This window comes from Frankia sp. AiPa1, from assembly GCF_023243075.1.
Lineage (GTDB): Bacteria > Actinomycetota > Actinomycetes > Frankiales > Frankiaceae > Frankia.
Window position 1 is genome coordinate 115,344 of the sequence record NZ_JALKFZ020000141.1, and the last position, 54,228, is coordinate 169,571.

Here is a 54,228-nt window from a genome sequence, read left to right on the forward strand (position 1 = left end):
TCGGCGATCACCGTCCCGGGCGGGAAGATCGCCGCCGCGCCGGCCGCCCGCAGCTCGTCGAAGTCGCCGGGCGGGATGACGCCGCCAACCACGATGAGGATGTCGGACCGGTCGAGCGCCGCGAGCTCCTCGCGCAGCGCCGGCACCAGGGTGAGGTGCCCGGCGGCGAGCGACGAGACGCCGACGATCTGCACATCCGCCTCGACCGCTTGGCGGGCGACCTCGGCGGGCGTCTGGAACAACGGGCCGACGTCCACGTCGAAACCGATGTCGGCGAAGGCGCTGGCGATCACCTTCTGGCCGCGGTCGTGGCCGTCCTGGCCCATCTTGGCCACGAGGATGCGCGGGCGGCGCCCCTCCTGCCGCTCGAACTCGGCTGCCGCCTCGCGGGCGGCGGCGATGTTGCCGGCAGGTCCCGCCTCGTCCCGGTACACGCCGGAAATGGTACGGATCTGGCCCGAATGGCGCCCGTAGACCTTCTCCAGCGCGTCGGAGATCTCCCCCACCGTCGCCTTGGCCCGGGCGGCGTCGACGGCAAGCGCCAGCAGGTTCTGCTCGAGGCCCTGTCCCCGGCGCCCGTCGCGGGCGGCGTCTGCGGCGGCGGTCAGCGCGTGCAGCGCCGCCTCGACGGTGGGGCCGTCCCGCTCGTCCCGCAGCCGGCGCAGCTTGTCGACCTGCTCGGTGCGCACCGCCGAGTTGTCGACCTTGAGCACCTCGATGGCCTCGTCGGCGTCGACCCGGTACTTGTTCACCCCGATCAGCGGCTGACGGCCCGAGTCGATCCGCGCCTGGGTACGCGCGGCGGCCTCCTCGATGCGCATCTTCGGGATGCCGGCATCGATGGCCTGCGCCATGCCGCCGGACGCCTCCACCTCGGCGATGTGCCCCCAGGCTTTCCGGGCAAGATCGTAAGTGAGGCGTTCGACGTAGTAGCTGCCGCCCCAAGGGTCGATGACCCTCGTGGTGCGCGACTCCTGCTGCAGGAGCAACTGGGTGTTGCGGGCGATGCGGGCGGAGAAGTCGGTGGGCAGCGCCAGCGCCTCGTCGAGCGCGTTGGTGTGCAGCGACTGGGTGTGGCCCTGGGTGGCGGCCATCGCCTCCACGCAGGTGCGCACCACGTTGTTGAACACGTCCTGGGCGGTCAGCGACCAGCCCGACGTCTGCGAGTGGGTGCGCAGCGACAGCGACTTGGCGCTCCTCGGGTCGAACTGCTTGACCAGCTTCGCCCACAGCAGCCGGGCGGCGCGCAGCTTCGCGACCTCCATGAAGAAGTTCATGCCGATCGCCCAGAAAAATGACAGCCGGGGCGCGAACGCATCGATTTCCAGCCCGGCGGCAAGACCCGCCCGGATGTACTCCACGCCGTCCGCCAGCGTATAGGCAAGTTCGAGGTCGGCCGTCGCTCCGGCCTCCTGCATGTGGTAACCGGAAATGGAGATCGAGTTGAATTTCGGCATCCGCTGCGAGGTGAACGAGAAGATGTCCGAGATGATCTGCATCGACGGCTGCGGCGGGTAGATATAGGTGTTGCGGACCATGAATTCCTTGAGGATGTCGTTCTGGATGGTCCCGGCGAGCTGCTCGGGCGCCACCCCCTGCTCCTCGGCCGCGACGATGTAGAGCGCGAGCACCGGCAGGACGGCGCCGTTCATGGTCATCGACACGCTCATCCGGTCCAACGGGATGCCGTCGAACAGCTGGCGCATGTCGAGGATGGAGTCGATCGCGACGCCCGCCATGCCCACGTCACCGGTGACCCGTGGATGGTCGGAGTCGTAGCCGCGGTGGGTGGGCAGGTCGAAGGCGACTGACAGGCCCTTCTGGCCGGCCGCGAGATTCCGCCGGTAGAACGCGTTGGACGCCGCGGCGGTGGAGAAACCGGCGTACTGGCGAATCGTCCACGGTTGCGTGACATACATCGCGGGATAGGGCCCGCGCAGGAACGGGGCAACCCCCGGGTAGGTACCCAGAAAGTCGAGGCCGTCGGTGTCGGCCGCCGTGTAGAGCGGCTTGACGGCGATGCCTTCGGGGGTGTCCCAGGTCAGGGCTTCGACATCCTTGCCGGTCGCCGCCTCGACGGCGGCACGCCATTCCCGCTCGGGCACATCGGCGCCGGCCGGCGGGCCGCCCAGCGCGACAGCGGAGAAGTCCGGGATCACGCCGGACGCCGACCTGACGGGCGGAGTCCCGGTCGAAGAGGTTCCACCGGGCGGCGTCCCGGCCGCGGCGGCCCCAGCGGACGACGCCGGCACGGCGGACTGCTCTGCCGGGCTGGGCTGGTTGGTGCTGTCGACGGACATCAGGCGACTCCCGCCTCGGCCAGCGCCGCCTCGAGTACCGCGACGGCGTTACATCCTGTGAACACGTATCCGCCGATGCCGGCCTCGGCGTCGGCGTCGGCCCGAGAGCCGGGTTTGCCGGCCAGCCACACCTGGCCCGCACCCGCGGCGCGCAACGCCCTGGTCACCGCGGCGGCATGCTCGGCGTAGACCTTGTCCGCCGAGCACAGGCAGGCCACGGCCGCACCGGACGCGGTGAAGGCCGCGGCGATCGCCGCCGGGTCGGTGCCGACACCCGAGGTCGGAGTCTCGAACCCGCCGGCCTGGAACAGGTTCGCGGCGAAGGAGGCGCGCGCCGTCGACGCGGCGGCGCTGCCCAGCGTCACCAGAAAGACCGCCGGCCGGTCGGCCACTGCGAGGTGCGCGTCGGCACGCGCGCGCAGAGCCTCGAAGTCCGCGTCGTAGTAGATCTCCGGCAGACCCGCGACCACGGAGTCCGCGGAGGCGGGCAGCACGACGGGCGGGGCCGGGACGCGCTCGGGAAGCTTCTCCGCGACGTTGGGAAACTCGCTGACGCCGGTGATCGGATCCCGCCGGTGGGCGATCGCCTCCGCGCGGGCGGACCGGCTGGCCGTGATCTGCTCGGCGACCAACCCGTCGCGCAGTGCGGCGACGATTCCGCCGGCCCGCTCGATCTCGGTGAAGGCGGACCACGCCGCCTCGGCGAGCCGGTCGGTGAGCGACTCGACGAACCAGGAGCCGCCGGCCGGGTCGATCACCCGGATGAGACTTGATTCCTCCTGCAGCAGGATCTGGGTGTTGCGGGCGATCCGACGGGAGAAGTCGTCGGCCAGACCGAGGCGGGTGTCGAAGGGCAGCACGGTGACCGCGTCGGCGCCGCCCACCCCGGCGGCGAAGCAGGCCAGCGTCGTGCGCAGCATGTTCACCCAAGGGTCACGCCGGGTCATCATCGCCGCGGAGGTGACCGCGTGCTGGCGCTGGGCCCGTTCGGCCGGCGCAGCGCCACTCACCTCGGCGACCCGCGCCCACAGCCGACGCGCCGCCCGCAGCTTCGCGATCGAGCTGAACTGGTCGGCGGTGACCGTGTAGCGGAACTCCAGCTGGCCGAGGGCCTCGGCAAGACCCAGCCCCGCGTCGGTAAGCGCACGCAGGTAGGCCACCCCGGTGGCGAGCGAGGCGGCGAGTTCCTGCGCATCGCTGCCACCGGCGCTGTGGTACGGCTGGGCGTCCACCACCAGCGCGCGCAGGCCAGGAAACTCGCCCGCGCAGCGCCGCGCCAGGGCTGTCACCTCGGCGAGCCCGGCCGGCTCGGATGCGCCGAGCCCAGCCCGGGCCGCAAGACCGATCGGGTCGGCGCCGAGGGTGCCGGCCAGCTGGGAGCCGAGCACGCCGCGGGCGTCGGCCACCCGCCACAACTCCTGGGCCGCCTGCGTCGCGTGTGCGCCCGCGTCGAGGGCGACGGGGGCGAGTTCGAGGTAGACCTGCGCGAGCACCGTCCCGAGCGCGTCGATCGGCAGGCCACCCTCGCCCAGCCGCAGCCACAGGGAGGTGACGCCGTTCTCCAGGTCGGCAAGCACGTCGACGGCCGCGGCCTTCGGGTCCGGCCCGGCATGCAGAGCTCGTACATCCCAGCCGCTGCCGACCGCCCCCTGCGGACGCGCACCGCGCACAAACGGGGCAAGACCCGGCAGGCCGACGCCCCGGGGGGGGGGGGCGGCCGCGGTGTAGAGCGGCTGTATGCGTGGCCCCTCGTACGTCGGTGTGGCGAGCAGATCCTCGACATCGGCCGGAGTGTTCGCCTCACTCGCCACACCGGATTTGCGCAGGACCCCGAGGACCAGCTTCTGCCACTCGTCCCGCGTGGTCTCCGGAAAGTCGGCGGCCAGCGACAGCCCGGCAGGGGGAACGCTCATGCACCGGATCGTAGGCCGGCGGGTGGTGGGAGGCTCGTAATGTACTTCCTGTCACAAGCCCTCGCACACGTTTGGCCCGATGGTGGCCCCCCTCACGAGGCTTGCCGGCCCAGGGAGGGCGCGCCGGACAGGCATCGCGCCACCGTCTCCGCGACGCGCTCCGGGAACCAGGCGACGTCGAGGTCGCTGAAGCGCAGGACCGTCCAGTGCATCGCGGCCAGCAGGTTGGCCCGCTGGCGCTCCCGGTGCATCATGGCCGCGGGGCGGCTGGCCGGGGCCAGGTCCGCCTCGACCGCGACACGCAGCGCCGGCCAGGCCAGGTCCAGCTGGGCGATGACCTGCCCGGCGGCGTCGGACACCGCCCACTGGGGGCGCGGCGGGGCAAGCCCCGCGTCGGCGAACAGCAGCCGCAGCCGCGTCTCCAACGGCGACTGGGCGCGCCGGTCGGCGAGTGACCACCAGGCCTGCACGCGACGGTACCCACGCCGACCGGTCACCGAATGCCGGACGGCCCGCAGGTCCGGCACCATCGCGGCGTGCAGGGCCGCGTCCATGACAGCGACGGCAGCCTCACGACCGGGTGCGGCCAGCACCAGATCGGCAAGGGTCCGCTCCGGCGAGGTCAACGGAATACCGTCGTGCTCGATCCGCTCCGTGGCGGCCAGATCAGTGAAATGCAGCCGGATCCCGCGGGGCTGGGCCCGGGTGAGCCGGGCCGGCAGGATGAGATGGACGGGCTCCGACCCGTCATCGGCGCCGCCGACTGATCCGGGTACGGACAGGGCGGACTCGACCGCGCCGGTTCCCGCCGTCTCCAGCACCGACAGCCCCGGGAGGAACGTCCCGGGCAGAAACGCCTGTGGCCCGAGCGAACCGGGCGACATCGAACCGAAAGTGGGCGACATCGAACCGAAGGTGGGATAGCCCGCCGCGGGGAGACCGGGCGCCGCGAAGCCGAGCAGCCGGGCCGCGGTGACACCACAGGCCACCGCCTGCGGGCGGCCGACCAGCGCGGCGCGAACCCGGGCCGCCAGCGTTCCGGTGGCGGGCGGCAGGCCTACCGCCCCGGCTTCGACACCATGGTCTCCCGGGGCCCCGCGACCGCCCAAGGCCGCTGGGCCGCCAGAGCCGACGGGGTTACCAGAGTCGACGGGAACACCGGGCCGGTCGGACACCACCACAAGATCCGGCCGCTTCGGTGTGGGGACGCCCACCCCGCCGCTGGGACTCGCAGGGCGCCGCGCCGCCGACGGGACGACGAAGGCACCGCGCACCGGGTGGTTCCACTGCCCGGACAGGACGAGCCGGCGGAGCTGGCCGCGGGTGAGTCCGGAATCGATCGCCTGGCGAAACGTGATCATTCCGCCTTGCGCGCGGGCCAGCGCCAGCGCCGGGTCGAGACCGGGATAGGCGGCGTGCGCGGGTCGGGTCGGCTGGGTCGAGGCCGAGGTCGAGAAGGTCATGGGCTCGAGAATCCAGGACTGCGGGCCGCCGATCCAGAGCCCGGAAAAATCTGTGGATAACGCCTGGCGGCAAGCCGGTGAACAGGCACCTTGCCCGACCACCACATCGCCGGAATGTCTGCGTGCACTCCGCGGGATACCGCGCGTCAGGCCGCCCGGCTGGCCAGGCCCTGGGCATACTCGAGCCACCACTGTCCAGCCGCTGGGCCGCCGTTGCAGGCGCCGTCCGACTCGCCGGGCACCTTCACCCACAGAAAGGCGTCGACCCGCGGGTTTCCGGTGGCAGCGGTCGGCGCCACGCCGAGACCGCGCCCGGGCGGATTGCACCAGGTGTTGTCGGCGGCCGGCCCACGCCCGTTGCGCGAGGTGTCCACGACGTAGTGCGCCCCGCCACCGACGGCCGCGACCACGGCGTCGCCGTAGACGATCTCGCTGGCCGTGTCGTCGAAGTTCGAGACGTTCAGCGCGAACCCGCGGGCCCGCTCCACCCCCGCCAGACGCAGCCGGGAGGCCATGACCGCGGCGGGCTGCCAGTCCGCGTGGCCGGCGTCAAGATAGACGTCGGCCCCGGTGCCGGCAAGCTTGTCGACGGCGTAGTTCAGCATGGCGTAGCGAGCCGTCGTGGCGGCTGGGGACAGACAGTCCATCTGAGCCAGCGCGTCCGGTTCGACGATGACCGCGGCCGCTCCCTGGCCGAGCCCGGCGGCGAAGGCGTCGATCCAGGCCGGGTAGGCCGCCTGGTCGGCCACGCCGCCGACGGACTGCCCGCCGCCGCAGTCCCGCTGCGCAATGGCGTAGGCGACGAGCAGCGGCAGGGCGCCCGCGGCCCGCGCGACCCGCACCCGCTGGGCGACCTGGGTACGTACCGTGGTCGGATTCGGATCGCCGAACCAGTCGGCATGCCCGTGATCGGCAATGCGGGACAGCGTCTGCGCCCCCGCCGGATCGGTCGCGCGCAGCGTGTTCACCGCCCGGGCCGCGTCACTGTCGGGGTCGACGTACAGGTTGGCCGAGGCAAACGGATCTCCGACGGCAGCAGCCACGCCGGAGCCGGCAGCCAGCGACGAGGCCGCGCTCATGGATGCCGTCGCACCGGTCCCGGACGGGCCACGGGCGCCCGCCAGCCGGGTTGCGGTGGGACTGCCCGCGGCGGAGGCCGAGGGACGGTCCGGCGACGCTGTCCGGCCGGCACCGTCCCCGTCGCCGCCCGACCGAGCGGACGAGGTCGGGGCGGGATCGATCACGCCGGGCCGGGCGGCGACCATGCTCGAGCCGCCGGCAGCGCCCTGTCCCGGACCGAGTGTCTGCTGCAGACCGAAACCCGCACACATCAGCAGCAGGGCACCGGCACCCAGGCCCACTCGGAATCGCCGCTGCCCGTGGGAACCAGTCCCGGCGGGAAGCCGACGGTGGCGGCGGATCGGGGCGTTCGACACACGACCTCCGGCTACCGGCAGAACAGGGAGACTCCGGGCGACGGCCCAGGTAACGACCCAGGACAACGACCTGGGACGGCGGTGGCCCAGGTCGTTGGCAGCAGGTTATCGAGCACCGAACCGGCGAAGGCCGACGACGGTGTACGGACGGATCAGGCAATCCGAACGTTGAGACTTTCGAGAGGTTACGGCGGCCGAAGGAGACCTACCGATGGCCACAAGCACAGGAAACTGCCAGAATTCCCACCACACGCCTGGTTCGTTGTCGTGGAGATGTGAAACGGCCATCACGATCGCCGGTCGCCCGCAGACGGGTTCCGTCCGATCCGGGTCGGCCCTGTTCCACCTCGACGCAGCCCGGCCCGCACCCGCAGCAGCCCAGGTCGAGGCGCATCCTTCGCCACCACTGGAACAGGCGGACATCGCGGCCGACAGGAGTCACCGCCCACAGCGGCAGCGCGGGCAGAAGGGCAGAGCGGGCAGAAAGGCAGAGCGGGCAGGGAAGCAGCGGCAGAAACCGGAATGCGTGGACATTGACCGGTGACGAGAAAAGGCTCCGCGTCAGTTGGCGGCGGCGTTGTGGACGAGGTCGGCGGCGGCCTGCGGCCACCACGCACCGGCCTCGGGGTCGCCACGGCCGCATTCACCGTCGCTGGCGCCGGGGGTCTTGACCCACAGGAACGCGTCCGCGTGGGGATAGCCGGTGTCGGTCGTCGGTCGGTCGCCGAGTCCGCGCCCGGGCGGGTTGCACCAGGGGTGCGAGATGCCGGTCGCGGGGCCCCGGCCGTTGCGGGAGGTGTCGATGACATAGTGGGCGCCGCCGAGCAGCCGGGAGAGCACCTCGCCGCGGGCCGCCTCATCCGCGGTGGCGTAGTAGTTCGCCACGTTGACCGCGAATCCGCGGGCATGTGTCACCCCGGCCTGGACCAGGCGGCGGGCCATCTCCGCGGCGTCGGTCCAACCACAGTTGGCGCCGTCGAGATAGACACTGGTCGCGGGCAGGCCGCCATAGACGTCGATCGCGTCGCGCAACAGGGCATAGCGCTCCTGGGCCTGGCCGGCGTCAAGCTCGTCGATCTGGCCGAGCGCATCCGGTTCGAGGACGACGACGGCCCGGGCGCCGCCGATGCCGGCCGCGACCTGGCTGGTGAACTGACGGTAGGAGCCGGCGTCGGGCAGGCCCCCGGATGAGTAGCCGGCACCCACGTCCCGGTGCGGGATCGCGTACACCATGTACACCGCGGTGGAACCGGCCGCCTGCGCGGCGGCGGCCCGAGCGTGCACCTCGCCAGCCACGTCCTTGATCCAGTCGCCCACCGGGAACGCGGTGGGGGTCCGCACCAGCGTCGCGATCGTGGCCGCCTCGTCGCGATGAGCGGCGGCGCGCTGCGCCGCCTGGCTGTCCGGATCGGCGAGGAACGGCGCCCGGGGCGCGCGGGTGGCGGCGCCGTCGCTGTCGGGAGCGGCGATCGCCGTCTGGTTCACGGCGTCGGCCCCGCCGACCGGGCAGCGGGTGCGGTCCGGCGCGGGTACCGGCGCCGCGGCGGTGGCCCCTCCGGTCCGGCCTGATCCTCCGTCCGAACGCCCGTCATCCCCGCCGCCCAGGCCGCATCCGGCCAGCGAGGCCGCCAGCGCCAGCAGTGCCGTGAAGGCCAGGACCGCGGCGCCCCGGCGCGCAGGCTCCCGGGTCACGGGCATCGACCTGGTTGACGGCACGGCGGCGTCCTCTCTGCGGAGACTCGCGTGACAGGTGGTGACGCGAGGGTCTGGCGGCGGCTCGCGGATCAGGCCTCGCCGAAGGCCGGCGCGCGCAGGGTGGGCAAGGTCGAACGAAGTGGGCAGGGCGAGCAGGGACAGGAGGCGGGGCGGTCAGGGGCAGGGCGGACAGAGCTCGGGGCAGCCTGCACCGCCGGGCGTCACTGGGCCACATGCACCCAGCTGGCGACCGACGGCACGCCTGCCCCGTTGTCGACAAAGAGCATGTAGTAGTCACCCGGCAGAACGTTCGGGTTCGTCGGCACGCTCACCGTGACCGTACCGTCTGCCTGGGACGCGATCGGCAGAGCCACGGATCGTTGCTCGGTATCCGTCACGTGAGTGTAGGCTCCCGGCCGGATCAATCGGACCTTTGCGACTTTCTGGGACACTTTCAGGGTGAGGGAAGTACCGCGCGTCACGGCGTTCGGCGCAGTGCGAATCACCGGACGCGTCCCGGCGTACAGGTACGGCGGCGAGTAGACCTCGACCCTCGTCTCGAAGGTGTTGTCGTCGCTGAGCGGGTTGGACCCGAACACCGCCACCCGTCCATCCGGGAGCAGGATGTACTCGGAGTGATAGTCCCGGCCGACGTGCGGGTCGGCCACCTTGCGGAAGGTGTTCGTCGTCGGGTTGTAGATCTCGGCGGTCAGGGTGTCCTTGGCCCGGTAGCGCCGGGAGCCACCCGAGACCAGCACCGTGTCGTCGGGCAGCACGACCGCGCCCGGATAGCGCTTGGGCGAGCTGAGGTCTGCACCACGCTCCCAGACGGGCTGGGGCTTCGTCAGGTCGACGATCGCGGTCCGGTCGGTGGCCACCTGGGTGTCGCCGACGCCACCGCCGCCGATGAACATGATCTTCTGGTCCTGCGCCGGGGCGAGCAGCACCGTGCCGGCCGTCTCGTTGACCTCGGGCAGCGGCAGGCCCGTCACAGGCTGGAAGTTGTTGTTCGTGAGGTTCCACAACCCGGACTGCCGCGCCTCCAGTGACGCCGGGCCGTAACCCGCGTTCGCCCCGGAGAAGAACAGCCGGCCGTCCGCGGTCAGCAGCAGCGACGGGTAGGTCGGGAACTCCTTGACCAGCTCGGGGTGCTCGATCCAGCTCGCGGAGGCGCTGTCGTACGACTCGGTGTTGCCCGGGTCGATGTCGCCTTTCTCGTTCAGCCCGGATACGGCGACCACCGCCCCGTTGGCGAGTGTGACCAGCGTCGGATACCAGCGGGCGTGCCGCAGAAAGCCGGTCTTGGTATAATGCTCGGTTATCGGGTCGAACAGGTAGGCGTCCTTCAGCCCCTCGTATTCCTTCTTTTTGCCGTCGGGGGCGTCCTGGGCGAGGACCTCGTACGCCTTGGTGCCACCGGCGATGAGCAGGTCACCGTTGGGCAGGAAGGCATGCCCGGCGCAGAAGAGGTCCCAGGGGGTGTAGATCTTCTGGAACGTGTTCGCGACCGGGTCCCACAGGACGGTCTCGTACCGCTTGGCGTCGAAGTTCTTCTTGTCGTTGCCCGAGCCGGCCATCAGCAGCACCTTGCCGGTGCGCAGCATCGCCGCGTGGATCGAGCGCGACCCACTGTCCGCCACGATGTCCCAGCGCCCGTTCGTGCGCATGTAGTCCGGCTGGTGCGACCGCCACTCGTTGAGCCGGTCGGACGCCCAGGAGTTGACATAAGGGAAGTTGCCGGCCAGCACCACGAGGACGATGATCGAGGCCTGCAGGATCCGCCGGCGACGGCGGGACTTCGTCGGCGTCGCCACCACCGGCGCCATCCGCGGATCGTCCAGGGGATTACGGTTTCCTGATTCCGAACGGCGGTCAGCCTCGGACCGGTGGCCCGGCCCGGTCCGACGATCAGCCGCGGGCCGACGGCCCGGCTCCGCGGGGCGGGCCGACCTCGCGCGGTGGCCAGGCTCCGGGCGGTGGTCCGTCGCTGGGTGCCGGTCGGGCCCGGGGGCACGGCCCGGGGCGGGACGTTCAGGGGGCTCAGCCCACCGGTCCGATCCACCTCGCCGCTCCGATTCCCCCCGCCGGTCGGGCTCGATGCGCCGGTCGAGCTCCGGACGCCGGTCGGAAGCGGGACGGCGCGCACCGTCTCCCGCGGACGCGGCACCACCGAGAGCCGGCAGGTCGGTAACCGTCGGCTCGTCGGGTTCCGGTCGGTGATCGCGGCGCCGCGCACGGTCGGCCATCAGCCAAGCTCCTCAAGCAGGCCATCAAGGGAAACCCGACGCCGACGCGGGGTAAGGCGCATCGTCACGTCCTCGACATAGGCCGGTTGGTCACCGACCGCGGCGCCGACTCCGGCGAGTTCCTCGCGGCGAGCGGTGATGACCGTCTCCTGCTCGGCGTAGGACGAAGCGGCAGCGGGTGTGCGTCCCGCGGACACCCGCTCCCCCACCGGTATCGGCGGAGTGGACGGGCGCGCGCCGCGCCGGTCCGGACCATCTCCCGCACGGTGATCACCAGCATCATCGTGCCCGGAACCGCCCTTGCCCCCGCGTGCCGCGTCGGTCCGCACGGGCCGGCTGGCGGCCAGGTGCTCCCGGGCACGTTCCTCGTCGGAGCGGCCGGGATCCTTGGGCAGGCGGGCCGGCGAGTCGGGCAGGGCACGGGTGATGACCGTGTCGTTGTCCCGGTCTCGGTCCTGGCTGTGCTCTTGGTCCTGGCTGTGCTCTCGGTCCTGGCCGGACTCGCCGTCCCGGTCGCTCTCGCCGCCTCGGCCGGGCCTACCGCCCGACGCGCCGGTCGTGGCGGCCCGTGCGGTGACAGCGGCCACCTCCGCGGCGGACAGCAGCAGGGTCGGACCGTCGACGTCGGTGGCGGCGCCATTGCTGGCGGCGGAGTCGGCCCCCGCACCCGCCCCGGCGGGAGTACGGTCCCGCCCGGAGATGCCGGCTGGCACCGGCCCACCGGGCTGTGCCGCCGGCCCGCGTGGAGGAGCTCCCTGGGGACGCGCACCGACGATGGTGACCGTGTCCATGGTGAGGCCGTCGTCCGCGGTGAGGCCGTCGGACAGTTCCACCTCCTCGGTGACCGGATCCCTGAATCCGGCGGCCACCACGGCCGGCACCTCCTCGGTGACCGGGTCGTCCGCCGCCGCACGCCGTTGTGCGGCCGGTGATGCCGGCCTCATCACGCTGGTCGCCCCGCGACCGGCGGGCGCGCCGGGGCGGGTGGAGGGCTCCGAGCCTGGCCCGGGGATGGGCCAGGCGGCCTCGGCCGCCTGTCTCGGGGCCGGCACGTGCGCGGCCGGCAGTGGGTTCGGGGCCTTGGCTCGCCGCGGGGCGAGGATCGGTTCGAGACCCCACAGGCCGATCGGGATCAGACAGGTGACCAGCGACAGCGAGACCCAGACCATGTTCGCCGGGTAAAGGTGCCCGAGGACGGCGGCGGCGGTGATCGACCCGCCCGACCAGGCCGCCCAGAACAAATGCTTGCGGAAGGTCATCAGCCGGTCTGGGCTTGCCTGGTCGCCCTTGGGTGTCACGACGAAACCGAGCTTGCGGCGGAACACCGCGCCGACCAGCGCCGTCGAGTAGAAGGGTGTGCACAGCACGGACACGAAGATTCCGGACATTCCAGCGCTGCCGGCTTCCTCGTGCGGGCTCGTGTTGAATCGGCGCAGCCAGAAGTACAGCAGCAGCCGCGCGGCGAACACGTCGAAGTAGAGCGCGAGCCACGCCGAGACGTGCACGACGACACCGGTGGAGCCCAAGGCCATGTACGTCGTCGTGAGCATCATGCCGAGGATCCAGGTCAGTGCGACGGTCGGGTAGTGCAGCATCAGCGTCGCGTAGTGCAGCCGAGGGCCCCAGGAAAGCCGGCGCATCCGGCTGGCGGCCTCGGTGACGAGCACCTCGTTGGCGCCGCGGGCCCAGCGCAACTGCTGGCTGAAGAAATCCGTCCAGGTCGCCGGGCCCTCGCCGACCGCGATCACGTCGGGCGTGTAGACCGAGGTCCACCGGTGCCTCGTCGTCGGGTTGCGCGCGCCGTGGACGGCGAAGGACGTCGCGAGATCCTCGGTGATGGAGTCCTGGAAGCCCCCGATCTGCCGCCACGTCTCCACCCGGTAGGCGTGGTTCGTACCGACGAACATCCCGCAGGCGAACCGGTTGGCCGCCCGCTGGACGACCGAGTGGAACATGTAGTTCTGGGCCTCCGCCCCGCGGGTGAGGTAATGACGGAAGTTGCCATAGACCTGCGGACCGACGACGAACGCGACGTTCGGGTCCCGGAAGTAGCCGAGCATGCGCTCGGCGAAGTTCGGCAGGGGAATGTGATCGGGGTCGACGGAAAGCACCACGTCGTAACCATCGCCATGGGCGTCCAGCCACGCGTTGTGATTACCGTGCTTCGTCTTCGCCCGGAATCGGCCGCGGCCGGTGTTCCAGCGTTCGATGCCCTTACGCGAGAAATGGTGAATGCCGATCTCGGCACACATCGCTCGCACCGCCGGATCGTTGCCCTCGTCGAGAAGCCACACGTCGATCGTCGAGTCGTGCTTGATGTTACGCGCCGCGATCAGGGTGTCCCGGACGACGTCGAGAGGTTCCTTGGACGGCACGATGGTCGTCGTGAACGCCACCCGCAGACCCGTCGGTGGACGCACGGGAATGGGATTGCGCATGATGAACGCCGACCAGCACAGTGTGATCGAGTTCAGCAGCCGGATACCTTCGGTCACGACGATCAGCCAGAACATCACCGTATTGCCGACCTGGACCGCGGTCGGCAGGTACCGGGCGTGCGGATAGTGCGCGGGCTGGATCAGCCAGACGAAGAACAGCGACGACAGGCCCACCGTGGCGATCAGCTGGGGCAGCACCTGGTAGAGATGCCGTCCCACCATGATCTTGCGATAGGCGACGTGGTACTCCCCCCGGGCCGGCGGCTCCTGCAACGGTCCGGCGAGCGTCGAGAACGACGCGTAGTCATACGCCACGGTGACGGCTCCTGTGGGCTCGGCCCGCGCTGCCCGGGGACCTCGCGGTGACGGCGGACGCCGCTGTGCCAGACGACCTCAGGGCACGGGGGGACGCGGGCCCGCGCTGCCCGCGCTCGAGTACCAGCCAGCCCACCGCCGCGCCGACCATGACGACTCCGCAGGCCAGGGCGACCCAGAGCCAGACCCCGGGCCCACTTGACGTGACCGGTTCGTCGGTCTGAAAGGTGCCGATCCGCAGCCGGCCGATGGTGCTCCGCAGCGGGTCGGCGGCATGACGCCGGCCGAGCGCCAGGGCGACGATGGCCACCCCACATACCAGCGGCAACGCGGCCAGCATCCGAAGGCCGGTCCAGCGCACCAGCAGGCAGGCCACGATCGCGAGCACCGCGGCGACGATCACCAGTGCGCCGGTCGGCGCCAGGGCCCAGCCGGAGCGCGTGGCGACCAGCAGGTGTGCACCCCGGTCGGACAGCGTCGCGCTCGCCCAGGTCCGCGGCACGGTGAGCAGGGCCACCAGTCCAGCCAGGGCACACAGCGTCAGCGCACGGTCGGCCCAGACGTTCCGCGCGGGCGCGGGATCGCGGACGTCACCCCCGCTCCCGGCAGTGTCCTCGGTATCCGGGCTGTCCCAGGCGTCCGAGCTGCCCCCGGTGTCCGAGCTGTCCGCGAGGGCCGCGTCATCGGCGAGGTCCTGAGCCAACGGGGCCGACGGGGCCGGCGCGTCCGGGTCGGCCAGGTCGGCCCCGGCATCCCAGTTCTCGCCAGCATCCCAGTTCTCCCTGGCGTCCAGGGCCTGCCGGTCGCCGGCGCCCGGCTCGTCGTGGAACACGAAACCCCTCCCAGCGAAACGGCCACGCGGTGCGGCCATCAGGCCGATCCGCATTGCCGCACCGCGATACCGCGCCACCCCCTGGCGCGACGGAACACTCATCCGTCCGTACATCCGCGCCGGACAGAACCCTGCTGACAGACGCGCAGCGACACGCTAATGTTGCGGCGCCCGCACAGGATTACCGTTACGTCAGCGTTCCTCAGGAACACTGTGTGTACAGATTATGCGGTGGCCACCGAATAGGCCTCGACGGGGTCGGTCCCGCGACACCAACCCGGCAGGAACGTGAGGGTTGCGCCTGGCAGGGTTCCTGGTCGCCCGGCTGGACGCCGAACGTGATCCGGCCCGCACGCTTCCTGACCGTTTCACCTGCCTGACATGATGCTCACCTGCGGATGATGAGAACGGTCGCGACGACGACGCCGAGCGTGATGACCGCGGCACGCAACAGTGCGGGATGCATTCGGCGGGCGATCCGCGCGCCGATCAGGCCACCGGCCAGCGAGGCCACGACAAGAATGCCGGCATAGCCCCAGGCCACCTTCGCTGTGACCAGGAACACCACGACGCCCACGCCGTTCACGCCGAAGGCAAGAAGGGTCTTGAGTCCGTTGGTGCGCTGCAGGTCGTCACTGAGCAGGATGCCCAGCACGCCGAGCAGCAGAACACCGAGCCCGGCACCGAAGTAGGAGCCGTACACCCCAGCCACGAGCACCCCGGCCCGCGTCGGCCAGGTGACCTCCGCGACCGTCCGGTCGGCCGAGGACGCTCCGATGACTGGAGGTGCCCCGACTGCTGCGGACGTCCCGACACCTGGGTACGTCCCGGCAGCTCCGGGCGTCTCGGCGGCCGGGTGCGTCCTGGCGGCGACGGCCGCGGATGCGGCGGCCCGGCGGCGGGCTACCAGCGCGGCGAGCCGGGTCTGGGCGGCCAGCAGCAGGCAGGAGGCCAGGACGAGGTAGGGCACCACGGCACGGAAGCTCGACGACGGCGTGGCCAGGAGAACGACGGCGCCGATGACACCGCCGAGCAACGCGGGCGGACCGAGCGCGCGCAGCCGGTCGACCTGGTCGGCGAGCTCACGGCGATATCCGAGCGCCCCGCCGGCATACCCGGTGAGCAGTCCCACCGACGAGGTGATGTTGGCCGTCAGTGCTGGCAGACCGGTCGCGAGCAACGCCGGGAAGGCGATGAGCGTGCCGCCACCGGCGATCGCGTTGACCGCGCCCGCGAGCAGACCCGCTCCGATGGTGAGCAGCGCGTCGCCGGGTCCCACCTGATCTTCCTCCTCGCCCACCCACCCGCCGCCGGGTTACACCAGAACGTTCCTGGCCGAGCATCCATCCCAGGCGCGCGAGCGGGGAAGCGGATGTGACGAAGCGGATGTGACCCGTTCGGCGCGAGGCCGAGGCGAGACCAGGTGCGTGGTCACGGTCCCCTACAGGTCGAACTCCTCCGGGTTGATCCCGACGGCGAAGCAGGCCTCCCGCACGACGGCCTGCTCGGACTTGTCGAACGTGCCGTCAGCGCCGCCGATCACGATGCCGATCTGGATGACGGCCCGGGCCTCGGCTGGCTTCTTCTTCGTCTTGCCGATGTCCTGCAGGACCGAGACCTTGCCGAACTCGAAGTCGGCCTGCAGTTTGCCGACGTAGTCGTTGAACCGGCGCTGCAGGTCGTCGGCCGGGAAGTTGTTCAGCACGTCGTTGGAGACGATCAAAGACGCGACGCGCTGGCGCTCGGCCGGGTCGATCGTGCCGTCGGCGGCGGCGACCAACGCACAGATCGCCATGCTCGCGTCGCGGAAGGCGCCGCTCTTCAGGTCGTTCTTCTTCGCGGTCAGCTGGCCCTGCATGGACTGGGCCGACTGGCGAAGCTGATTCCAGATGGGCACCTCGGCTCCTTCGCACGAGAGTGTCCGGACGGCGAGCGCCCGGAGGGTCGGGTCGGCGGCGGGGGCCGACGACAGACGGCTTCAGCAGGGTGAACGCACGATCCACCGCCCACGATCCCATGACAGCGGGCCGGACCCCACAGATCCCGCCCGGACTGGCGCGCCCGCGGTCAGCCCGAGCCGGACCCGGAGCGGCCCGAGACGCCGTTGAGGCGGTCGACCGCCGCCTGGGCCGACCCGATCGTCGAGAAGTCGACCGCGATGAAGGTCGGCGTCCGGCCCTGCTCACCGCGGCAACGCTGCGCTCGGTTCCCGAGGGCACCGGCGTTGTTGGACGTCAGCGCCGCCTGGCGGCTGGGTGCCGTCGCGGTGATCCAGTTGTTCATCAGCAGCAGCGAAGACCCGGCGGAACCCCGGTTGCGCGGGCAGCCAACGAGGTCGGCGGGCTGCTTCGCGTCGAACGGAGTGTCGCTCGCGTACCGGTAGAAGCCGCGCAGGAACGTTCCCGGCAGGTCCTGCTGTTCGGTGAAGATGACCAGCCGTCGACCCGAGCCGATCATCGAGCCGAGAGTGGGCCAGCGGCCGTGCGGGTCATCCGGTGGGGTGGCGACCATCCCGGCGAGCCCGGCCGCCGCCACACCTCCGGCGATCTCGCTGGCCGGCACGTCGTTGTCCTGGACGATCAGCGTGACGACCTCGGTGGGATTACGGTTCATCCAGTCCCGGATCTGGCCCAGTGCGGCGACGTAGTCCAGTGCGCCGAGCTGACAGACGTCATGGCACAGCCACACTCCGGGGCGCTGCGAGACCGCGCCGCGGGTCAGTGGCTCGAGGGCCGCCCTGGTCGTCGGCGGCAGAGTCGCCAGGTAGGACGCGACCTGCTCGGCCGGTGTCCAATGGTGGACGTCGACCAGCAGAGTGCGCACACCGAGGTCGAGCTGGTGGACGATCGTCGGGTCCTGGGACGGGCCGAGGAAGCGGTCCTCGCTGTTCGCCATCGCGTTGTGGGTGGCCAGGTAGGTGACCTGGTCGTAGCGCCGGTCGCACAGCGACGGGCTGGACTCGCACATCCGGCGGGCCTCGGCGGCGGAGCCCGGGAACGCCGTCCAGGTCACACTGATCATCACCGGCACCGCCAGTGCGAACGCGGTGGCGAGCCGGCGGCGCCGGCCGCTCCCGCCCCAGCGGGCCGAGAGCGACACCAGAAACGACAGGCCGCCCATGACCACCCCCAGCGCCAACGTCCAGCCGACGATCCGCAAGTAGTCAGCCTCGACGGTGCGATAGGCCTGCCGGGAGAAGTCGACCAGGACGGCGCTGGCGCCCGGCGGCAACGGCGAGTGCGGGCCGGCAAGCGGACGCAGCGGGTTGGGCAGCACGAGGCGCAGCAGGACGCCGACCACGCCCAGGGCGAGCCCGGCGGCGACGACCGCGCCAGCAGCCGCCCGCACCCGGGAAAGCCCGCGGCGTCCCGCGAGCGCCACGATGCCGACCAGCGCCGCCGCCAGCAGCACCGCGAGAAGCACGCAGAACCAGGTCAGCAACGGGGTGAGGTCGTGCAGGTGGTCGACGGCCGTGATGGCCGGCTGATCGCGCAGATCCGACAGACGCACCCCGAGATCGAGGGTGGAGCCGTGCAGCGACTGGCGCATCCGCGCGGTGGCCCGCTCGTCACCCTGAAACAGCTGCGGGCCGATCAGCGCGAGTGCGCCCGCGACATCGCCCTCGCGCAGCAACGCCCGCAGCCGCGGTTCGACCTGGGTGCGGGTGGCCCGGTCGACCCGGTCGAGCAGGAGCGGCAGGACCCGGTCGGCGTCCTGGGCGGTCAGTTCGATCGTGGGCAGCGACGTCGGCGGCCGGCCGGCGGCGATGTCATTGATCGCGGTCAGCACATCCTGGGTGAAGTCGGCTACCGAGGTGACCGGATAGGTGCTGCCCGATCCGAGCTCGCCAGCGATGTAACGGTTGGCCAGGCCCGAGACGTTGCCGAAAATCGGCGCCAGGTCGACGGCGAGTTCGACGTCGTTCGTGCTGCCCCGCAGGTAGTCGACGATGCGGGTGAACTGCTCGTCGGTCAGCGCCTCGACGGTGGCCGGTGGCAGCACCGTACGCAGGTTGGCGGTGATCAGCGAGCTGTCGATCGGCAGGCCGGCGAGCAGGGCGTTCACCGCCGGGTCGGGCAGTACCTCGGTGTAGAGGCGGTCGTAGGCATCGGCCCGGTTCAGCGACTGGGAGTAGAACGACGGGTTGAGCACCGTGCGCGACGCGGTGAGAGTGACCACCAGCGGCACGGCGCACAGCACGACCAGAACAACCAGTGCCAGGTGCACGACCCGCCCCCGGGCACCCAGGGGACGGCGCGCCGTCGGCTCATGTTCGTCAGTCTCGCCACCCACCACAACGAAGATATCGCGCCGACGTTGCGGGCCGGTCCCGCCGGGGGCCACCCGGACGGCAGGTCCAGATGGGTGGCACCCGTCGGCGAGGGCAGCAGCCGTCAGCGGTCGTGATCAACTGCCAGGCGCAGCTCGGGATGGACGACCTCGGCCAGAATCCCGTGGATGCGCGCGGCCACCTCGTCGGGGTCGCCCGCACCGTCGATGGTGTGCAGCAGACCGGCCTGCCGGTAATAGCGGCGCAGCGGCGCGGTCTCCTCGGCGAAGACCTTCATCCGGCGCCGGGCGGTCTCCTCGGTGTCGTCGAGGCGATCCTCGGTGTGGGCGCGGCGGCGGATGCGGTCGAGCACCTCGTCGACGTCCACGTCGAGGTCGATGACCGCGTCCAGCGGGCCACAGCTGGCCGCGAGCATCCGATCGAGTGCCTCGGCCTGCGGGTAGGTGCGGGGGAAGCCGTCGAACAGGAATCCCTCGGCGCAGTCGACGCCGACGGCGAGCCGATCGGCGACCATGTCGAGGACGATCTCGTCGGGGACGAGCTCGCCGCCCCGCACGTACCGCTCGGCCCGCCGTCCCAGCGGCGTTCCGGCGGCGATCTGCCGGTCGAACAACTGGCCGGTGGAGATCGTCGGAATGCCGTGGCGGGCGCTGATCCGGGCGCCCTGCGTTCCCTTGCCGGATCCGGGGGGACCGAGCAGCACGAGCCTCATGCCCATGGACGCTACCGCCAGCAGCATCGACGCCCCGCGCGGATCCCGGTCAATCGGGACAGATGCCTCGGGGAGCAAGCCAGATCACACCCGTTTGTCACCCGGCGCGCCGGCCCGGCCCGCTCCCCGCAGCACCTGCTCGCCGCGGGGAGCGCCACCGTCAGCGCCGGGTGGGAGTGATGGGGTCGGGCAGATCGGTGCGCCCCATGAGCTGCCGGTCGACGGCGGCGGCGGCGGACCGTCCCTCCGAGATCGCCCAGACGATCAGCGACTGGCCGCGGCCCATGTCACCGGCGACGAACACTCCGGGCACCGAGGTCGCCCAGCCCGCGTCGCGGGCGACGTTGCCTCGGGCGTCGAACTCGACGCCGAGCTCCTCGAGTAGTCCCGTGCGCTGCGGGCCGGTGAAGCCCATCGCCAGCAGCACCAGCTCGCAGGGCAGCTCGACGTCGGTGCCCTCGACCTTTTCGAAGCGTCCCTCGACGAACCGCACCTCGTGCAGGCGCAGCGCGCGCACGTGACCCGCGTCGTCACCGAGGAAGGAATCGGTGGACACGGCGAACATCCGCTCGCCGCCCTCCTCGTGCGCACTGGACACCCGGTAGATGATCGGGAAGGACGGCCACGGGTTCGCCGGCGCGCGCAGCTCCGGCGGCCGCGGCATGATCTCGAGCTGGTGGACAGACGCCGCGCCCTGGCGGTGTGAGGTGCCCAGACAGTCGGCGCCGGTGTCACCGCCGCCGATGATGACGACCCGCTTGCCCTTCGCCGTGATCGGCGGCTCGACGAGCTCACCGAGCGCGACCCGGTTCGCCGGCTCCAGGAACTCCATCGCCAGGTGAATGCCGTCGAACTCCCGTCCGGGTACCGGCAGGTCCCGCCCGATCGTCGACCCGCCGGCAAGGACCACGGCGTCGTAGGACGAACGCAGCTCGTCGGCCGCGATGTCGACCCCGACATTGCAGGACGTGACGAAGGAGGTGCCCTCCGCCTCCATCTGGGCCAGGCGGCGGTCCAGGACCGCCTTCTCCATCTTGAACTCGGGGATGCCGTACCGGAGCAGACCCCCGATCTTGTCGGCCCGCTCGTAGACGACGACATCATGCCCGGCCCTGGTGAGCTGCTGCGCGGCGGCGAGCCCGGCCGGCCCGGAGCCGACGACGGCGACCCTGCGACCGGTGCGCACCGACGGCGGCACCGGGACGACCGTCCCGTCGGCGAAGGCCCGGTCGATGATGCTGACCTCGACCTGCTTGATCGTCACCGGGTCGTCGCCGATGCCGAGCACGCAGGCCGACTCGCACGGCGCCGGGCACAGCCGCCCGGTGAACTCAGGGAAGTTGTTCGTCGCGTGTAGCCGCTCGATCGCGTCCGGCCAGTCACCGCGCCGGGTCAGGTCGTTCCACTCGGGGATGATGTTCCCGAGCGGGCAGCCGTTGTGGCAGAACGGGATCCCGCAGTCCATGCAGCGGGCGGCCTGGTCGCGCAGATGCTGCTCCGGGAAGGTCTTGTAGACCTCCCGCCAGTCCTGGATGCGGATGTCGACCGGGCGGCGCGTCGGCAGCTCCCGGCGGTGCTTGAGGAAGCCGGTGGGGTCGGCCATGTCACTCCTTTCCGGTCACGAGAGGGGGCTCAGGCACGACTCGACGCCATGATCTCCTCCTCGGCGACGAGGCCCTGTTCCTCGGCGCGACGGATCGCGGTGAGCACCCGCTTGTAGTCACGCGGCATCACCTTGCGGAACGATCCGCGTGCGTTCTCCCAGTCGGCGTAGAGCCGGGCGGCCACCGTCGAACCGGTCTCCCGGCGGTGGCGGACCAGCAGGTCGCGCACAGTCGCCTCGTCCTCGGGGCCGAGGTCCTCGACGTCCACCATCTCCCGGTTGATCCGCTGCTCCACCGGGTCGTACAGGTAGGCGACGCCGCCGCTCATCCCGGCCGCGAAGTTACGCCCGATCTGCCCCAGGACCAGCACGGTACCGCCGGTCATGTACTCGCAGCCGTGGTCGCCGACGCCCTCGACGACCGCGGTGGCGCCCGAGTTGCGCACGCAGAACCGCTCGCCGACGATCCCGCGGAAGAACGCCTCGCCCGCGGTCGCACCATAGAGCAGCACGTTGCCGGCGACGATGTTGTCCTCGGCGCGCAGCGGCGACTCCTTCGGCGGGAAGACGAAGATCTTGCCGCCGGACAGGCCCTTGCCGGTGTAGTCGTTGGCGTCGCCCTCGAGCGTCAGCGTCATCCCGCGGGGGGCGAACGCGCCGAAGCTCTGGCCCGCGGAGCCGGTGAAACGCAGCTGGATGGTGTCGTCCGGCAGACCAGCGCCGCCGTAGCGCTTGGTCACCTCGTAGCCGAGCATCGTGCCGACGGTGCGGTTGACATTGCGGATCGGCATCTCCAACCAGACCGGCCGGCCCTCGTCGAGCGCCCCCTCGCAGAGCTGGATGAGCGAGTTGTCCAACGCCTTGTCCAGGCCGTGGTCCTGGCTGGAGGTGCAGTGCAGCGAACCACCGAACGGCCGCTCGGGGGTGTGCAGCAGCGGGGTGATGTCGAGCCCCGAGGCCTTCCAGTGCTCGATCGCCGCGCGGGCGTCGAGCAGGTCGACCCGGCCGACCGCCTCCTGCAGCGTGCGAAAGCCGAGAGCGGCCAGGTAGCCGCGGACCTCCTCGGCGATGTAGGTGAAGAACGCCTCGACGAACTCGGGCTTACCGGTGAACCGGGCCCGCAGCTGCGGGTTCTGGGTGGCCACGCCCACCGGACAGGTGTCGAGATGACAGACGCGCATCATCACGCAGCCGGCGACGACCAGCGGGGCGGTCGCGAAGCCGAACTCCTCGGCGCCAAGCAGAGCGCCGATGATGACGTCACGACCGGTCTTGAGCTGGCCGTCGACCTGCACGACGATCCGGTCGCGCAGGCCGTTGAGCAGCAGCGTCTGCTGCGTCTCGGCCAGGCCCAGCTCCCAGGGGGCGCCGGCGTGCTTGAGCGAGGTCAGCGGCGAGGCGCCGGTGCCGCCGTCATGCCCGGAGATGAGCACCACGTCGGCATGTGCCTTCGAGACACCGGCCGCGACCGTGCCGACCCCGACCTCGGCAACCAGTTTCACGTGGACCCGCGCCTTCGGGTTCGCGTTCTTCAGGTCGTGGATGAGCTGGGCGAGGTCCTCGATCGAGTAGATGTCGTGGTGCGGCGGCGGGGAGATCAGGCCGACGCCCGGGGTGGAGTGCCGGGTCTTCGCGATCCACGGGTAGACCTTGTGACCAGGCAGTTGGCCACCCTCGCCGGGCTTGGCGCCCTGGGCCATCTTGATCTGGATGTCGTCGGCGTTGGTCAGATAGTCGCTGGTGACACCGAACCGGCCGGAGGCCACCTGCTTGACCGCGCTGCGGCGCAGGTCACCGTTGGCGTCGGGGACGAACCGCCGGGCGTCCTCCCCGCCCTCACCGGTGTTCGACTTGCCGCCGAGACGGTTCATCGCGATGGCGAGGGTCTCGTGTGCCTCGGCGCTGATCGAGCCGTAGGACATCGCACCGGTGGCGAACCGCTTCACGATCTCGCTGACCGGCTCGACCTCGTCGATCGGCACCGGCGGGCGCACCCCGGAGCGCAGCTCGAACAGCCCGCGCAGGGTCGCGTTCTCGCGAGACAGCCCGTCGATCTTGCTGGTGTACTCCTGGAACACGTCGTACTGGCGGGTGCGGGTGGCGTGCTGAAGCAGGAAGACCGTCTCCGGGTTGAACAGGTGAATCTCGCCCTCGCGGCGCCACTGGTACTCGCCGCCGATCTCGAGCCCCCGATGGGCGAGCTCGGAAGCGACCCGCGGGTAGGCGCGACGGTGCCGGGCCGCGACCTCGTCGGCGATGACGTCGAGGCGGACGCCGTCCAGGCGCGAAGGGGTGCCGACGAAGTAGGTGTCGACGAACTCCTGGGCGAGCCCGATCGCCTCGAAGACCTGCGCGCCGGTGTAGCTGGCCACGGTGGAGATGCCCATCTTGGACATCACCTTCAGCACGCCCTTGCCAAGCGCCTTGATCAGGTTCTTCTCGGCCTGTCCGCGGGTGATACCGGTGATCTCGCCCTCGTCGATCAGGGTGTCGACCGACTCGAACGCCAGGTAGGGGTTGACCGCGGCGGCGCCGTATCCGGTGAGCAGGGCGATGTGGTGGACCTCGCGGGCGTCGCCACACTCGACGATCAGCCCGACCTTGGTCCGGGTACGCTCCCGGATGAGGTGGTGGTGCACGGCGGCGGTGAGCAGCAGCGACGGGATCGGCGCCTTGCGCTCGTCGGAGTCACGGTCGGAGAGCACGACGATGCGCGCACCATCGGCGATGGCCTCGCTGACCCCGGCGCAGATCTCGTCGAGCCGGGCGGTGAGCGCCTCGCCCCCGCCGTCGACGTCGTACAGACCGCTGACGGTCACCGAGGCGAAGCCCGGCATGTCGCCGTCGTCGTTGATACCGATGATCTTGGCGAGCTGCCCGCTACTGATGACCGGGTAGGGCAGGTGCACCATCCGGCACGAGGCCGGTGACGGGTCGAGCAGGTTGCCCTCGGGGCCGAGGGTGCGCCCGAGGCTGGTGACCAGCTCCTCCCGAATCGCGTCCAGCGGCGGGTTGGTGACCTGCGCGAACAGCTGGGTGAAGTAGTCGAACAGCAGCCGAGGGCGCGAGGAGAGCACGGCTACCGGCGTGTCGGTGCCCATCGAGCCGATCGGCTCGGCACCGCCGCGGGCCATCGGCGCGACCAGGACCCGCAGCTCCTCCTCGGTGTAGCCGAAGACCTGCTGGCGGCGCAGCACCGACGAGTGGCCGTAGATGATGTGCTCGCGCTCGGGCAGGTCGTCGAGGGAGATGAGCCCCGCGTGCAGCCACTCCGCGTAGGGGGCGGCGGTAGCGAGCTCGGACTTGATCTCCTCGTCGCTGACGATGCGCCCCTGCGCGGTGTCGACGAGGAACATCCGGCCCGGCTGCAGCCGACCCTTGAGCACGATCTTGTGTGGCGGGATGTCCAGCACGCCGACCTCGGAGGCCATCACAACCAGGCCGTCGTCGGTCTGCCAGTACCGCGAGGGACGCAGGCCGTTGCGGTCGAGCACAGCGCCGATGACCGTGCCATCGGTGAACGCGATCGAAGCCGGGCCGTCCCAGGGCTCCATCAGCGTCGAGTGGAACTCGTAGAAGGCGCGCCGGGCCGGGTCCATCTCGGCGTGGTTCTCCCACGCCTCGGGGATCATCATCAGCACGGCGTGCGGCAGGCTACGCCCGCCGAGATGCAGGAGCTCCAGGACCTCGTCGAAGCTCGCCGAGTCGCTCGCGCCATCCGCGCAGATCGGGAACAGCCGGGACAGATCGCCGGGGATGAGGTCACTGGCCAGCAACGCCTCGCGGGCGCGCATCCAGTTGCGGTTGCCGCGCACTGTGTTGATCTCGCCGTTGTGGGCGACGAAACGGTAGGGATGGGCGAGCGGCCAGCTCGGGAACGTGTTCGTGGAGAACCGGCTGTGCACGAGCGCGATGGCGCTGGCGAACCGCGGGTCGTCCAGGTCCGGGAAGTAGGCCGCCAGCTGGTGGGTGGTCAGCATTCCCTTGTAGACGACCGTCCGCGACGACAGCGAGGCGACGTACACGCCCGTCTCCCGACGGATCCGCTTGCGCACGCAGAACGCCCGGCGCTCCAGAACCTGCCCGTCGATGGCAGCGGCAGCATCGGCCGGGTCGCTCGCCTGGACCGGACCGGACGCCGCACCGACGACATTCGTGTCGCCGGGCAACGCGACGAACAGCTGGCGCATGCGCGGCTCGACCTCGCGTGCGGCATGCCCGACGATGTGACTGACCGTGGGCACCTCACGCCAGCCGAGCACCCGCAGGCCCTCCTGGCGCACGATCCGACTGATCAGCCGGACGGCGTCGTCGCGCTCCCCCGCCACCTGAGGCAGAAAGGCGATGCCGACCGCATAGTGGCCTGGAGCAGGCAGGGCAAAGTCGACGACGTCCCGAAAGAACTGGTCAGGGACCTGGACGAGAATGCCGGCTCCGTCGCCGGTGTCCGGGTCACTACCCGAGGCGCCACGGTGATCAAGATTGCGCAGGACGGTCAGGCCCTGGTCGACCAGCTCATGGCTGCGACGACCGTGCACGTCGACGACAAAGCCAACACCACAGGCGTCATGTTCGAAACTGGGGTCGTAGAGACCTTGCGCGCTCGGCATCCGGCGAAGTCCTGTCCGTCTTCAGGGGCTGAAGGTGAGGCGGACGACGCTGTCCGAGGGTGAACCGCGACACGACGGCGCTGGCCCAGCTGCCCGCGTGCCTCCTGTCGAGTGTGCCACGCGCCGAGCCGACACGCCTTGATCATATATGTCCGGCAGGTCACAGCCGTATAACGCCACATACTCGAACGTACGACGGGCACCTCCCGGTCAGGGACGGCCATCTCCGGGCGCTCCGGATGATCCCAGCACAGGCCCTGCTCAGTGCGGCGGGGCCTCGGCCGACGTCTCTACGCCTGATTCTTCCCTGGTCTCGCTCCCGCCGCCATCGGCCCCGCCGCGGGGGACCGGCGCCAGCGACACGTCATGATCTCCTGCGTCGTCATGACCTCCTGCGTCGTCGGGATCGCCTGCGTCGCCGGGATCCTCGCCGGTGTCCCGCGACTCGCGGGCGGAGCCGCCCGCCGCGGACCCGGCATCCGGCGCGCTACTGGTCGCGGACGCAGCCGCGGGAACGCGGGCCTCACCGCGAGCAGCCCGATCACGCACCAGACCGAGCTCGCGCTGCTCCTGCGGAGTCGCGTCGTGGTCGACCGGCTGACGAACCACGAGCAGCGCGATGACGGCGGCCACACAGACCAGCGCGGAGGTCCAGATGTTGACCCGAAGCCCCAGGATCCGGTCGGCGGTGTCGATGCGCAGCATCTCGATCCACAACCGGCCGAACGTGTAGAGCGCGACGTAGAGCGCGAACAGCCGCCCGCGGCCAAGGCGATGCCGGCGATCGACGAACAGCAGGATGCCGGCGACGATCAGGTTCCAGAGGAACTCGTACAGAAACGTCGGCTGATAGGTGGCCACCCCCGGGTCGATCCGATGCTCGGGGTCGATGCGCACGGCCCACGGCAGAGTGCTGGGCCGACCATAGAGCTCCTGGTTGAACCAGTTACCCCACCGACCGATAGCCTGCGCCAGGATGATCCCGGGCGCGGCGGCGTCGGCGAACATGGCGAGGCTGATCCCGAGGCGACGCGCGGCGATCCACGCGCCGAGCGCGCCGCCGGCGATGCCGCCCCAGATCCCGAGCCCGCCGTTCCAGATCTTCACGACATCGCCGAGGTTGCCGTCATGGCCGAAGTACGGGTCCGGCGTGCTGACGACGTGGTAAATGCGGGCGCCGATGATGCCGAACGGCACCGCCCAGAAGGCGACCTCCCCCGCAAGCTCGGGATCGAGGCCGCGGGCCCGCAGCCGCCGACCGGTGACAACGACGGCGACCACGATCCCGATGATGATCATCAGCGCATAGGCGCGCAGGGGCACCGGCCCCAGATGCAGCACACCTCGGGACGGACTGGGGATAGCGGCGAACACCACGGTCGTCAGGCTATCCCGACACCCGGCCCATCCTCCGCAGGCCCCAGCCCCGGATCCCGCCATGCCGCGATGACACCCCGCCCCCGCCCCCGCCGCACCTCCGATGATCAACGGGACGCGGTACGGCGCCCCCCACAGGACCCCGATCTCACGCTCTGCGACTTCAATCCCGAGCCCTGGCGGCCTCAAGATCCAAACAGGTCGTCGTGGGCCATTTCGTGTCCGATTTGCCCCCCACGACGACCTGTGTAGCCGGATCTTGCCGCACGGCGGGATGCGGTGCGTAGCCGATCGCGGGATCGGACGTCCGCGCCCACGGCGCTTCCCCGCGGTGGGTGCCTGCTCGACAGCCTCGGAGCAGGCCTGAGCGACCGACGGGGCGGGACGGGACGGGACGACCGACGGGACGGGGCGGGACGGGACGGGACGACCGACGGGACGGGACGGGACGGGACGGGACGACCGACGGGACGGGACGGGACGGGACGGGACGGGACGGGACGACCGACGGGACGGGACGGGACGGGACGACCGACGGGACGGGACGGGACGACCGACGGGACGGGACGGGACGGGACGGGACGGGACGACCGACGGGACGGGACGGGACGACCGACGGGACGGGACGGGACGACCGACGGGACGGGCGCCTGACCGGTCAGGCGGTGGCGGGAACGGGGCTCTGCGTGCCACGCACACCTCGGGCGAGGTCGGCGGCGAGCGTCCCGACACGGGCGACGGTGGCCTGCGGGTCCTCGCCACGGCGCTGGCCGTCGACCAGGACGCGGACCAGTGCAGAGCCGACGATGACGCCGTCGGCGAAGGTGGCGACCTGCGCTGCCTGCGTGGCGGTGCTGACCCCGAGGCCGACGGCAACCGGCAGTGTCGTGACCTCCCGGACCCGCGCGACCAGCCCCGCCGCCTGATTCCCGACCTCGGCCCGCGCGCCGGTGACCCCCATCAGGGAGGCGGCGTACACGAAACCGCCAGTGATCTCGGCGACGCGGCGCAGCCGGGCCGGCGAGGAGCTCGGCGCGACCAGGAAAACCGGGTCCAGACCACGCTCGGCGCTGGCGGTAAGCCAGGGGCCGGCCTCCTCGGGCGGCAGGTCGGGGGTGATCGCCCCGGCACCACCGGCAGCGGCGAGATCGGCGGCGAAGGCGGCCACCCCGTAGCGCTCGACCGGGTTCCAGTAGGTCATCACCAGGGTCGGGGCACCTGTGTCCGCCACTGCCTCGACGGTACGCAGCACGTCGCGGGTCGTAACCCCGCCACGCAGCGCGGCGTCGGCGGCCTCCTGGATCACCGGGCCGTCCATCGTCGGGTCGGAGTAGGGCAGGCCGACCTCGACGACATCCACCCCGGCGGCCACCATCGCCCGCATGGCGGCGATTGCCCCGTCCACCGTGGGATATCCGGCCGGCAGATAGCCGACCAGCACAGCCCGGCCCTCGGCCCGGGCTGCCGCGAAACACGCGTCCAACCGGCTGTCCATCGTGCGTCCGTTCGCTTCGGGCCCGCGGGCCGCCTGTGGGTGGGCCGGCTCGGCCGGCCCACGGTGCACCGCCGTCACCGCTGCGCGCCGCCGGCGTCGCGCGCCGTGGCAACCACCGCGTCGGCGTTGGCGGCGCCCGGGGCGGTGCAGTCCCCGCCAGCCGATGCCGCAGCCGGCTCGTCGAGCAGGCTGAACCAGCGGGCGGCGGTGTCGACGTCCTTGTCGCCACGGCCGGAGCAGCTGACCAGGACGATCGCCTCCGGGCCGAGCTCGCGGGCCACGTCGAACGCACCGGCGAAGGCGTGCGCGCTCTCAATCGCGACCAGGATGCCCTCGGTCCGGGCGACAAGACCGAGGGCATCCATCGCGGCGGCGTCGTCGACCACTCGGTAGGAGGCGCGACCGGTCTCGTGCAGCAGTGCGTGCTCGGGCCCGATGCCCGGGTAGTCCAGGCCCGCGGAGATCGAGTGGGACACCCGCGTCTGACCGTCGTCGTCCTGCAGCAGGAAGGTGCGCATCCCGTGCAGCACTCCGGGCGCGCCGCCGGCGATGGCCGCCGCGTGCCGGCCGGTCGCCACGCCGTCTCCTCCGGCCTCGCATCCGATCAGGGCGACCTCGGTGTCGGGGATGAACCGATGGAAGATCCCCATCGCGTTGGAGCCGCCGCCGACACAGGCGACCACCGCGTCCGGCAGCCGCCCGACCCGGTCCAGCACCTGGGCGCGGGCCTCCACGCCGATGATCCGCTGGAAGTCACGGACCATCATCGGGAACGGGTGGGGGCCCATGACCGAACCGATGCAGTAGTGCGTGTGGTCGACGGTGGCGACCCAGTCGCGCAGCGCCTCGTTGATGGCGTCCTTGAGGGTGCGGCTGCCGGAGGCCACCGAGACGACCTCGGCGCCGAGCAGACGCATCCGCGCGACGTTGAGCGCCTGCCGGCGGGTGTCCTCCTCGCCCATGTAGACGACGCATTCCAGGCCCAGCAGTGCGCAGGCGGTAGCGGTGGCGACACCGTGCTGGCCCGCGCCCGTTTCGGCGATGACTCGGGTCTTGCCCATGCGCTTCGTCAGCAGGCACTGGCCGAGCACGTTGTTGACCTTGTGGGAACCCGTGTGCGCCAGGTCCTCCCGCTTGAGCAGGATGCGGGCGCCGCCGATGTGGGCGGTGAGCCGGTGGGCGTCGCTCAGCGGGGTGGGCCTGCCGGCATAGGTGGCGAGCAGGCCGTCAAGCTCGGCGACGAAGGCCTCGTCGGCCCTGGCCTGCGCGTATGCCTCGGTGAGCTCGTCCAGCGCGGCCATGAGCGCCTCGGGCACGAACCGCCCGCCGAACCGGCCGAAGTGGCCGGACTCATCCGGAAACGACTGCCAGCCGGCCGCGGCCTCCACGCCCAGGGGACGGGACGGCGCCGAGCCGGCGGCGTCGGGGGCGGCGAGCGGAGCAGCGGTTCGAATGGCCACGGTGCGACTGTATCGGGCAGCACCGACGCAACGCGTCCCCCGCCACGCCACCCGGATCCACGCGGCCGGGCGGACTCTGGCCGCCTGCCGAAGGACGCCCCGCCCGCCGCGGCGGGAGATCACGGCCCGAGTGGAGCGGCCCGGCGGAAACCAGCCGGCCCGACGTGACTCGTCGCCGGTAGCTCGCTGTCAGCGATCGGCGCGGCAACGACTTGACAGCGGTGCCTCGACGTCGCCGAGCTTCGCCGTGATGCTCATGACGCCGCCAGCGGCCGGATCGACGACGGCCGCGGGGCCGGCGGATGCGACGTCAACGCCCAACGCCGGCGGCGGGGTGCGCCCCAGCGGCGACCAGGTCCGCGACCAGTTGCCGTGGATCTCCGCCCGTCACGGCTGCCTCCCCGACCAGCACCGCATCGGCTCCGGCGGCCGCGTAGGCAAGCAGATCACGCGGGTCGCGCACCCCGGACTCGGCGACTTTCAGCACACCAGCCGGGACCATCGGCGCGAGCTTGGCGAACGTGCCCCGGTCGATCTCGAGGGTCCGCAGGTCACGGGCATTCACGCCGATCAGGCGAGCGTCGGCGTCCAGCGCACGGACAAGCTCGGTCTCGTCGTGCACCTCGACCAGCGCGGTCATCCCGAGCGACTCGATCCGCTCACGCAGGCCGACCAGACGGGGCTGGTCGAGCGCCGCGACGATGAGCAGGACGATGTCGGCACCGTGCGCGCGGGCCTCGAAGACCTGGTACGGCGAGACGACGAAATCCTTGCGCAGAAGCGGGACATCGACCGCGCGACGCACCGCGTCCAGGTCGGCCAGCGATCCGCCGAACCGGCGCTGTTCGGTGAGCACGCTGATGGCGGCGGCACCGCCCGCCTCGTAGTCAAGCGCCAACGCGGCGGGGTCGGCGATCGTCGCGAGGCTGCCCTTGGACGGCGAACGGCGCTTGACCTCGGCAATCACCGAGACCGGCGAGTCACGGAAAACGGCGAGGGCGTCCCGGGGGTCGGGGACACGCTCGACGCGCCGCTTGAGGTCGTCGAGGGAGATCTGCTGTTCACGCACGGCCAGGTCGGACCGGACCCCGTCGAGGATGTCGTCGAGGACGCTCATCGACCCGTGCTCGCGGCTTTCGCGCTCATGCCGCAGATGGTAGGCCAGGTCGCCGCCGCAGGCCCGAGGCACCCGTGCCTGGCTACGTGCCGCGACGTCCCGCCGCCACCTCTGGGGGGATGTCCGCCGGAAAAGGTCGTCACCGAGCGCATCCGGGAGCCAGCACCCGTGTCTGACCGGACACGCCCGCAGCCGAATGCCGCCGGATGCGGCACACGAACAGCACCCGGCGCAATCGACCGGCGCCACCCGGGCAGGCCACCCGTGGCCCGAGTCGCGCCGAGAGAGGACATCCCCCAGGCACGCGATCTTCCCCGCGTGGCGCGATCTCCCTCCGGGACCGCGCGCCACGCCATGGGCGGGTCAGGATGGCAACTCGCTCGACCAATCCCGTATAGTCGAACACGCGTTCGACATCATCGAGATGGGAGGGCTCATGGAGACTCACCTCACGGACACCCACCTGACAGAGACTCGCCAGGTCCTGGTCCCGCCGCTGTCGGGATGGACTCGGCCAGCCACGCTGGCCTGCGGGCCGGCGACGAGCCGCGGCTCTGATCGGGAGCAGGAGGGTCACGGACCGCAGGAGGAGCCGCTCGATCGGCTGCGTCGCTGTCTGGACCGGATGGATGCGCTGGTCACGCTGTTGGAGGCCGACCTGCGCCGCCAACGGGATCTGCTTGCCTCGCTCACCGCGTCGGATCAGGCGCCGGGCCGCCCGGGTGGCGCCGGGAGGGATCCGCAGCCGGAGGGCCGCGGCGGGCCGCGGTGATCAGGTGGGATCGTGGCCCCGCTCGATCGCGTCCCATGCGTCGACCGGTCGGGCGTCGCGAGCCTGATAACGGCCCGACATCGCCGGCCAGCGGCGTCCGTGCGCGGCGGCGAGCACGCCGGCGGCGGTGAGCACAGCGCCGCCGAACATCGTCAGCCACGGTGCGGCCGTGCGGTGCAGGCCGGTGATGTCCGCCGGGCCGCCAACGGACATCTGACGCACGCTGTCGGTGCGGCGCAGCGTGGGGGTCGGGTCGAGGCCGATGCGCAGCGCCACCACGATGATGCCGATCCCGCCGGCGACGGCGAGCAGGCCTACGACGGTGCGCCCGATGCCGCGGGCGGCCACGATCGCGACGGCGGCGGCGAGCCCGACCAGGGCAAGCGCTGTCGCCGCCGGAGCGAGAGTCGCGCCGGTCCAGTGCGTGGCAAGCGGCGCGGCCATGGCGACGCCATCGCTGGCCACGTGCGGCGGGCCGACCCGGGCCGAGGCCCAGGTGGCGCTTCCGCACACGAGTACCAGCCCCGCGCCGAGCAGGCAGCCGAGCATGGCCAGACCGCGTTCACGCCGGCCGGCCCGCGCGGCGTCGCTGGCGGCCGGCTCGCCGTGCGGCTGCTGCCCGGGAGACGAGCTGGGTGGTGCGGAATCCACGGGCACGGCCTCGCCGGGCCGATGCCCGGTCGGCCGACCCCCGGAAGAAGCGGAAGGAGAGGTGGTCATACCGGCGGCCGCAGGGACTCGGCGATCTCGATCGCGCGCAGCACGGCCGCAGCCTTGGTGCGGCTCTCGAGATCCTCGGCATCGGGATCGGAGTCGGCGACGATCCCGGCGCCCGCCTGGACATAGGCGACCCCGTCACGCATGACCGCGGTCCGGATCGCGATCGCGGTGTCCAGATCGCCGCCGAAGTCCAGATAGCCGACCACACCGCCGTAGACGCCGCGGCGGGTCGGTTCCAGCTCGTCGATGACCTCCATCGCCCGCACCTTCGGCGCTCCCGACAACGTCCCGGCCGGGAACGTCGCGGCCAGCACGTCCACGGCGCTGCGCTGCTCCGCCACCTCACCGATCACCGTGGAGACGATATGCATGATGTGGGAGAACCGCTCGACGGCCGCGAACTCGACGACCCGCACGGAGCCCGGCACGCACACCCGGCCGAGGTCGTTGCGCACGAGGTCGACCAGCATGACGTGCTCGGCGCGTTCCTTCGGGTCGGCCAGCATCTGCGCGGCATGCTCGGCATCCTGCTCCGGTGTCGCGCCCCGGGGGCGGGAGCCGGCGATCGGGTGCAGCAGCGCCCGGCGGCCGGTGACCTTCACATGCGCCTCCGGCGAGGATCCGACGACGTCATGGTCGCCGAAGCGCAGCAGGTACATGTACGGGCTCGGGTTCGTGGTGCGCAGCACGCGGTAGACGTCCAACGGATCGGCGGTCGTGGTCCGCTCGAAGCGCTGGGAGACGACGATCTGGAAGCACTCCCCGGCGCGGATCTCCTCGATGGCCCGCTCGATCGCGCTCTGGTACTCCCCGGGCGGGGTCGCGGAGACAAAATCGGCCACGCCGGTCACGGCACCGGTCGTCGTCGCCACCGTCGGCTCGCTCCACTTGGCCAGATCACTGGTCATCGTGTCCAGCCGGGCCACGGCCTCGTCGTAGAGGGCGTCGAGCTCGGCGGGGCCGGCGGTGTGTGGGCTGTTCGGGAGGGCCGTGAAGGCGTTGGCCACCAGCAGGCACGACCCGTCGCGGTGGTCGAGCACGGCCAGGTCGGTGGCCAGCAGCATCCGCAGTTCGGGCAGGTGCAGGTCGTCCACGGCGTGCGAGGGCAGCCGCTCGATCCGTCGGACGACGTCGTAGCCGAGATAACCGACGAGCCCGCCCATCAGGGGTGGCGCGCCGTCGTCATGAGCGGAGCGCAGGCCGCGCTCCACCGCACGCAGGATGGTCAGGGGGTCGCCCCCCGTCGGCACCCCCGGCGGAGGCGTGCCGTCCACCCACACGGCCTGCCCGTCGCGTTCGGTGAGCGTCGCCGCCGCCCGCACGCCCACGAACGAGTAGCGCGACCACTCCCCGCCATGCTCAGCCGACTCCAGCAGGAACGTGCCCGGTCCGCCCGCGAGTTTGCGATAGATGCCCACGGGGGTCTCGCCGTCAGCGAGCAGGCGCCGGGTGACGGCGACGACGGGGTGGCGGGCAGCGGCGGCGTGAAAGCCAGCCCGGTCGGGGACGATCCGGCCGGTGGTCATCGGGCCGCCGCCCCGGGTTCCGAGGCCGCGTCGGGGTTACCCACCCGGGCGGGCAGCGGGCCGCCCGCCTCGAAACAGGTGCGGATGCCGGTGTGGCACGCCGGGCCGACCTGGTCCACCCGCACCAGCACGGCGTCGCCGTCGCAGTCGAGCGCGACCGATCGGACCCACTGCTGGTGGCCGGACGTGTCGCCCTTGACCCAGTACTCGCCGCGGCTGCGGCTCCAGTACGTGGCCCGCCCGGTGGTCAGCGTCCGATGCAGCGCCTCGTCGTCCATCCACCCCAGCATCAGCACCTCCCCGGTGTCGTACTGCTGGGCGATGGCCGGAAACAGGCCGGCATCGTTGCGGCGCAGGCGTCCGGCGATGGCGGGGTCAAGAGCGGCGGGACGATCGGTCACGGCTTCATTCTGCTCCCCCGCGAACGGAGCGCGAGGCCGGCGTCAAGGGCACCCGCGGCGCGGGCTGGATGTCGGCGGGCGTCCGGGCGCCGGAGGCTCCGATCCCGGCCGCCCAGGACTCGTGCAGTCGCTGGTAGACCCCGGGTACGCCCACCAGAGCGCGGTGCTGGCCGCGTTGCGCGATCCGTCCGGCGTCAACGACCAGCACCTCGTCGGCCGACTCTGCCGTCGAGAGCCGGTGGGCGATCGTCACCGACGTGCGGTGCCGGGTCAGCTCGGCCAGGGCGGTGGCCAGTCGCACCTCGGTCTCGGGGTCGACCGCGGACGTGGCCTCGTCGAGGACGAGGAGGTCGGGGGCGGCGATTCTCGCCCGCGCCAGCGCCACGAGCTGGCGTTCCCCCGCGGACAGCCGCGAGCCGCTCTCCCCCACCCGGGCGGCGAGCCCGCCGGGCTGCGCGGCAAGCCAGTCGCCGATGCCGAGCGCCTCGAACGCGGCACGCACCGCGTCGTCGTCGGCATCCGGGCGGCCGTAGCGGACGTTGTCGGCGATCGTCAGGTCGAACAGGAACCCCTCCTGCGGCACGAGCAGGACCCGGTGACGCAGCGAGGCGAACCGCACCTGGGCCAGGGGAACCCCACCGATCCGGATCTCGCCCGTGCTCGGGTCCATGAGCCGGGTCAGCAGCTTGACCAACGTCGTCTTGCCGGAACCGGTCTCGCCGACCACAGCGATCCGGCTGCCCGCGGCGATCTCCAGATCGATCTCACGCAGCACCCGCGGCCCGCCCGGGTAGGCGAACCCGACCCCGACGAACCGCACGCCCAGGGGCCCCGCGGGCAGGTCACGCCCGCCCGGGCCGCCGGCTTTGGCAGCAGAAGCAGGCACGACGGCGGAATCGGCGAGAGCGGCGGAGCCGGCGGGAGCGGGACGGGCAGCGTGGGCGGAGGTGGGAGCAGTGGCAGCGGTGAGAGCAGTGGCGGGGGTGGAAGCAGTGGCGGGGGTGAGAGCAGCGGCGGGGGTGGAAAAGCCGTCGGCGGGAGAGACTCCGATCGGGCCGAGTGCCGGATCACGGACGTCGGTGGGCAGGTCAAGAACATCGAGCACGCGGCGCAGGCCGGCCAGCGCGTTCGCCGCGTCGTTGAGGATCTCGGTCATCGACTGGATCGGCTGCACGAACAGCGTCATCAGGAACAGGAAGGCCACGAGGCGACCGGTGCTGAGCGACCCGTCGACGCCGAGCAGAACGCCGACGATGACCGCCGCGGCCGTGGCCATGGCGGCGACCAGCTCACTCAGCGAGAACACGCCGGCGATCATCCGCTGCGCCGCGGTCTGGGCGTCGCGGTGGCCCTCGATCGAGGTGTCGATGCGCCGGGCAGTGCGGTCCTGGATCCCGTAGGCGCGCACGATGGGCGCGCCTACGACCGCCTCCGCGATCGCCCCAAGCAGGTCACCGACCCGCTCCCGGACCTGGGCGTACCGCACGGCGAGGCGACGCTGAGTACGCCGGGCCACCAGGAACAACGGGACGTAGAAGGCGTACACGAGCAGGGTCAGCGGCCAGGAGTAGACGAGCATGAGCACGGTCGCGATCACCATCTGCCCCGTGGAGATCAGCAGCATCACGCCACCGAACTGGAGGAACTGGGACATCTGGTCGACGTCGCTGGTCACCCGGGAGGTCAGCGACCCCCGGCGCTGCGCGGACTGGCTGAGCACCGACAGGTCGTGGATATGACGGAACGCCCGGATCCGCAGCGCGGCGAGCGTCGTCTCGGAAAGTCGGTACAGCCGCTGGTTCATCCGGTAGCTGGCCAGCGCCGTCAGCACGATCACCGCCGCTGCCGCCCCGACCGCCAGGCCGACCGAGCCCAGATCGACCCGCCCGTTTGCCAGGCCTCGGTCAAGAATCTGCTGCACGGTGACCGGGATGGCGACCTTGCCGGCGGTGGCGATCGCCGCCAGCGCCAGAGTGCCGACCAGACCACGGGTCAGCGCGGGACTGAGCGCGCGCAGCCGCCCGAAGGTCGCGGCCAGTGTGTCCGCCCGGGTGGAGGTGGTCATTGGGTGGGCTCCAGCTCGGAATCCACATGCCGTTCAGACGCGGCATCGGGAACCGACGTGGGCTCAGGCGCGGCATCGGCAACCGGCTCGGCAGCGGACTCGAGCGCCGCTGCCTGCGCGGCCTGGTCGTAGGCGGTGAGCAGCGCCGCGTAGCGGGGCGAGCGCACCAGCAGGTCCTCGTGGCGGCCACGGCCGATCAGGCGGCCGCCCTCCAGGTGCACCACCTCGTCCGCCAACGCGATGGTGGAGCGGCGCTGGGCGACGACGACGACCGTGGCGGCACCGGCCTGGGCCCGCAGATCGGCGAGGATCGCGGCCTCCACCCGCGGGTCGACACTGGCCGTGGCGTCGTCGAGCACGAGCAGCCGGGGTTCGCGCAGCAGAGCGCGGGCCAGGCAGATCCGTTGGCGCTGTCCGCCCGACAGGCTGGTGCCGCGCTCCCCGACCATGGTGTCGAGCCCGTCCCGGAGCCGGGCGACGAAGCGGTCGGCCTGGGCCCGGCGCAGGGCCGTCCACACCGCCTCGTCGGTGGCGTCCGTCCCGAGCGTGATGTTGGCGCGAACGCTGTCGTCGAACAGGAACGCCTGTTGCGCCACGACCGCCACCGCCCGGCTCACCTCGCCGACGGCCAGCTCACGCAGGTCGACGCCGTCGAGCAGCACCTGACCGCGGTCCGGGTCGACGAGCCGGGTCAACAGCCCCACCAGGGTCGACTTACCCGCCCCTGTCCGACCGGTGATCGCGACGACGCTGCCCGGGGCAACCTCGAAGCTCACCTGATCCAGCGTCCGCCGTGTCGGCGCCGCCTCCTGGGCCGTCGCCTCGACGCTGGCCCCCTCGTCTGGTGCGAGCGGCTCCGCCGCGGAGTCGCCGACATCAGGGCCTCCGCGAGCAGGGCTGCCAGACGTGAGGCCATCGGAGCCGAGGCCGACGGAACCGAGGCCATCGGAACCCAGGCCGTCGGAGCCGGCGCGGGCGGGGTCGATGCCGGGGTAGGAGTAGGCGACCTGGCGCAGGCACAGCGCGGCGGGGCCAGTCGCGGTCAGGGTCTCGGCACCGTGGCGCTCGTCCGTGCGGGCCAGCGTGACCGCGTCGACCCGCTGGCGGCCGACGGCGGCGCGGGGCAGCTCACCGAACACCCAGCCGAACGCGCGCAACGGGAAGGCCAGCAGGGTGAACAGGTAGGCGACCCGGACGAGCTGGCCGACGTCGATCGCGCCGGCCCGGATCCGCACGGCCCCGACGAGCAGCACCACCAGGATGCCGAGGTTCGGCAGCGCCTCCATCAGCGGGTCGAACAGGCCCCGCAGCCGACCGGCGCCGATCATCGTGTCGCGCAGCCGTTCGGCGCGGTCGGCGAAGCGCGCGGTCTCCTCCTCCTCGCGGCCAAGCGCCTTCACCACGAGCGCGCCGTCGAACGACTCATGCGCGACGGCGCTCACCTCGCCGCGCAGCCGCTGCGCGGCCGAGTACAACGGCGACACCCGCCGGCCATACCAGACGTTGATCAGCCCGAAGGCGGGGAAGACCGCGAACCCGATCAGCGCCAGCACCGGATCGGTGACGACCAGCAGCACCAGAGCCGCCACCAGCATCACCAGGGCCCCGACGGCGAACGGCAGCGGCATGATCGGCGACGTCAGGGCCTCGACGTCCGCGTTGGCGTTGGACAGCAGCGTGCCGGTGGAATGCCGCTGGTGCCAGGACAGCGGCAGCCGCAGGTACTGGCGGGTGACCTCGTGGCGGTGGCCGGCCTGCAGCCGGAACACCACCAGACCACCGGCGAGGCGGCGCACGAACATCCCCGCGGCGCGCACGACACCGACCCCGGCGAACGCGGCACCGACGGCGACCAGCGCCGACCAGTCGGCGTGCCCGCGGTCGATCGCCGGGATCACGACCCGGTCCGTGGCCTCCCCGAGCACGATGGACGACGCCACCCCGGCGAGGGTGAACATGCTGGCGCCGACGCTCGCCACCGCGAACTGCCGCGGCTCACGGCGCATGCCCTGCCACACCGCCGCGAGACCCTGCGCGATGATCCCGCGCTGCTTCCCACCAACGGGGCCGACGGACGGCCGCGACGTGGACGGCTGCCCGGTACAGTCGCCAGGTTCGGAATCCTCCATCGGGCCGCCGTCAGCGCACCGGGACGTCGGCGTCGCGCAGTGCGCTCTTCACCTCGCCGACCCGCAGCTGTCCGAAGTGGAACACGCTCGCGGCGAGGACGGCGTCCGCGCCCGCGGCCACCGCCGGGGCGAAATGCGCGAGATCACCGGCCCCGCCGCTGGCGATGACCGGGACGTCGACCTCGGTCCGCACGGCGGCGAGCATCTGCAGGTCGTAGCCGTCGCGGGTGCCGTCGGCGTCCATGGAGTTCAGCAGGATCTCCCCGGAGCCGAGCTCGACGACCCGCGCCGCCCAGGCCACCGCGTCGATGCCGGTGCCGCGGCGTCCACCGTGGGTCGTGACTTCGAAGCGCGGGCCGTCCGGCTCGGGGCAGCGTCGTGCGTCGATCGAGATCACGATGCACTGGTTGCCGAACCGGTGCGCGCACTCGCGGACGAGCTCCGGGCGGGCGACCGCCGCGGTGTTGATCCCGACCTTGTCCGCACCGGCCCGCAGCAGGCGGTCGACGTCCTCGGTGGAGCGCACGCCCCCGCCGACGGTCAGCGGGATGAACACCTGCTCGGCGGTGCGCCGGACGATGTCGTAGGTGGTCTCCCGATCGCCGCTGGACGCGGTGATGTCGAGGAACGTCAGCTCGTCGGCACCCTCGGCGTCGTAGAGCCGGGCCATCTCGACGGGGTCGCCGGCGTCGCGCAGATCGGTGAAGTTGACGCCCTTGACGACCCGCCCGCCGTCGACGTCCAGACAGGGAATGACCCGGACGGCGACGCTCACCGCCCCACTCCGCCAGAGGCTTTGGCCGCTCCCCCGCCCGCGCCGCCGACCGTCTCGCCCGGGCCACCGGCCGAGAATGCGCCGCCCGTCGCGCCGCCCGTTGATGCGTCGCCCGAGAATGCGCCGCCGGGGCTGCCCGCCGCCCGGGCGGCGGTGAGGGCGAGGGCCTGCGGCAGGGTGAAGGCGCCCGCGTAGAGGGCCTTGCCGATGATCGCGCCCTCGACCCCGGGTACCGCGGCGATCGCGGTGAGGTCCTCGAGCGCCGAGACGCCGCCGCTGGCCACCACGGGACGCTCGGTCGCCGCGGTTACCGAGCGCAGCAGGTCGACGTTCGGCCCGGTGAGCGTCCCGTCCCGGCGGACATCGGTGACGACGTAGCGGGCGCAACCGTCGGCGTCGAGGCGGGCGAGCACCTCGAAGAGCTCGCCGCCGTCGCGTGTCCACCCGCGGGCGGAAAGCGTCGTGCCGCGCACGTCCAGTCCGACGGCGATCCGGTCGCCGACCCGGCCGATGGCGCGTCGCACCCAGTCGGGGTTCTCCAGCGCCGCCGTGCCGATGTTCACCCGCGCCGCACCCGTCGCGAGCGCCGCGTCGAGCGAGTCGTCGTCCCGGATGCCGCCGGAGAGTTCCACGGCGACGTCCACGGACCGCACGACCTTGGCGATCAGATCCCGATTGGAGCCCCGGCCGAACGCGGCGTCCAGGTCAACGAGATGGATCCACTCGGCCCCGTCCCGCTGCCAGGTGAGCGCCGCCTCCAGCGGGTCACCATAGGAGGTCTCGGAGCCGGCCTCGCCCTGGACGAGACGCACGGCGAGACCGTCGGCCACATCGACGGCGGGCAGCAGTGTCAGAGCCATACCGCCACCCTACGGGGTACAAAGCATGGTCAGGCGAGGGTTCGCAGCCAGTTGGCGAGGAGGTGGGCGCCGGCGTCGCCGGACTTCTCCGGGTGGAACTGGGTGGCGGTCAGGGCGCCGCGCTCGACGGCGGCGGCGAATGGTTCGCCGTGCTCGCCGACGGTGTCGCCGGCGGACGGGTCGGCCTTCGCCGCGTACGAGTGGACGAAGTAGAACCGCGTGTCGGCGTCCAGGCCGGCGAACAGCACCGAGCCGGCCGGCGGGCGGACCGTGTTCCAGCCCATGTGCGGCAGGATCGGGGCGGCCAGCCGGCGGACCTCCCCGGGCAGCACGCCGATGCCCTCGGTACGCACCCCATGCTCGTCACCAAGCTCGTACAGCACCTGCATCCCCACACAGATCCCGAGCACCGGCCGCCCGGCGATGACCCGCTCCCGCACGACCGCACCCGCGCCGAGCGCCTCGATCCCGGCCATGCAGGCCGCATACGCCCCAACTCCGGGCACGACCAGCCCGTCAGCCGACCGCGCGGCGGCCAGGTCATCGGTGACGGTCACGTCCGCCCCGACCCGCGCCAACGCCCGCTCGGCGGAGCGCAGGTTCCCCGACCCGTAGTCGAGCACGACCACCCGGCTCACAGCACACCCTTGGTGGACGGGACGCCGGCGACCCGGGAGTCCAGAGCGACGGCGTCGCGCATGGCGCGGGCGACGGCCTTGAACTGGGCCTCGACAACGTGGTGGGCGTTGCGGCCGGAGAGCACCCGCACGTGCAGGGCGATCCGGGCCGAGGCAGTGATCGACTCGAAGATGTGTCGAGTGAGCGTCGTGTCGTAGGTGCCGATCAGGCCGACCAGCTCCGGTTCGACGTGCACGCAGTATGGGCGGCCGGACAGGTCCACAGCGGCCTGGGCGAGTGCCTCGTCGAGGGGAACGGTGGCGTCGCCGAAGCGGCGGATGCCGACCTTGTCGCCGAGGGCCTCGCGCAGCGCCGTCCCGAACGCGATCGAGGTGTCCTCGACCGTGTGGTGGGCGTCGATGTGCAGGTCACCGCGGGTGCGGACGTTCAGGTCGAACCCGCCGTGCTTGCCGAGCTGGGAGAGCATGTGGTCGTAGAACGGCACGCCGGTGTCGACGGTCGCCACGCCGGTACCGTCGAGATCAAGCTCGACGAGGACGTCGGACTCCAGCGTCTTGCGGGCGATGCGCGCGGTGCGTGCCATCGGATGGGTCCTCGATGCCTTTCATGGATGAGCTCGGTCGACGCGGTCGATCCGGCGGCCGGTCAGTCAGCGGGTGGCGAGGGTGAGGACGCCGGCCTCGTCGGTCTCGGCGCCGGCGAGGACCTTGCCGAGCGCGGCGAGGAAGGCGTCGATCTCACCGGGCAGGCCCGCGGTGACCCGCAGCCAGCCGTCGGGACCGACGTCGCGCACCAGCACACCCTCGTTCAACAGGCGGCGCCAGACGGCCTTTTCGTCAGCAAATCGGCCGAAATACACGAAGTTCGCGTCGCTGGGAGCAAGGCTCAGGCCGAGACCGGGCAGTTCCCGCACGATCCGGTCCCGCTGGGCCTTGACCGCCTCGACCGTGCCGAGCAGCTCATCGGCGTGGGCGAGGGCGGTACGGGCGACGGCCTGGGTGAAGCTCGACAGGTGATACGGCAGCCGGACGAGCTGCAGCGCGTCGACGACCGCCGGGTGCGCGGCGAGGTAGCCGACCCGCGCCCCGGCGAGCGCGAACGCCTTGCTCATCGTCCGGGTGACGACGAGGCGCGGGTTGGCCGGCAGCAGCGTCAGCGCGCTCGGCACCCCGGCGCGGCGGAACTCGGCGTACGCCTCGTCGACGACGACGATCCCGGAGCCGGCCGCGGCCATCGCCTCGCAGGCGGCAACCACGATTTCGGGCGGCAATGCGGTGCCGGTCGGGTTGTTCGGCGAGCAGAGGAACACCAGCGCCGGCCGGTGCCGTTCGATCGCGTCGACGACCGCCTCGGCCGACAGGGAGAAGTCGGCCGCGCGCTGCTCGGCGACCCACTCGGTGGCCGTGGCCAGCGCGATCAGCCGGTGCATCGAGTACGACGGCTCGAAACCGACGGCGACCCGCCCCGGCCCGCCGAACGCCTGGCACAGCTGCTGGAGGATCTCGTTGGAGCCGTTGGCCGCCCACACCTGCGCCGCGTGGACGCCGAAGCCGGCGTCGGGCGTCAGGTAGTAGGCGAGGTCCGCGCGCATCGCCTCGGCGTCGCGGTCCGGGTAGCGGTTGGCCTCGGTGGCGGCGAGGGTGGCGGCCTTGCCGAGCGCGTCGACGAGGCCGATGGACGGCGGGTGCGGGTTCTCATTGGTGTTGAGCCGCACCGGAACGTCGAGCTGCGGGGCGCCGTACGGGGACATCCCGCGCAGGCTGTCCCGCAGTGGCAGTCCGTCGAGGTTCAGGGGCCGCCAGGGGCGGTCGTCCCCGGCCGGGCCAGCGTCGGTACCAGCCGAGGGCTGACCGGTCATCGTCGGCCCGGTCGTCAGCGGCGGGGTCATCGGAATCGAACCTCCACGGCGTCGCGGTGTGCGGTGAGGTCCTCGGCCCCGGCGAGCGCGCGGAGCCGGCCGGACACGGCGTGCAACGCATCCCGGGTGCTCTCGACGACGTGCACCTGCCGCTGGAAGGAGGCGACGGCCAGCCCCCCCGAGTGGCGGGCGGTGGCGCCGGTGGGCAGGACGTGGTTGGAGCCGGCAAGGTAGTCGCCGAGAGGTACCGGCGCGTACGGCCCGACGAACACGGCGCCGGCGTGGCGGACGCGAGCGGCGACGGCTGCGGCGTCCGCGGTCTGGATCTCGAGATGCTCCGCGGCCCAGCCATTGACGACCGCGAGGCCCGCGTCCACGTCGGTGACGATCGCGACGGCACCCTGGCCGGTGAGGGCCTGCTCGACGCCGGCACGGTGGCGGGTGGCGGGCATCTGCTTGCCGAGTTCGACGTCGACGGCGTCGGCGAGCTCGACCGAGGTGGTGACGAGCAGGCAGGCGGCCATCGGGTCGTGCTCGGCCTGGGCGACGAGGTCGGCGGCGACGTGGGCGGGGTCGGCCGTGTCGTCGGCGAGAATCGCGACCTCGGTCGGCCCGGCCTCCGCGTCGACCCCGACGACCCCGCGCACCAGGCGTTTGGCCGCCGTCACGTAGACGTTGCCGGGCCCGGTGACGACGTCGACCGGCGGGCAGGACTGCGTGCCGTACGCGGCCATCGCCACCGCCTGGGCGCCGCCGGCCGCGTACACCTCGTCGACGCCGAGCAGCGCGCAGGCGCCGAGGACGACCGGATGCGGCAGGCCAGCCTCGCCGTCGCGACCAACGCTGTCCTTGCGCGGGGGGGAGAACACCGCGAGCGAGGTGACCCCGGCCTCCTGGGCGGGCACGACGTTCATGACGACGCTGCTCGGGTAGGCGACCCGACCGCCGGGCACATACAGCCCGACCCGCTCCACCGGCACCCAGCGCTCGGTCACCGTGAGCCCCGGGGCGACCTCGATGGTCACTGCCTCGCGCAGCTGGGCGCGGTGCACCAGCCGGGCGCGACGGATCGCCTCGGCCAGCGCGTCGCCCACGTCTGGGTCGAGCCGCTCGCCCGCCGCCGCGATCTCGGCCGCGGGCACCCGCAGATGGGCAGGACGGACGCCGTCGAACCGCTCTGCGGCGTCGAGCACCGCCGCGTCGCCGCGGTCGCGGACGTCGTCGCACACCGGGCGCACGGCCGCGACGGCCACGTCCACGTCGAGGGCGGCGCGGGGCAGCAGACGCCGCACCTGCGCCCCGGTGGGGGTCGAGCCACGCAGATCCAGCCTTCTGAGCACCCTCCGAGGGTAGCCGCCGCACGCGTGGCCGGTGAAATCAGTTGTCGGCCCGAAGTGTCACGCTGGGCCGGTGACCGACGCCCGTTCGCCCGCCGCATCGTCCGATCCGCCGTCCCCCGGCACCCTGGTGCCCATCGGCGCGCCCCTCAACACCGAGCAGCCTGGCCCGCAGCGGCTCGGCGACAAGCAGTCCCGCACCGAGCCGGCCGGCGCCGAGGAGCCTGTAGCCGATCGATCCGGTACCGGGCAGGCCGGTACCGGTCGCTCCGCGGCGGTGACGTCCCCGTCGGGCGAGTCGCTGGCGACGTTGCTGCACGGCTATCGGGTGCACGCGCGGGCGCCGCGACGCGTGGTGGCCGCGCTGAGCGAACGACCCCGTACCCTGCGCCAGCTGGTGCAGGACACGGGCCTGCCACGCCGTTCGGTGGAGGCGATCCTGCACGCGCTCGGCGAGGACCTGCGCACCGTCGCCGACGGCCGGCAGGTGCTGCGCGCCGAGACGATCGACCACTATCGATCCATGATCGGATACGAGGAGCTGCACGCGGCCACGATGATCGATCCGTTGGCCGCCGAGATCCAACGGCACGGCGCGCTGGTCACCCAGATGCACAGCCTCATCGCAGCCGCCCCGCGTCCCCGCGCGGACCTGGATCATGTGCCCGCCACCGCCGCGACCGCGGTGCGCCGGGCGGTCTGGCTCTGGACGCACTATGACCTGCGCGAGGCCCGCCTGCTGTGCGTCGGCGACCACGACCTGACCTCCCTGGCCCTGCTGCTGCTCGCCGCCCACGGCGGCCATCGCGACCTCAACGCCACCCCGCGGGGCGCCGGCGGGGCGGAATTCCCCACCGTCACGGTCGTGGACATCGACGAGAATCTGCTCGCCTTCCTGGACCAGACCGCACGCGCGCACGCGCTCCCCCTGCACTGCCTGTACGCGGACCTGCGCCTCGGCCTGCCACCGTCGCTGGCCGGGCAGGCCGATCTGGTCTTCACCGACCCGCCCTACACGCCGGCCGGCATGTCCCTGTTCGCCGCGCGGGGCGCGCAGGGCCTCGCCGACCGGGAACGCGGCCGTGTCCTCATCGCCTACGGCTACAGCGAGCGCGCGCCCGCCCTCGGCGCCCGAGTGCAGAGGGCGCTGCTGGACCAGGGGTTCGCCTTCGAGGCGATCTTGCCGGACTTCCATGTCTACGAGGGCGCGGAGGCGATCGGTGCCCGCGCCGACATGTACGTCTGCCAGCCCACCGCCGCCACCTGGAAACGCCTCGAGCGCCTGGACCGCCCGGATCGCCCGGCCGACCGGGACGCCGGCGGCGCGTCCGGCCAGCTCCGCTCGATCTACACCCGGGGACGGCACGCAGAGGAAAGCGAGGCCGCCGAGCTCGCCGCCCCGGTTGTCGCCGCGGCGCGGCGCTTCCTCGCGGCGGCACCCGGGCGGGGCGTGTTCATCGGCGATCGCCCGCTGCTGGACGCCGCGACGCACACCCGTCTTCCCACCGTCCTCGACCGCGGCCTGCCGCCGTCGGCGACCAGTGGCGCCACCGCGGCCACATCGAGGGTTGGCGGGCCCGGTGCGCCCGGCGGACCCACAGCCAGCAGCGCCAGCGGATCCGGCGAGACCAGCGGATTCGGCGGGAACAGTCAGACCGCGGCCGGTGCGGCCGGAGTCGGTCGGGCCAGCCGCAGCGTCGTCGCCGATCTGGCCGACGATCCCGGCCCATGGCTGCTGCGCGTCCTGCTGGCCGTGAACGCCGACCGGCTCGGCCTGCTGGTGGACGCCGACCATCCCGACCTGTCCACGCGCGGCGATCCCGGTCACGACGATCATCCGTTCGGTCTGGTGCGGGCGAAATGGGTGCGCACACCCGGGCTCGACGAGACGCCGCCGGACGCTGGGCGGACCCGGCTGCTCGCCGTCGCGGCGGTCGACCCGTCGACGCTCGCCCCACCCGCCCGCCTGGCCCGCTGGCTGCTGGACCGTGCGCACGGTCGGCTCGGCAACGTCTGGCGCGACGGCCTGATCCGGGCGGCCCGCGACCTGAACGGCGAGCCGCTGCCCCAACGGGCCGCCCTGGCCGCCGTCCACACAGCGCTCGGCGCCACCGTCGCTGGCAGCACCGCCGTCGGCGGCACCGCCGTCGGCGGCACCGCCGCTGGGGCCGCCCGAGCTACCGGAGCTGCCGTCCGAACTGACCTGGATCCGCTCGCCGCCCGGTTGATCGATCTGCCCCGGCACACCGTCGCGACCGTCCTCGCCGCCGCGGCGGCGAGCGTCGAACGCCTCCCCGGCGCGAGGTCGTAGCCATCCGCCGACCAGCACCGGAACGCCCCTTCAGCCAGGCGTGTCACACGCCGGCTGGCTGTGCCGTCTCTCTCGATGGAGGGTCTCCACGGAGGGCGACTCGCCGGGTGGCCGGGACACGGCCGCCGCAGCCCGGACCTCCGCGGCCGGGTCAGACGGACTCGGCCGTCCAGGGAGCAGATCGGTACAGGGAGGCTGACGATGACGCAGCGGATGAACATCGCCGAGGTGGCACCCGACGGGTACAAGGCGCTACTGGGACTGGAAGGCTACGTCCGGCGGCATGTGGACAAGACCGTGCTGGAGTTGGTGAAGCTGCGGGCCTCGGTGCTCAACGGCTGCGCGTTCTGCGTGGACATGCACAGCCGGGACGCGCTGGCCGCCGGCGAGTCCTCGCGCCGATTGTTCGCGGTCGCCGCCTGGCACGACGCGCCGTTCTTCGACGAGCGGGAGCGGGCAGCGCTGGCGCTCACCGACGAGGTGACCAGGCTCGGCCCGGACGGTGTCAGCGACGACACCTGGGCAACGGTGACCAAGCACTGGACGGAGAAGGAGACCGCGGACCTGATCTTCGCCATCGTGACGATCAACGCCTGGAACCGTCTCTCCATCCCGGTCCGCAACCAGCCGCCCCTCGACGTCTGATCCCAGGCACCAGTCGGCGCGGCCGGCGGCCCGATCCCATCCCGCACCGCCGACCGCCGCCCGGCCCGCCCGGCCCGCCCGCGACCGTCGACGGGCGACGGGCGACGGGCGACCGAGTCCGCCGGCGACCGGCGACCGGCAACCGGGTCCGTCAGCGCCCGGCGACCGGCGACCGCTACGCCCTGCCACAGGCGGCGGCGCAAGATCCGGCTAAACAGGTCGCCGTGGGGGGCAAATCGGACACGAACACCCCCACAAGGACCTGTTTGGATCTTGCCCGCGATACTCTCCCGCCGTGCCGTCACACGCCGTAATTCCTCGCACTGCGAGCTGATCAACTGGCGAGTCGGGTGGAGGTCTCAGGCGGGGGTGGCCAGCATGCGGTCGAGCAGGCGGGCGATCAGCGCGGTGTGCCGGTGCAGCAGCTGCCGGTCGAGCTTGTCGCGCTGGTCACCTGCCCCGGCCTGCAGCAGATACGTCGGTCCGCTGATGAACGCGACGGTCGGCAGGCCGAGCCGGTAGGCGAAGGTGCCCTCGCCGTAGAGACCGTTCTCGAAGGGAGGCATGACCGCCAGCCGCGTGATCCCGCTGGCCCGCACCTCGTCGATGGCGAGCTGGCGCAGCCGCGGGCTGTTGCCGACGGCGACGATCGCCAGCTCGCTGCGCCCCCGCGGACCGTAGGGGGCCTTCCCGCCGTCGTCATCCCAGGCCATAGCACCCAGATGCTCGGCGACCAGCGTCGATCCGATGCTCGCCAGCAGGTCCGGCTGGGAGCGTAGCCAGGCGTCCGGCTTCACCGTCGATGTGTCGGCGCGCATGTGCGCCGGGCTGAACAGGAACAGCACGTCGCGGTGCCGCTGCGCGGCGGGCTGGCGGACGAGCCGCTCGGCGATCGCCAGCAGGGCGGGGCCGCCGTTCTCCTCGACCGCGTTCTGCCCATCAGTGTGCGTCGCGACAAGCACCGCCTTGCTCCCGGTCCCGGCCGTCCCCGCTTCGGACGCCGAGGCACTGGACGCCGAGGCACTGGACGCCGACGCGGGCGGATGCGTCGCGGGCAGGCGAGCGAGCAGATAGTCGATGGTGGTGTCGCCGTGGTCGGCGGCGAGGACGACGGTGGCGGTCAGTGGGCCGGCGGTGAGCAGCGCCCGCAACCGGGCGCCCTGCTCTGGGTCGACGTGCAGGGTCGGCAGGCCGGCGGGGACCTGCTGGTGCGGGGTGTACTGGCCGGCGGCCAGGGCCGCGGGCAGGTCGAGGATCTCGATCATCGCGATGGCGCCATGGCCGCGCGCGAGCGCGAGGTCCGGCTGCGCCGGGATGCCAAGCCAGACCCGGGTGTAATCCTCGGTGTCGATGGCGGCCCGGTCGGAGGACGGTTCGAGGTCGTCGGCCATGTCGGTGAGGACCTTGGCGGTAAGCCGGGCGATCGTGCCCTCGGCGAGCACCACGGCGCCAGCGACCGCCTTGCCCTGGTAGTCGGCCGCACCGCCGGCGCCGACGTCCACCACCCGCCCGGTGACTCCGCTGTCCGGCGTCTCACCGGACAGCGGACGGTAGGCGGCGACGGGGATGATGCTCGTCGTGCCCTGGTGATCGGTGACGCGCAGTGCCCAGCGGCGGGCGAGCCATCCCACCAGCGGCACCGGATGGCGGGTCACCTCAAGGCCCAGCGCCCGCAGCCGCGCGTCCAGATCATCGATGTGGCGACGGTGCGCCGGGGAACCGGTGTGCCGCGGTCCGAACGAGCACATCCGCTCGACCCAGGACCACAGCGTGTCCGCGGTGACCAGGCCGTCCGATCCGATCGCGTCCGCATCTGCGGCTCCCAGCCCTGACGCGGAGGCGCTCGCCGCGGCGCGCCCGGCCCTCGCCGACCCGGCACCGCCAGTGGTGTTCGAGCAGCCGGCCATGGCGGCCATGCTGGCGGCGAGGGTGGCGCCGCCAGTGCCCAGGATCATGCGACGGCTGTGCCCTGTCATCTGGCCCCGCTCCCCTCGGTCTGGCCGGCGATGCGGCGTAGACCGTGGCACCCGCGCCGAGGTCCGGCCACGAATCAGCATGGCGGCGACACGAACCGGCCCACCACGCGGCCGATTCTGTCGACGCAGGCGATCCTGTCGACATCGTGGATCCATGTGCACGCAGAGTCCCATACCGACTGCCAGGCGCCGCAGGCAATCTCAGCTCACCCCCACTTCTGGGCCCGGTCCCTCCACCGACGGGTGGGCGCCCCGGGGCGAGCCGCGCCGTGAGGGCCGCTCCCCGCGCAGGTCACGGCGGGGGGCCAGGTGGCTGTGAACGAGGGCATGACGCGCAGACGCAGACGTGACTCGCCAGCGTTACTACGGTGAAACACGTTTGCTACTACAACGCGTAGAAGCGGAGCTGGTGCCGGATGAGCGTCGTTCCGACGGAACGATCCGCCACGGTCCTGCGGGCAACCGCGGGCGTCGTCGCCGCGCACGCGGAAGAAATCGCCACCGTGTTCTACCGGCGGCTGCTGACGGCCGATCCGTCGCTCGCGCCGATTTTCTCCCGCAGCGGCCAGGCCACAGGTACCCAGCCGCGGGCCTTGGCCGCCTCACTCGTCCGCTTCACCGGCCACCTCCTCGACGAGCCCGATGCCCGAACCGAACACGAGGCGGAAGCCGGCACCACCACCGAAGGCCAAGGCGGGCCCGGGCCCGGCAACAGGACCGGAATCGGGGCCGACAGCAGTTCCGGAATCGGAGCCGAAAGTGGGCCCGGTCGCGAGGCCGGGACCGGGCCCGGGACCGGGGCAGGCCCAGGGCCGGGTGCCCGCCAGCCCATCGACACGGTGGTGCGTCGGATCGCCCATCGGCACGCCGCCCTGGGCGTCGCGCCGGAGCAATACCCGCTGGTGGGACGGCATCTGCTGGCGGCCGTCGCCGAGGTGCTCGGGGATGCGGTCACGCCCGAGGTGCACGATGCGTGGGACGAGGCGTACTGGCTGTTCGCCACGGCGCTCATCGCCGAGGAGGCACGGGCCTACCAGCGGATGGGCACCTGTCCCGCCCGCCCGTGGCGCCCGTGGCGGGTCACCGCCCGCACGATCGCGACCTCCGAGGTCACCTCCTTCGATCTCGTGCCGACCGGCCCCGACCCACTGCCCGCATTCCTGCCCGGGCAGTACGTGACGGTCGCCGTGGATCTGCCGGACGGCGGTCGCCAGGCACGCCCGTACAGCCTGTCGCGGGCACCGGGCGCGGGCAGCCTGCGAATCACCGTGCGCCGACTGCCGGCCGTCGGCTCCGCCCCCGAGGGACTCGTCAGCTCCCACCTGCACGAGCAGGTCAAGGTCGGAGACGTGCTGGACGTCAGCCCGCCGGCCGGATCCACGACCCTCACCCCCGGCACCGACCCGCTGGTACTGATCAGCGCCGGCATCGGCATCACCCCGATGATCGCCATGCTCGGCCACACCGCCCGCCTGCGCCCCGAGCGCACGGTCGTGGCCGCGCACGCCGACCGCTCCCGCGACCACCACCCCCTGCGCGCCGAGATGCTGGAGATCGGAGCCCTGCTCCGAGACTTCCAGCTGCACACCCGCTACGAACCGCACAGCCCCGTACAGATCGACGTCAACGCGCTCCCCCTGCCCGACCGTGCCCGCGTCTACCTGTGCGGCCCGCTGCCGTTCATGCGCGACGTCCGCGCCGGCCTGCTACGCCGCGGCATTCCAGCCGACCACATCCGCCACGAGATCTTCGGCCCCGACCCCTGGGCCGGCAACCCAACCTGACGAATTGCGCGGTCAACCTGCCAGGACGCGGTCCCGCAGCGCGGGATCTCCAGCGGGGAAGCCGTCCCCGGCGGCCGCGGAAGCGGACTCCCGGCGCGGCGCGGTCCGGGCCGTCGAGCCACCGGGCACCGTGGCACTCGTGGCTCCATTCCCCTGTCGGGGTGACGTTCGCGAGCACCGCCCACACCGCCTCGGGCCGCGCCGCCACCGTCACCTCGACCTCGCACCGCCGCGGGAGCCGGCTCATCACCGCACCGCTCCGGCAGCCTCGCCCCTGTCCTCGAGGGTCTGTCCAGCCTCGAGGGTCTGTCCAGCCTCGAGGGTCTGTCCAGCCTCGACGGTCTGTCCAGCCTCGACGGTCTGTCCAGCCTCGACGGTCTGTCCAGCCTCGACGGTCTGTCCAGCGGCGGTCGAACCCTCGGCTCCAGCATCCCCATTAGCACCGGCATCCAGGCGGGAGACGGCACCCCAGCGAGCGGCGGCATGGCGCCGGTAGCGCGGACCGAAACCGTAGAGCACGATCAATCGCGGAATCAGCGGGACCTGGTGCAGGACGACGTCTCGTCCCGCCTCGTCGATGCCGTCGAGCAGCCAGTTGCCCTCCTCGGCGAGCTGCGGCAGAGACTTGGTGCGGATGTTGTAGCGCTGGTCCCAGTCTCGCCACTGCCGGTGGGTCAGTGTCGCCGCGACCAGAGGCATCGCCCCGGACTCCTCTCGATCCAGGTGCGGGAACAGCACAGTGACCAGGCCGTCGAGCGCGGCGACGAGTCCGAGCCGGGTGATCTCGACCTCCTCGGCGCCGCGCGCCCGAGACCACCTCGGGGCCGCGTCGGCGCATGCCTCCATCGCCGGGTGGATGGCCTCGTGGTCAGCTCCCATCGCGTCGATGAGCGGCACGTCGTCCGGGTCCACGGCCGCGCGGACGAGCGGGTACAGGCCGTCGTCCTCGCCGGCGTGATGGCGGTGCAGGAACTCGACCATCCAGTCGATGTGGGCGGCGAGCGCGGCCCGGCGGGCGCCGTCGGGATAGGGGATGGTGGTCAGTGCCTCGCGGGCGCGGGTGAGGTCGCGGCGCAGCGCCCAGTGCACGATGCCCATGATGCGGGTGTCGGCGGGGCCGTCCATGGCGGTCTTCATCTGATCTGCTCCTGCCCATCCAATCCGATGATCATCTTTTCGAGCCATGCCTGATACGTGCCTGGCGCCCAGCCCGCGCGCAGGACCAGCGCGTCGTACATCTCCACGCTGGACAGGGCCCACAGCTGATCGATCTGCTCGCGGGTGGGCGCCCTTCGCAGCACCAGCGCGAGGCCGCGCTCGTCGTCGACACGCCGGTTGGCCTCGTCGGTGGCGAGACGTTCGGCGAGGTCAGGCTCGCTCGCCGCGCCCTCGCGCAGCGCGAGGTAGAGCCGCGCGATCCGCCCGTTGATGCTGGTGATCAACCCAGCCGCGGCAGCCGCCCGCTCAGCGAGCGTCTCCCCCTCCCCCACCGCCCGGAACTCGGGCCGTTCGACGAGCGGCACCGGCTCGTCATCACCGACGAGGGCACCGTCGAACGCCGCCGCGAACAGCGCCGGCTTACGGCCGACCGCGCCGTAGACCGTCTCGACCGAGACACCCGCCGCCGCGGCGATCTCCCGGACACCGGCACCCGCCCAACCACGCTCGGCAAACACCTCCCGAGCGGCGGCGATCACGGCCGCCCGGGTCTGCGCCGCCTGCTCGGCCCGCCGCGCGGACCGGTACGGCCGGGTCGAGGGCGATCCCCGCGAGGTGCGTGCGGAAGTAGGGGTGGCATCGGGCATGCCCATCACTCTAGAACACACCTGTGTTCAATAAGGTCCAGTTTGGCCAATCGGCCACGCGACACCCCTGTCGTTCCACCGACAGCCCAGCGACCTGATCGGCATCGACAACCTCGTGGACTCGCTCTCTCGCCCGTGCCCGCTCTCGTCCCCGGCGCGCGCCCGGTGCAGGCGCGGGTCGCGACAGCGCGGGCAGTTCAGGCGCCCGCGAGGGAATGCCCGTGGCGGAGATGCACACAGCGGCGGAGATGCACACAGCGGAGACGCGCGCGGTGGAGGTCACACTCGCGCGGGGCTGTGCGGCTACCCGCTCCCCGTGCCCGGCCAGCGGCGTGGGGGCCACGGGGCGCGGGAGCGCATCCTGCGGGCGGCAGATCGGCTGTTCTACATCGAGGGCATCAACGCCACCGGCATGGAGCGGCTCACCGAGGTCGCCGAGGTCTCAAAGCGAACCTTCTACCAGCACTTCCCCAGCAAGAACGCGCTGGTCGAGGAGTACCTGCGCCGGTTGGACGCCCACCCGGTCGCCCGCGAGCTCGTCCCGCGCCGCGGCGCTGGGCGAGGATCCGGGCGATCGCGGCAGTCATATCGTGCTGTAATCGCCGACGTGGCAGCGGCTGGGCTCAGAACACGGCACCGGGAGCGGCACGGCGCGGGGCGCGCCGGCTGGCTGCGGGCCGCCGTGCTCGGCGCGAACGACGGGCTGGTATCAACGTCGAGCCTGGTCGTCGGTGTCGCCGCGAGCGGCGCGTCGGGCAGCGCGATCCTCACCGCGGGTCTGGCCGGGTTGACCGCGGGGGCGCTGTCGATGGCGGCGGGCGAGTACGTGTCAGTGAGCGCCCAGGCCGACGTGGAACGGGCCGACCGGGTCGTGGAGCGCGCGGAGCTGACCGACAGCCCGGCGGCCGAGCTCGACGAGCTCGCCGGAATCTACGAACGGCGCGGCCTGAACCCAACACTCGCGCGGCAGGTGGCCGCTGCGCTGACAGAGCGGGACGCGCTGGGTGCGCATCTACGCGACGAGCTCGGCCACAACGAGCAGAACCGGGCCCGCCCGTGGCAGGCCTCGGCCGCGTCGGCGAGCAGCTTCGCCGTCGGCGCACTGGTGCCGTTCCTCGGCATGGCCGCGCCGTCGGGATCGGCCCGGCTGGTCCTGATCGTCGCGGTCACCGTGCTGGGCCTCGCGGCCGCGGGGGGGGGGGGGGGGCCCCCCCCCCCCCCCCCCCCCCCCCCCCCCCCCCCCCCCCCCGCCGGGCGCCCCCCCCCCCCCCCGCGCGCCCCCCCCCCCCCCCCCCCCCCCCACAAAAAAACCCCACCCCCCG

At 72.2% G+C, this 54,228-nt stretch carries 37 protein-coding genes and 1 pseudogene (1 of these 38 cut by a window edge); 5 read left to right on the plus strand and 33 right to left on the minus strand.

Going from position 1 to position 54,228, the window contains the following annotated elements:
- The 18 genes from scpA to trpC all read right to left on the minus strand — a co-directional run.
- A protein-coding gene (scpA, locus tag MXD95_RS15595) for a methylmalonyl-CoA mutase (protein WP_250641349.1) crosses the window boundary here: on the minus strand, nucleotides 1-2,300 show its 5' portion. Its footprint begins 58 nt before the window's first position; only the first 2,300 of its 2,358 coding nucleotides appear in the window; its start codon is at nucleotides 2,298-2,300; its stop codon lies off the left edge, out of view.
- Nucleotides 2,300-4,213, minus strand: a complete 1,914-nt coding sequence (locus MXD95_RS15600) for a methylmalonyl-CoA mutase subunit beta (RefSeq protein ID WP_250641350.1) — start codon at nucleotides 4,211-4,213, stop codon at nucleotides 2,300-2,302. Before MXD95_RS15600 ends, scpA begins: the two co-directional genes overlap by 1 nt.
- Before the next feature lie 92 nt (nucleotides 4,214-4,305).
- Complete coding sequence (locus MXD95_RS15605) at nucleotides 4,306-5,676, minus strand: type IV toxin-antitoxin system AbiEi family antitoxin domain-containing protein (protein WP_250641351.1); 1,371 nt, start codon at nucleotides 5,674-5,676, stop codon at nucleotides 4,306-4,308.
- Between the two features lie 146 nt (nucleotides 5,677-5,822).
- The gene (locus tag MXD95_RS15610) at nucleotides 5,823-7,037 is read right to left on the minus strand and encodes a glycoside hydrolase family 6 protein (RefSeq protein WP_250641352.1); all 1,215 of its coding nucleotides are present in this window, start codon (nucleotides 7,035-7,037) and stop codon (nucleotides 5,823-5,825) included.
- Between the two features lie 636 nt (nucleotides 7,038-7,673).
- Nucleotides 7,674-8,810 carry a glycoside hydrolase family 6 protein gene (locus tag MXD95_RS15615; RefSeq protein WP_374122042.1) on the minus strand — a complete coding sequence of 379 codons (1,137 nt, stop codon included), beginning with the start codon at nucleotides 8,808-8,810 and terminating at the stop codon, nucleotides 7,674-7,676.
- 218 nt (nucleotides 8,811-9,028) lie between these two features.
- Nucleotides 9,029-10,633 carry a galactose oxidase early set domain-containing protein gene (locus MXD95_RS15620; protein WP_250641354.1) on the minus strand — a complete coding sequence of 535 codons (1,605 nt, stop codon included), beginning with the start codon at nucleotides 10,631-10,633 and terminating at the stop codon, nucleotides 9,029-9,031.
- A 419-nt stretch (nucleotides 10,634-11,052) separates the two neighbouring features.
- A complete protein-coding gene (locus tag MXD95_RS15625) occupies nucleotides 11,053-13,806 on the minus strand; it encodes a glycosyltransferase family 2 protein (RefSeq protein WP_250641355.1) in 2,754 nt (917 codons plus the stop codon).
- Nucleotides 13,796-14,740, minus strand: coding sequence for a Trp biosynthesis-associated membrane protein (locus MXD95_RS28555; protein WP_285223649.1), 945 nt, complete (start codon nucleotides 14,738-14,740; stop codon nucleotides 13,796-13,798). The genes MXD95_RS15625 and MXD95_RS28555 overlap by 11 nt, the downstream gene beginning before the upstream one ends.
- 286 nt (nucleotides 14,741-15,026) lie before the next feature.
- Nucleotides 15,027-15,917 (minus strand): sulfite exporter TauE/SafE family protein, encoded by an 891-nt coding sequence (locus tag MXD95_RS15635; RefSeq protein WP_250641356.1) that lies wholly within the window; start codon nucleotides 15,915-15,917, stop codon nucleotides 15,027-15,029.
- A 162-nt stretch (nucleotides 15,918-16,079) separates the two neighbouring features.
- The gene (locus MXD95_RS15640) at nucleotides 16,080-16,535 is read right to left on the minus strand and encodes a tellurite resistance TerB family protein (protein WP_250641357.1); all 456 of its coding nucleotides are present in this window, start codon (nucleotides 16,533-16,535) and stop codon (nucleotides 16,080-16,082) included.
- 170 nt (nucleotides 16,536-16,705) lie between these two features.
- Nucleotides 16,706-18,931, minus strand: coding sequence for a phosphoinositide-specific phospholipase C-related protein (locus MXD95_RS15645; protein ID WP_250641358.1), 2,226 nt, complete (start codon nucleotides 18,929-18,931; stop codon nucleotides 16,706-16,708).
- A 101-nt stretch (nucleotides 18,932-19,032) separates the two neighbouring features.
- A complete protein-coding gene (locus tag MXD95_RS15650; RefSeq protein ID WP_250641359.1) occupies nucleotides 19,033-19,641 on the minus strand; it encodes an adenylate kinase in 609 nt (202 codons plus the stop codon).
- 160 nt (nucleotides 19,642-19,801) lie between these two features.
- Entirely contained in the window at nucleotides 19,802-21,244 is a 1,443-nt protein-coding gene (locus tag MXD95_RS15655) for a glutamate synthase subunit beta (protein WP_250641360.1), read from the minus strand.
- A gap of 29 nt (nucleotides 21,245-21,273) precedes the next feature.
- Nucleotides 21,274-25,854: a glutamate synthase large subunit gene (gene gltB / locus MXD95_RS15660; RefSeq protein ID WP_250641361.1), complete on the minus strand. Its 4,581-nt coding sequence runs from the start codon at nucleotides 25,852-25,854 to the stop codon at nucleotides 21,274-21,276.
- A gap of 261 nt (nucleotides 25,855-26,115) precedes the next feature.
- A complete protein-coding gene (lgt, locus tag MXD95_RS15665; RefSeq protein WP_250641362.1) occupies nucleotides 26,116-27,231 on the minus strand; it encodes a prolipoprotein diacylglyceryl transferase in 1,116 nt (371 codons plus the stop codon).
- 658 nt (nucleotides 27,232-27,889) lie between these two features.
- Entirely contained in the window at nucleotides 27,890-28,726 is an 837-nt protein-coding gene (gene trpA / locus MXD95_RS15670) for a tryptophan synthase subunit alpha (protein ID WP_250641363.1), read from the minus strand.
- Between the two features lie 74 nt (nucleotides 28,727-28,800).
- Nucleotides 28,801-30,186: a tryptophan synthase subunit beta gene (gene trpB / locus MXD95_RS15675; RefSeq protein ID WP_374122037.1), complete on the minus strand. Its 1,386-nt coding sequence runs from the start codon at nucleotides 30,184-30,186 to the stop codon at nucleotides 28,801-28,803.
- Nucleotides 30,187-30,496: 310 nt separating this feature from the next.
- Nucleotides 30,497-31,303, minus strand: a complete 807-nt coding sequence (trpC, locus tag MXD95_RS15680) for an indole-3-glycerol phosphate synthase TrpC (RefSeq protein WP_250641364.1) — start codon at nucleotides 31,301-31,303, stop codon at nucleotides 30,497-30,499.
- 436 nt (nucleotides 31,304-31,739) lie between these two features.
- Here trpC and MXD95_RS15685 point away from each other — a divergent pair, with 436 nt between their 5' ends.
- Nucleotides 31,740-32,075, plus strand: coding sequence for a hypothetical protein (locus MXD95_RS15685; RefSeq protein ID WP_250641365.1), 336 nt, complete (start codon nucleotides 31,740-31,742; stop codon nucleotides 32,073-32,075).
- Here MXD95_RS15685 and MXD95_RS15690 read toward each other — a convergent pair whose 3' ends face one another.
- The 11 genes and pseudogenes from MXD95_RS15690 to hisD all read right to left on the minus strand — a co-directional run bounded on the left by MXD95_RS15690 (nucleotide 32,076) and on the right by hisD (nucleotide 44,388).
- The gene (locus tag MXD95_RS15690) at nucleotides 32,076-32,726 is read right to left on the minus strand and encodes a Trp biosynthesis-associated membrane protein (RefSeq protein ID WP_250641366.1); all 651 of its coding nucleotides are present in this window, start codon (nucleotides 32,724-32,726) and stop codon (nucleotides 32,076-32,078) included.
- A gap of 65 nt (nucleotides 32,727-32,791) precedes the next feature.
- Complete coding sequence (locus MXD95_RS15695; RefSeq protein WP_250641367.1) at nucleotides 32,792-34,321, minus strand: anthranilate synthase component I; 1,530 nt, start codon at nucleotides 34,319-34,321, stop codon at nucleotides 32,792-32,794.
- Nucleotides 34,318-34,722 carry a phosphoribosyl-AMP cyclohydrolase gene (gene hisI / locus MXD95_RS15700; protein WP_250641368.1) on the minus strand — a complete coding sequence of 135 codons (405 nt, stop codon included), beginning with the start codon at nucleotides 34,720-34,722 and terminating at the stop codon, nucleotides 34,318-34,320. The genes MXD95_RS15695 and hisI overlap by 4 nt, the downstream gene beginning before the upstream one ends.
- 4 nt (nucleotides 34,723-34,726) lie before the next feature.
- Nucleotides 34,727-36,787 carry an ABC transporter ATP-binding protein gene (locus MXD95_RS15705; protein WP_250641369.1) on the minus strand — a complete coding sequence of 687 codons (2,061 nt, stop codon included), beginning with the start codon at nucleotides 36,785-36,787 and terminating at the stop codon, nucleotides 34,727-34,729.
- The gene (locus tag MXD95_RS15710) at nucleotides 36,784-38,916 is read right to left on the minus strand and encodes an ABC transporter ATP-binding protein (RefSeq protein ID WP_250641370.1); all 2,133 of its coding nucleotides are present in this window, start codon (nucleotides 38,914-38,916) and stop codon (nucleotides 36,784-36,786) included. Before MXD95_RS15710 ends, MXD95_RS15705 begins: the two co-directional genes overlap by 4 nt.
- Nucleotides 38,917-38,926: 10 nt before the next feature.
- On the minus strand, nucleotides 38,927-39,691 hold the full coding sequence (hisF, locus tag MXD95_RS15715; protein WP_250641371.1) for an imidazole glycerol phosphate synthase subunit HisF: 765 nt from the start codon (nucleotides 39,689-39,691) through the stop codon (nucleotides 38,927-38,929).
- Between the two features lie 128 nt (nucleotides 39,692-39,819).
- Nucleotides 39,820-40,551: pseudogene (gene priA / locus MXD95_RS15720) on the minus strand (bifunctional 1-(5-phosphoribosyl)-5-((5-phosphoribosylamino)methylideneamino)imidazole-4-carboxamide isomerase/phosphoribosylanthranilate isomerase PriA); the annotation flags it as partial.
- Between the two features lie 29 nt (nucleotides 40,552-40,580).
- On the minus strand, nucleotides 40,581-41,180 hold the full coding sequence (gene hisH / locus MXD95_RS15725; RefSeq protein WP_250641387.1) for an imidazole glycerol phosphate synthase subunit HisH: 600 nt from the start codon (nucleotides 41,178-41,180) through the stop codon (nucleotides 40,581-40,583).
- A 5-nt stretch (nucleotides 41,181-41,185) separates the two neighbouring features.
- Complete coding sequence (gene hisB / locus MXD95_RS15730) at nucleotides 41,186-41,773, minus strand: imidazoleglycerol-phosphate dehydratase HisB (RefSeq protein ID WP_250641372.1); 588 nt, start codon at nucleotides 41,771-41,773, stop codon at nucleotides 41,186-41,188.
- A 66-nt stretch (nucleotides 41,774-41,839) separates the two neighbouring features.
- Nucleotides 41,840-43,048: a histidinol-phosphate transaminase gene (locus tag MXD95_RS15735; protein ID WP_250641388.1), complete on the minus strand. Its 1,209-nt coding sequence runs from the start codon at nucleotides 43,046-43,048 to the stop codon at nucleotides 41,840-41,842.
- A 26-nt stretch (nucleotides 43,049-43,074) separates the two neighbouring features.
- On the minus strand, nucleotides 43,075-44,388 hold the full coding sequence (gene hisD / locus MXD95_RS15740) for a histidinol dehydrogenase (RefSeq protein ID WP_250641373.1): 1,314 nt from the start codon (nucleotides 44,386-44,388) through the stop codon (nucleotides 43,075-43,077).
- A gap of 70 nt (nucleotides 44,389-44,458) precedes the next feature.
- Between hisD and MXD95_RS15745 the strand changes: the two genes are divergently transcribed.
- Together MXD95_RS15745 and MXD95_RS15750 are read left to right on the plus strand one after the other, a co-directional pair.
- On the plus strand, nucleotides 44,459-46,696 hold the full coding sequence (locus tag MXD95_RS15745; protein ID WP_250641374.1) for a bis-aminopropyl spermidine synthase family protein: 2,238 nt from the start codon (nucleotides 44,459-44,461) through the stop codon (nucleotides 46,694-46,696).
- A 201-nt stretch (nucleotides 46,697-46,897) separates the two neighbouring features.
- Nucleotides 46,898-47,341 carry a carboxymuconolactone decarboxylase family protein gene (locus tag MXD95_RS15750; protein WP_250641375.1) on the plus strand — a complete coding sequence of 148 codons (444 nt, stop codon included), beginning with the start codon at nucleotides 46,898-46,900 and terminating at the stop codon, nucleotides 47,339-47,341.
- A 359-nt stretch (nucleotides 47,342-47,700) separates the two neighbouring features.
- Here MXD95_RS15750 and MXD95_RS15755 read toward each other — a convergent pair whose 3' ends face one another.
- The gene (locus MXD95_RS15755; RefSeq protein WP_250641376.1) at nucleotides 47,701-49,317 is read right to left on the minus strand and encodes a hypothetical protein; all 1,617 of its coding nucleotides are present in this window, start codon (nucleotides 49,315-49,317) and stop codon (nucleotides 47,701-47,703) included.
- Between the two features lie 416 nt (nucleotides 49,318-49,733).
- Between MXD95_RS15755 and MXD95_RS15760 the strand changes: the two genes are divergently transcribed.
- Entirely contained in the window at nucleotides 49,734-51,101 is a 1,368-nt protein-coding gene (locus tag MXD95_RS15760; protein WP_250641377.1) for a globin domain-containing protein, read from the plus strand.
- On the opposite strand, the gene MXD95_RS29315 is transcribed toward MXD95_RS15760, so the two are convergent.
- The 3 genes from MXD95_RS29315 to MXD95_RS15770 are packed head-to-tail and all read right to left on the minus strand — an operon-like array spanning nucleotide 50,998 to nucleotide 52,906.
- Entirely contained in the window at nucleotides 50,998-51,348 is a 351-nt protein-coding gene (locus MXD95_RS29315) for an SRPBCC family protein (RefSeq protein ID WP_374122038.1), read from the minus strand. The two genes, MXD95_RS15760 and MXD95_RS29315, sit on opposite strands and share 104 nt — an antisense overlap.
- Entirely contained in the window at nucleotides 51,348-52,238 is an 891-nt protein-coding gene (locus MXD95_RS15765) for a hemerythrin domain-containing protein (protein WP_250641378.1), read from the minus strand. The genes MXD95_RS29315 and MXD95_RS15765 overlap by 1 nt, the downstream gene beginning before the upstream one ends.
- Nucleotides 52,235-52,906 (minus strand): TetR/AcrR family transcriptional regulator, encoded by a 672-nt coding sequence (locus tag MXD95_RS15770; RefSeq protein WP_250641379.1) that lies wholly within the window; start codon nucleotides 52,904-52,906, stop codon nucleotides 52,235-52,237. The genes MXD95_RS15765 and MXD95_RS15770 overlap by 4 nt, the downstream gene beginning before the upstream one ends.
- Nucleotides 52,907-53,222: 316 nt before the next feature.
- On the opposite strand from MXD95_RS15770, the gene MXD95_RS15775 reads away from it, so the two are divergent.
- The coding region (locus MXD95_RS15775; protein ID WP_250641380.1) for a VIT1/CCC1 transporter family protein at nucleotides 53,223-54,228 on the plus strand (1,006 nt) is incomplete at its 3' end.

Excerpts from the sequence above, each read along its gene's own strand:
- MXD95_RS15600 (WP_250641350.1), bottom strand. The coding sequence starts at position 4,213 with ATGAGCGTTCCCCCTGCCGGGCTGTCGCTGGCCGCCGACTTTCCGGAG.
- MXD95_RS15605 (WP_250641351.1), bottom strand. The coding sequence starts at position 5,676 with ATGACCTTCTCGACCTCGGCCTCGACCCAGCCGACCCGACCCGCGCAC.
- MXD95_RS15615 (WP_374122042.1), bottom strand. The coding sequence starts at position 8,810 with ATGCCCGTGACCCGGGAGCCTGCGCGCCGGGGCGCCGCGGTCCTGGCC.
- MXD95_RS15620 (WP_250641354.1), bottom strand. The coding sequence starts at position 10,633 with ATGGCGCCGGTGGTGGCGACGCCGACGAAGTCCCGCCGTCGCCGGCGG.
- MXD95_RS28555 (WP_285223649.1), bottom strand. The coding sequence starts at position 14,740 with ATGAGTGTTCCGTCGCGCCAGGGGGTGGCGCGGTATCGCGGTGCGGCA.
- MXD95_RS15650 (WP_250641359.1), bottom strand. The coding sequence starts at position 19,641 with ATGAGGCTCGTGCTGCTCGGTCCCCCCGGATCCGGCAAGGGAACGCAG.
- MXD95_RS15655 (WP_250641360.1), bottom strand. The coding sequence starts at position 21,244 with ATGGCCGACCCCACCGGCTTCCTCAAGCACCGCCGGGAGCTGCCGACG.
- gltB (WP_250641361.1), bottom strand. The coding sequence starts at position 25,854 with ATGCCGAGCGCGCAAGGTCTCTACGACCCCAGTTTCGAACATGACGCC.
- trpA (WP_250641363.1), bottom strand. The coding sequence starts at position 28,726 with ATGGACAGCCGGTTGGACGCGTGTTTCGCGGCAGCCCGGGCCGAGGGC.
- trpC (WP_250641364.1), bottom strand. The coding sequence starts at position 31,303 with ATGAGCGTCCTCGACGACATCCTCGACGGGGTCCGGTCCGACCTGGCC.
- MXD95_RS15685 (WP_250641365.1), top strand. The coding sequence starts at position 31,740 with ATGGAGACTCACCTCACGGACACCCACCTGACAGAGACTCGCCAGGTC.
- MXD95_RS15695 (WP_250641367.1), bottom strand. The coding sequence starts at position 34,321 with ATGACCACCGGCCGGATCGTCCCCGACCGGGCTGGCTTTCACGCCGCC.
- MXD95_RS15705 (WP_250641369.1), bottom strand. The coding sequence starts at position 36,787 with ATGACCACCTCCACCCGGGCGGACACACTGGCCGCGACCTTCGGGCGG.
- MXD95_RS15710 (WP_250641370.1), bottom strand. The coding sequence starts at position 38,916 with ATGGAGGATTCCGAACCTGGCGACTGTACCGGGCAGCCGTCCACGTCG.
- hisB (WP_250641372.1), bottom strand. The coding sequence starts at position 41,773 with ATGGCACGCACCGCGCGCATCGCCCGCAAGACGCTGGAGTCCGACGTC.
- MXD95_RS15735 (WP_250641388.1), bottom strand. The coding sequence starts at position 43,048 with ATGACCGGTCAGCCCTCGGCTGGTACCGACGCTGGCCCGGCCGGGGAC.
- MXD95_RS15750 (WP_250641375.1), top strand. The coding sequence starts at position 46,898 with ATGACGCAGCGGATGAACATCGCCGAGGTGGCACCCGACGGGTACAAG.
- MXD95_RS15755 (WP_250641376.1), bottom strand. The coding sequence starts at position 49,317 with ATGACAGGGCACAGCCGTCGCATGATCCTGGGCACTGGCGGCGCCACC.
- MXD95_RS15760 (WP_250641377.1), top strand. The coding sequence starts at position 49,734 with ATGAGCGTCGTTCCGACGGAACGATCCGCCACGGTCCTGCGGGCAACC.
- MXD95_RS29315 (WP_374122038.1), bottom strand. The coding sequence starts at position 51,348 with ATGAGCCGGCTCCCGCGGCGGTGCGAGGTCGAGGTGACGGTGGCGGCG.
- MXD95_RS15765 (WP_250641378.1), bottom strand. The coding sequence starts at position 52,238 with ATGAAGACCGCCATGGACGGCCCCGCCGACACCCGCATCATGGGCATC.
- MXD95_RS15770 (WP_250641379.1), bottom strand. The coding sequence starts at position 52,906 with ATGCCCGATGCCACCCCTACTTCCGCACGCACCTCGCGGGGATCGCCC.